Raw genomic sequence first — 57,671 nt, forward strand, 5'->3', positions numbered from 1 at the left:
CAGCAACCTATGCGAAGAATGAGGACTTACGCTTAAACATTGTCGATGAGTTGACAAAAAGAGGAGATCTTGAAGGTGCAAAGGCCTATGCGCAAGTATATGAAAACGATACAAAGGTTGGGGTTCAATATTCATTTTTTTATCCATATAATGGCGTAATGGATGGTGCAGTTGGACAAGGTGCTCATGAAGGTGATTGGGAAAAAGTAAGAGTAATAGCTGATAAAGAAACAGAAAAAATTGAAACTGTGTACTATGCAGCCCATTCAAATGAAGGGCAATGGTACGATGACAGCTTCATATTTAGTGAAAATATTAAAAGCTATGAACGTAGTAATTATGATACTGGGCAAAAGCCATCAGTAGCAGTTACTGTTGATGGAATGGTTATTGAAGTGCATGAAAATGAAGTTACCGGTGGTAGTCTTTATTATAATTTGGGCAAAATTGTTGATCAAAAGGTTGAGTGGCTTCGTTTAGGAGCTAAATACGATAATGGGCAAAATCCAGCGCTTACGGTTACCGATGACGGTAAAATTATTGAAGTACATGAGAATGAAGTTACTGGTGGAAAATTATATTATAATATTGGAACAATCGAAGGGGATAGAATCAATTGGACAACGAATGGAACATATTATGATTCTGGACAAAATCCTTCTATAAGTGTTACTTCGGATGGAACAATTATCGAAATTCATGAGAATGAGGTCACTGGTGGGAATTTGTACTATAGTGTAGGGAAAGTGAACGGCAACAAAATAACCTGGATGACAAAAGGAAATAAATACGATACGGGCCGTCACCCTTCTGTTACGGTATCAAATAATACAATTATTGAAATGCATGAATCATCAGGAAATCTATACTATAATGTTGGCTCTTTAAATGGAGAACAGGTTGACTGGACTTCTAATGGAACGTTTTATGATACAGGGTATCTTCCTGATGTAACTGTCACACAAGAGGGTAAAATATTTGAAATTCATGAAGGTGGTGACAGGCTATACTATAATATCGGCCAATTAAATGGTGAAAATATACAGTGGTCCAAATGGAATGGAACTAAAGCAGTTGGAACGCCGCTAGACTTTGGGAGCAAACCATCAGTGCATTTCACCTCTAAAAATGACATTATTGTAGTGAGTGAATCTTCTAGCAGCTATAACATAAATGCTCGAATAACAACGTTATTGGATGATTATAGACCTGTAGGTTTTTCCTCAAAGATTTCTCATGCAAGTTATCCAAGGGTAGCCAATTACTCTAGATTTCCTCTGCCAAATGATGTGACAGATAGAGGTCCAATATTGGATATTCAAGAAAACTTCTCATTGATCGGTAGTGATTACAGAACGAATGATTTGTATAGATGGGTAGCTTATGATGGCTTATGGGGAAATACGTATGAGGATGATTTGATTGGTACGAAGAGTCCTAGTTTTGGGATAGGAAGTGGATGGTTTAAAGATAGAACAGGTAGTTCTGTAGCAAACGATGTCGTCGTGGCTGATTATAATCGGGCTATGTATTATGCGAAAACCTTTGCCCCAATTATGTATATGCATAGCGAAGATATCGATCATCCTTCAACTGTAGAATGGTTTTTACAACGGGTTCAACTGTTATTCAAAGATGAAGTTCTTTTAGATGTAGGCGAAGTAAACCCAATTTCACTAGTTGAGGTTAAAATTCAGTGAGCTTTTAGAGCCCACAAATATTATTGGTATTAAAATGTTAGCAATTTAGTCATGTTGATAGTATATAACTAGTAAAACCTGTTTTGATAGAAAGGTATCAAAACAGGTTTTACTGATGTTAAAATGATTTAAATATGCAATTAACGTTTTGGTTTTAGCGTTATTGGATTGTTCTGCAAGTATGTTTAAGTTGATTTTAATGTATTATATTTCCTTAATGCACCTTTTAATCGTACTATTATTTAATCACAGCTATTGTTCCTATGTTAAATAATAATAGAAAAAAGGAGCGAAAAAAGCCCCTTTTAACCTATGAGTTATTGTTCTCATCATCTTTCCATCGACCTGCTTTTTTGACAGCGTCTTTTAAAAGAATTTCAATTTGTGCATTAACACTGCGTAATTCATCTTCTGCCCACTTTTCTAAACTATCATATAGCTTAGGATTTATCCTTAGCGGGAAATTTTTTCGTTTGGCCAAAACATCACACCCTTAGTAGATGCTTCCAGAGTTTATAATCGGTTGAGTTCCTTTATCTGAAATAAGAGCTACCATTAAGTTATTTACCATTTGTGCTTTCTTTTCTTCATCTAATTCTACTACATCATTTAATGTTAATTGATTAATAGCTGTTTCAACCATGCCAACCGCTCCATCAACAATGACTTGTCGTGCAGAAAGTACAGCTTGAGCCTGTTGACGCTGTAGCATTGCTGATGCAATCTCTGAAGAATAGGCTAAATGCATAATTCGTGATTCTATCACTTCTACACCTGCTAATTCTAACCGTGAATGTAGATCTTTTGCAAGTGATTGAGCGATTTTGTCACTATGTTGTCTTAAGGTCATCTTATGGTTGTCTCCAAAATAATCATAAGGATATTGACTCGCAATATGCCTAATACCTGTTTCACTTTGAATTTGTACAAACTCCTCGTAGTCCTCTACATCAAAAACAGCCTTCGCTGCATCGTTTACTCTATAAACAACAACCGCAGCTATTTCAATGGGGTTACCTTCTAAATCATTTACTTTTAACTTTTTACTATTGAAATTAATGACACGTAAAGAAACTTTTCTCTTTAACGTAAACGGTATTGTCATCCAAAAGCCTTGTTTTCGTATAACTCCTAAATATAGACCAAAGAAAGTAAAAACCTTCGCTTCATTCGGGTGGACGATTGTTAGCCCTGAAAAAATTAAAAGTGCTAGGATAAATAATCCAGCTGCAACGAGAAATAAGATTCCATCGCCTTTAGATGATGCAAGAGCAAACCAGCCTAGCACAATTAATGTAGCTGCAAGTAAAATACCGATAAAACCATTTATTTTCCATAATTGTTTTTCTGCCATATAAGAGCCTCCTTAATATTATTTTAATATCAATATGATATCACTTTAATATCAAAAAAGACAGTAATTTGTTTTCCATCAAATAGAAAAATATTTAATTCTTAGTAATAGTAAATTTGAGAATTTATGTTATAATATTCAAAAAATTAGGTTGTTATCATTATACGTTGATATTTTACTAAGACCTTAAGATGAGGTTTTATACAAGTCCATTCATTTAATAGAAAAGATACCTTGTGTTTATATCTTTTTCAAAAAAGGAGCAATCAATGTCAAAACAGACTATGATTAACAGCATTAAACATAGAGTTTTAACAAAGGCTTGTTATTTAACAATAGAAGAGCTTTTGGAGCTTGAGATAGCAATCGCTTTTGCTGAAAAAGCGCATGAAGGTCAGATGAGAGCAACTGGAGAACCATATATTGTACATCCGTTGTCTGTTTGTCTTATCTTACTTGATTATAAAGCTGATGCTATTACACTAATCTCAGCGGTGCTTCATGATGTTGTCGAAGATACAATATATACTGTATTTGATATTAAGAATAAATTTGGATTACAAGTGTCACTTATTGTTGATGGCTTAACCAAAATAGCAAAAGGCTCGTACGAAAAGGATGAATACAACGCAATTAATAGAGAAAAATTGCTCTCAGCAATTATAGATGATGTTAGAGTAGCGGTAATTAAAATTGTTGATAGACTACACAATATGCGGACTTTACAAGTGAAAAAAGTGGAGAAGAAAGTCCCTTATGCAAGTGAGACACTCGCATTTTTTTCACCACTAACTGAACGGTTGGGCTTAGTTAATATACAGAAAGAGCTTGAGTCGTTGTCATTTCATTACATGAACCCTGTTAAATATGAACACGTAAAACAACAAATGTGCGAGCATGAGCAATCATTTTTCGTGTTATTTAATAAATGTAAGCAAGAAATTGAACACACGATGAAAACGACAAAACTTGGCCTTGAACTTTACTGGGATACAATGCCTATATATAAGTACAATTCTATGTTACAAGAAGACCATTCCATAGTTGATACCTTTTCTATTAACGTAGTAACAAATTCATTTGAAGACTGCTATATAGCATTTGGAATTATCCACAATCTTTTTCAACCAATTAGTAACGAATTTAAAGATCATATGGCGATACGAAATAATATATTTTATAAACATTTGAAAACTAAAGTGTTAATAAAGGATGTAGAAGTGAAAGTTAATATTTACACAAAGGCTGAACAACACTTAAAGAATCTTGGAGTATTTCAGTTTTTGCAAGACAACTTATTTGCGAGTGATGCTAAGAAAATTAGTAAAGATTTGTTTAGAGATTCAATTAGCTGTATTAAGGTGATTTCTAAGAATCCAACTCAGTTTGGGGAGATGGCATCCTTCGAAATACTACAGAATGATATTACAGTTTATACATCCCATTTAGAGCCAGTTTATCTTCCAGATGGGTCAACTGCCATTGATTATGCATTTCAGCTAGACCCTTCTATTGCAAAAAGGATATCTTACGTATGTATAAATGGTAAAGTAAAGCCACTAAATACGGTTCTAATTGATTCAGACATTGTGGAAATAGCATACGCTGAGAAGGATTCTATAAACCCTCATTGGCTGTCATTTACGAAGACTTCAAAAGCATATAAAGAAATAAGTGACTTGCTGGGATAAAACAATATGACAGGCTGCTTTAACATTAATTGTTGATTTTCATAAAGAGTTAAATACCATATAACTTATATTCTTCTCCATAGACTACAATAATCATATCCAACACATCAGTTATCTTAAATGTAAGTGAAAAAAGCAACAAAGTTTACGAAACGAGCCTTATGAAAAGGGGATGATTAAATGGAGCTTCATGCGGATGGCGGAACATTTCATTTAAAGAGTGCAAAAGAAAAAGACTTACAACTCGTTTTACAACTATTAATTCAAGCAGCTACATGGTTACAAACAAAAGGTACAACACAATGGGATTATTACCTTACTCATCTTGAGGAAAATACACAAGAGGTATTAGATTCTATTATAAAAGAGAACACCTATATTTTATTGAAAGAAAATAAAGCAATTGCTACGATTACATTGGAAGATCAACCGACTGAATGGGATATCGACATTTGGGGACAAGCACGAAACAACCATGATATTGTTTATTTGCATCGAATTGTCGTTGACAGGGAATATGCTGGTAAACAAATAGGTGAAAAATTAATGGAATGGGCGATACAATTAGTAAAAGATCAAGGAAAACAATACATCCGTTTTGATTGTCTTCGAAGTAATGAAGGATTAAATACTTATTATCAAAGAAAATATGAATTAAAAGGCATAGCGAATATTTATGGTGAGCATTGTAAATATGAAATAGTGGTGTGATATAACTATCATCACTTCTAATAACTTATTCAGAGCTTAAGATATACCCATTCTTATTAATAAACTGAGGATAAAGGTACGGAAATAAGAGCCTGTTTAATTCTATCATGTTAACAGGCTCTCCGTTTTTCCTACCAAATTATTTCTGATCTCTCAACTTCTATAATGCTTCTTTAATAACTTTTTTGTAAAAACGAACAGATAATATGCCAAAGATTGAATACAAGACGGTATATAATATCATAACAATAATCATCGGTGTCCAAAGCTCAGTTCCAAACCAAAACCATCCTGATTGAACTGCAAAATAACTATGAAGAAGTCCAAAAATCAGTGGTATTCCAAAATTATACATTTGTTTTACTTGAATGCCTTTTAATAAGTCACCTTGTGTGAAGCCGAGTTTACGTAAAATCGTATAGTTACCCTTTTCCTCTTCACTTTCATCCAATTGTTTAAAATACAGGATGCATCCTGATGTAATCAAAAAGGTTAATCCTAAAAAGCCAACGATAAACATAAGCAACCCTATATTTCTTTTATGGCTATTACTCATTTGTAGGCTTGATGAATGAGCATTCTCACTATCAAATGTTTGGTATATATCATTTGCTGTTAAAATTTTTTCGTTGTTAATAATATCAATTCCGATATAGATAGATGAATCTTTTTGAATGTCTGGATTCAAATCAATCGTTAATTTATTGAATGTTATTTCATCCACAATTGCAACTGCTAATCCTCCAAAGGTAAAGTAACTTGAGATGTAGAAGTCATTACGATTAATCCCTATATATTTTTGCTTTAAGACAATATTTTGCCCCATTAATTCGATTACTCCACTATTGTTAATTGGCATCATTGTTTGTTTAGCATCCTCATAACCTGCAAGAAGGATTTCATTTGGATTTAGGTCAATTTCTTCCAAGGTATGATCACCTATAACTGCTACAGTCGTTAAGCTTGGATCAGTGTTTATTTCTTTTATATTTACATCTAATATATCCTCCAGGTTGGCATGTGCTTGAATCACATCTACTTTTCTTTCTAGAAAGTTAATATTTTGTGACTTCAATCCCTGTGTGAATTGTTTCGCATCTTGTACATTGGTGAAAGCAAAATCAGCCGCTACACTATTCCTAGCAGATTTTTCTGCTGAGTAATAAGAGATATAACTTAATGATAATAAGCCGATTGCAAGTGCAGATACGGTTGTAATGACTGTTAATAATAAGGCATTAGACTTCATTCTAAACATGATCGTAGAAAGAGATAACACCTCATTTATATTTAAATACCCATCCTTTTTCTTCCTAATGATATGAGAAATAAAACTTACAGAGCCTTTGTATAAAAGATAAGTTCCTATAATTACTGAGGTTAAAATACCTAACATTGCTAGAAAAAGTTGATTCATAGATGAGAAGCTTCCACTAAATAATATTGACGAAAAATAGTAGCCGACAACAATGAGTATCATTCCTAATATGCCGGAAATGCCTTCAAATATAGATAATTTTTTTACTTTACTTTCTGACTTTGAAGTTAGATGAAATAGTGCTATAAGATTTTGTCTATTAATGAAAAGAAAATTCATGAACATAATAAAAAGATAAATGATAGAAAAAATGATTAAAGTTTGGATAAAAGCTTCGGATGAAAAATGTAGGGTTGCAATTGTTTCAACCTTTGTCGTCTTAAATAAAATCATCACTATTAATTTTGAAACTGAAAAACCTATAAAAATTCCAATTATTAATGAACTAAAATATAGGATGAAGTTCTCAATAGTAAGAATGCTAAAGACCCTTTTTTTGGTCATCCCTATAAGTTGAAACAAGCCTATTTCCATACTACGACGTTTAATGAACAAATTATTTGCATATAAAAGAAAAATAGCCACGATAGCAACAAGTAAAATAGATGCCGTTCGAATAGAAGCAGCTCCTTTTATCGATCCTTTTACTGGATCCATTGAAGGGTCATATTGTAAAGTGACAAATGAATAATAAAGTGCCACACTAAAAATTAATGCAAATACATATAGGTAGTAGTTTTTTAGGTTTTTCCTCAAGTTTCTTAAGATAAGCTGATTAATGCTCATATTGCACACCACCTAGAACACCTTGTGTTTTCATAATGTCCTTAAAAAAGAGCTGTCTATTTTGTTCACCTCTATTTAACTGTGTATAAATATAACCATCCTTGATGAAAATAACTCTATTACTATAGCTAGCAGCCACTGGATCGTGAGTGACCATCATAATTGTTGCTTTTCGTTTTGAATTTAAATCGCTCAACTTATTTAGCAAATCGGAAGCAGACTTTGAATCGAGAGCTCCTGTTGGTTCGTCAGCAAAAATAATGCTAGGCTCATGGATAAATGCTCGAGCTGCTGAAGTCCGCTGCTTTTGTCCACCAGAAATTTCATTAGGATATTTATCTTTTACGTCTAGAATACCTAACTCGGTAGCTATAGTATGAAATTGTTGATTAGCTTCTTTCTTTGATACTTTCGATATAGATAGCGGTAGTAGGATGTTCTCTTTGACTGTTAGTGTGTCTAACAAATGATATTCTTGAAAGATAAAACCTAAATGCTTTTTTCTAAAATTAGCTAGTTGTTTATCCTTCATTTTTGTAAGTTCATTTTGGTCAATGGTGATTGTTCCGTTACTTACCTTATCGATTGAAGATAGCACATTAAGTAATGTTGTTTTCCCAGAGCCAGACGGTCCCATAATACTAACAAACTCACCCTCCTCAATGTTTAGATCAATTCCTTTTAAAACTTCTTGTCTATGAAACTTATTACCAAAGCTTTTGTTAATTTTATTAGCTTCTAGAATATACATATCATCACTTCCTTTTTTTCTTATAGTTTAATTATAAAAATAGTGATTTTTCATTTCCTTCGATTTTCCGAACAAAATGATAAAGGCATGTGACACTTTTGTCACACGCCTATCATATTGACGAAGTCATTACGTTTTGGAAATGTCAAAGTAATGGTAGTACCCTCTCCAAGTATTGATTGTACTAAAATGGTGATTTTTAAAGATTTTGCGGCCTTTTTCGCTAAATATAATCCCATGCCAGTTGCATTTTGGTCGTCATGGTTTGTTGTTGATGTAAACCCTTTATCGAAGATTCGAGTTAAATCTTTCGGGTCAATCCCTCTCCCAAAATCTCTCACCTCAAGGAAGGTTTGACCACCTTGTTGATAGCTTGTAATACTTATATCTGATTGACTACTATACTTAACTGCATTTGTTAACAGTTGCCTTATAATAAATGCAAGCCACTTTGCATCACAAAGTACTTCTGTCTCGTTGATATGTATATCAAAGCCAATCCTCTGTTGAATACACCATGTTTGTAATGTTTTAATCTCTTTGATCACAATTGATTCGACATCAACTTGTTCTATAAATAAATCGTTTTCAATAGATGATATACGTTTTTGATGCAGCTGTTGATCGAGAAGAAGATGAATGCGTAACCATTCATAAGTTAAGCTAGCTTTCAATTCTTTATCTTCAATGCGTTCAATCATTAAATGCATTGCCGTTAAAGGAGTTTTTACTTCATGAATCCAAGATAACAAATCATCCTTTTCTTGCTCCAACGCCATTGAATTTTCAGAATTTACTCGTTTTAACCATTCAATCTGGTTAATCATTTGTTGTTGAACAATATTTTCAAAAGGGCTTTCAGGCTCAGGTATACTTGTAAAGTCAAGGTTGTTTTCACGTTCTTCCAAACTATGATAAAAGGCTGTTTCTTTAATATAACGAATGATTAAAAAAACACTAAAAATTATGGCTGATAAAAAAACGATATAAATGGTTGGCTTTAACGGAATCATTGAATCAATGTAAGCGACAAAAATGAATAATAGTTGTAAAGATAAAACTAAAAAGATCCAGCTTCGCCTTTCTTTTATAAATCTTCTAATCATAGTTTTTTTCCTGTTCGATAGCCATATATCCTTGTCCAACTTTTGTTTCTATAAATTGTCCTAATGTTAGTTCATCTAGCCGTCGTCGTAAGCGATTTACATTAACAGTTAATGTATTATCACTTACAAATCGTTTATCGTCCCATAAACTATTCATTAGTTTATCCCGACTTACGATTTTATTCTTGTCCTTAATCAATTGTTTTAATATAAATATTTCATTCTTTGTGAGCTCTATCGTTCCTACATCGTTTGTTACTATATTTTTCTCATAATCTACTGTGGCACCGCACCATGATTGGAGATCACTTTGTTCAGAGTTATAATTATATACACGCCGAAGAGTAGCTTGAATTTTGGCAATTAGTACATCGAAATGAAAAGGCTTTTGTATATAGTCATCTGCCCCAAGCTGCATCGACATAACAATATCGGTAGGATGGTCGCGTGATGATAGAAATATAATAGGAACATTCGAAAAGTCTCTAATCATTCTACACCAATGGAACCCATCAAATTTAGGTAATTGGATATCGATAATGACTAGGTGTGGTCTAATCGTTGTAAATTCATGAATGACATGATTAAAATCTGTAATACCATATACTTCATAAGACCATTGAGTCAACCTATCTTTCATCTCTTGAAAGAGAGTCTTATCATCTTCAATCAATAACAGTTTAAACACCGAACCACCACTCTTTATAACTTTTTCACAATTAATTATATAGCAAAACCTTTTTGGATGCTAAAAAATGTTAGGTGTTTGTTAAGATAATAAAGCCAGTATCCTGATTTTTGAAATCCTTCTACTGGCATATCAGTTTTATATACGAAGTAATTTTCTCTCAAGTATTGAAACTGTACGTATAGTTTTCATTTGGACATAAATATAAGGGATGATTAACAAGAAATAAACGGTAGAAAATTGAGTAACTAGCCCGTTCTTTACAAAACCCCAATGAATAAAGAAAAATCCTAGCACCATAAAAGCTACACCAGGACAAATAAGTGCAAAACTTCCAGGGCTTTTCTTTGATCCATGAATATATTCATTAAAATAGCTAGAACGTTTAAGAACTGAAAAACCAATTAAACCGAATATTAGTTGAATCGATACAAGTATAGTTAAAATAATTAATAGCGGTAGCTCACTTGGGTTAGGCTCATGTAACAAATGATGACTAAAGCCCATATAATTACGCACGATAGAAATGCCGATAAGTGTTAGTATTGGAATCATCATCCATAAGCTAGGGCTTCCTTGTACGTCAATCCCTTGTTTGAAGATTGACTTAAATCCTAGGACTAAATGGATAGTGACGAAGACTATGGCAATACTGATGAAAAATATTGATAATAATAGACCAATCGTCGAAACAACTTTTGTATGACTCATCGCAGCAGGGGCAGCAAAGCCTACGGCTACCATGCTAAAGGTAAAAGTGATTAGCATTTGACTGAGATTATTATTCATGACGAAATCAAAATCTCCGTTTAACATGAGTCTAGTAACGTAATTCTTAAAAATGTATAGGCTATATACTCCTATCGCGATAAATGAAATTAACGAAATAGGAAATAAATATTCAACGTAATTCCAAAGATTCGGCATAAAAGTACCGAAAATAATAAAAACGACGTTAACGCTCATAGCGAGTGTTAACGGGATTGCCATTAATGTAACTTCATTATTAGATTCTCTTAAATTATTGTAAGCTATTGTTTTCTTAAACTTGTTGTATTCTGCAATATTCCAAAATAGTAGTTTGTAATGCTTAAGACCAAAGTAAATAATGCCTAGTAGTGCAATTGAAATCGTAAATATTAGCAAAAGGTTACCTGATTTAAAACCATTGAGTACATGTTCAAAGTTTGCCATCGGCTTTCCAGGATGTTCGATCATAAACATGAGATACATGTAAAATGCTACAGCTAAGCCTCCATTACCGAGTGATGATAAAAAGTACATTGGGTTATAATGTTCTTTTAGATTTTTACGCATGTAGATCCTCCTTTGTATATTCTATATACCCTAACGGGTAATTGAACACTATTCTAGCTAGTTAAAAACCAGTTTTCAAGAGAGAAGAATTTTTTGTTGCTGGAAATGTTTCATATAAAAATTCGTATATAAGGAAGTTTTAAGGTGAAAACAAATTGTTACAATTTGATGGCTACGATAATAGAAATCTATTAGTTGACTTTCTAATAAAATTTTCGTAATATACCCATATGGGTAATTTGAAAAATGGAGGTTATATAGATGGAATTTATCGGTTATATCGTGATTGGTTTATTTATTGTAGTTCTTTTTCAAAAATTTGTTCCGACTAAAGGTGTACGACAAATTTCAGTAACAGAATTAAAAAATCAAATGAGCGCACCTAACAAACAATTTATCGATGTTAGAACAGCTGGTGAGTTTAAAACAAACAACATTAGAGGGTTCAAAAATATACCTTTGCAGCAACTAAATAAAAAAATGAGTGAGCTTTCAAAGGATAAAGAGGTAGTTGTAATTTGCCAAAGTGGAATGAGGAGTAACCAAGCGAGTAAACTTTTAAAGAAAAACGGCTTTAAACAAGTTGCAAATGTAAAGGGTGGCATGAGTGCATTATAGTGAGAGTGTTTTAATTAATTATTAGATATAGAAAAATTAAGGTTAGAGGTAGTTTAATCAATTTTAAATCGTATTTACGAAGTAATATATCAGTAAGAAGGGAAGACCTAACTCTGATCCCTTCTTATTAGAAACTTGTGATCAACCTTAGAAGATAAAAAACAGCAAAGCTCATTAACTATTAAGATCTGTTAATTCCTTAGGTAAGCTAAAACCTTCATTACGATCTGGTATAAAGCGTATAACTTTAAATACAGCAGCTATGTTTAATGAACCATAAATATGTGGGAATAATTTTCCCGCTTCATACAAGTCTTCATATACAATCTTTGCTTCCACTTTATTAGGGTCTATACATAAAAGTACTAGATCGGTATGACCCTTATACAAAAAATTTGCAACATCAACAACTTGTTCACTAGTAGAGCAGTGAATAAAGCCATCAGTTTTTATGCTTGATGGAGTATAGATTCCCTCTCTTTGTGCCTTGAACCAGGCTTCTTTTTCAATGATATGTAATATCATTTTTCAAACCCTCCTCTTAGTTAAGTACGTTCCAAAAGTTCATTTTGGCAAATAAATGTATAGATAATATTATACTATTTTTCTATTATATAGGACCATATAAACATTCTTGTACAATAGTTTCTATCTTTAAAAACAGCTTATATTTGGTGTTTATTTTATTCTTCTTTCCTTTTAACTGAACTCTTCAAATGACGTATAATATAAATAGTTTATGTGTATGGGGGTGTTGCAGTTTATGTTACACAGAATTGGGTTATATAAAACGTACCTACAAGCGATTAAAGACGGCAACAAAACTGTTGAAGTACGCTTAAATGATCAAAAAAGAAGACAAGTAAAAATTGGAGATACTATTGAATTTATCACTGTTCCTGAAGCAGATGAAACACTAAGGGTAAATGTAACAGGGCTAAAAAATTATCATACTTTTAAAGAAATGTACGAAGATATTCCTTTAAAGGATTTCGACTGTGAAGGTTGGACGATGAAAGATTTACTCGAAGGAACATACGAAATTTACACGCTTGAGCAAGAAGAACGATGGGGTGTTTTAGCGATTTCTATTAAAGCAATTAAATAATAGCAAGAAAAACCAAGAGGTTAGATAATTGATGAAAGGCGGAGCTGGATGATGGATGTAACTGAGTTTCAACAATGGGTTAAGGAATACTATGAAACAAGAGGGTGGTCTGAGTTAGATATATTTATTAGAATTGGTTTTCTAGCAGAGGAAACTGGTGAGGTTGCACGAGCGATCAGATCCCTTGAAATAGGAAGAGATAGACCAGATGAAGTAAATGGGACATTTGAGGAAAATAAACAAGAATTAACGGAAGAATTGGGTGACGTATTAGGAAACTTAATTGTTATCGCTAACAAGTACGATATTTCTTTGGAACAAATTTTTTATGAACATAAAAAGAAGCTATCCAATCGCTATACGAATAATTAAGTGATGGTAGTTTTATAAAATGAAAGCTAACAAACGGAAAGAGATCAATGTTAAGAGGTTGGTGACCAACAATACATAACTCAATATTAGAAAAGGTTTCAGCAAAATACGGAGTGAATCCTACATCATTGAAGTTATTAGGAGGATTCGATCAAAATGTTTATGAATGTAAGGCTAAAGGTAGCAATTTTATATTAAAAATTCTATCAGGAACTAAATATGATATTTCTTCAGTAAAGCAAGAGTTAGCATGGATGAATTATTTAGCTGATCATGGGTTAAACATTTCTTTACCAGTGCGGTCTGTAAAAGGTAAGATCATTGAAGAAATGCAATGGGAAAGTGAGTATTATATCGTCGTGGCTTTCGAGAAAGCATATGGCTCTGTTCTTGCTAATATTAATTTAGCTGATTTATTGACTGTAAGGAAATGGGGAGAAGTTATGGGGAGGATGCATCATGTTGCTAAATTATATCCTACCTCTGGAAATAGCTTTCTCGTTAATAAAGAATGGAACAGTAACAGTATTTTTACGGAATATCCATTAATTGAGAACAAAGTATTAGATAAGTGGCAAACATATATAACTGAGTTACATTTGTTAGATAAAGATATTAATAACTATGGAATAATACATAATGATCTTCATCATCATAACTTTCATGTGCATAATGGTGAGATTATCCTATTTGATTTTGGAGATATTGAGAAGAATTGGTTTGCATATGATATCGCAATTTCGTTATATCATGCCGTGCAAACTATTCCTTCATCTGAACAAATAAGAAGAAGAGATTTTACTTTGCGTTTTTATGATACGTTTATGTCAGCGTATACTAATGAAAATTTACTTGATAAACATTGGTTTGAAAAAATACCTTACTTTCTCGATTACAGACAAATTTATTCATATGTATATATTTCAAAATATATGAACATCGATCATTCGAATGAGAAAGTAAACAAAGTTCTTAAAAAAATGAAATATGATATTGAACACGATATACCATTTATAGATTTTAACTTACATAGTGGCTAAAAATTATAGGCTCGCAGAAGCTTGATATATGATGGGTAAGGGGGGATATATGATGCAAAGCTTAAATGATAACGAGGTAAATAGTGATACCATAGAAACCACTCGCCTATACTTGAGGAGAATAACTCATAACGATATTGAATCACTATATAAAATCGTCAAGCAAAACGAAGTTGGAATATGGTTAGCCAGGGGAGAGGGAATGTCTCGTGAAGAGACAGAAAACTACGTGGAAAATATAGTAAGCCACTGGAATCTATATGGCTTTGGTGTATGGGCAGTTATACATAAAGAAACCGACAAGCTTATCGGCCATTGTGGTTTAAGATATATAGACGATACAGAAGATGTTGAAATACTCTATCTCATAAATCAAAAGTATTGGGGTAATGGTTATGCAACAGAGGCAGCTAATGCAGCAATAGATTTTGCTTTTAAGTGTTTAAGAATTGAAAAATTGTTTGCTAGAGTTAGAACAACGAATGAGAAGTCGATGAATGTACTAGAAAAACTTGGATTTACGTTCCTCATAAAAAAAGATTACAATGGTCGTATACTATCATACTTTGAGTTGAATTCTACTAGATAGGTATAAATAAACTAAATGTGAGCAATATTAAGTCAACAAAATGACCTAGTATTGCTCATCTTAATAGCTCGATTGGAAAACATTGTGAGTAAAAAAATATAGAATATAAATAAAGTTTGTTATAAGATAATATTATAAAATGATAACGTTTACATAAAGAGATAAAAAGGTAGGTGAGTAAATGTAAGAGAAAACAAATAATTGTAGGCTTAATAATGTTAACGTTTACAATTGTGTTTATAAAATAAATATATATAAGGTGGGGAGATAGCACATGTTTAAAAGAAATAGTAAAACTCTTCGTTCAATAGCGGTGTTTTTTCTTATATTCTGTTTAACTTTTACAAGTTTTGTTGGGATAGACAAAGGTATTGCAGCAGGTGAATCCGTTCAAGTTTGGCTTACAACCCCTGATGAAACTAAATTACTTGAGCAACAAGAAGATATTACGTTTACAAAAGATAGCTCATCGGCAGATATTCATATTGATGAAAATATTGAATACCAAGAAATGGATGGGTTTGGGGCTGCTGTTTCAGGCTCTTCAGCGTATTTGTTGAACCAATTAAATGAGAGTGATAAGGAACAAATTTTAAATGATTTATTTAGTGAAAAGGGTATTGATTTAAGTTTTGTACGTCAAACAATTGGTGCATCGGATTTTAATCTAAAAAGCTATACGTACAATGATATGCCTGAAGGTGAAATAGATCTAACCTTAAGTCATTTTACAATTGACGAAGATCGAATCAATGTTATACCTGTTTTACAACAAATTAAAAGTATTAATCCACAATTGAAAATTTTAGGTACACCGTGGAGTGCACCAGCGTGGATGAAAGAGAGTGGTACTTTAAATGGAGGGAGCTTGGATCCTAAATATTATCAGTCTTATGCGGATTATTTTGTTAAATACCTTCAAGCATATGAAAGTGAAGGATTACCAATTTATGCTGTGACAGTGCAAAATGAACCTCATCATGAAACAACTAGCTATCCAAGTATGTATATGGATGCAAATCAACAAATTGATTTCGTGAAAAATTATTTAGGTCCTACCTTTAACTCAGAAGGAACGGATACAAAGATTATTGCCTGGGATCACAATTGGAATGAATTTGATTATCCAATTCAAGTGTTAAATGATGAAGAGGCAAATTCTTATGTAGCAGGAAGTGCATTCCATTGTTATGCAGGTACACCAGAGTCACAATCTGCAGTGTATGAGGCACACCCAGATAAAGGTATTTGGTTTACTGAATGTTCTGGTGGGGAATGGGCAACTGATTTTGGTGATAATTTAAAATGGAATATGTCTAATATTGTAATAGGTGCAACGCGCAATTGGGCAAAGTCAGTCTTACTTTGGAACTTAGCACTAGACGAACATTTTGGTCCGATAAATGGTGGATGTGTTGACTGTCGTGGTGTTGTTACAGTAAATCAGGATACTGGAGATATTGTTAAGAACGTAGAGTATTACGTGCTTGGACATATTAGTAAGTTTGTAAAACCAGGGGCAAAGAGAATAGAGTCAAATGAAAATACGGAAATAGAAAATGTTGTATTTAAAAATCCAGACGGTTCAAAAGTATTACTTGCCATGAATAGTACAAATGAGCAAAAGACGTTTAAAGTAAGGTGGGGGACACAAGCGTTTGAGTATTCACTTCCTGCTGGTGCAGTAGCTACCTTTACATGGAACGGTGAACAGGAAGGAAATAGTGGAATAGTAGAACTTTACCCGTATCAACAAATGGAAGCTGAAAACTTTTCTTCAATGGAAGGTGTTGCAACTGAATCAGCAAATGATATAGGTGGTGGGTTAGTAGTTGGTCAAATTGATAATGATGATTATGTAGTATTTAAAAATGTTAATTTTGATGATGGTGCCAAACTTGTCAAAGCAAGAGTTGCTACAGAAGCTGATGGAGGACAAATAGAGTTTCGGTTAGGAAGCCCAACAGGCACATTGATTAGTACAATAGATATTCCGAATACAGGTGGCTGGCAATCATGGATAACTAGTTCTGCCCAAGTTGAAAATGCAATTGGTGTACATGATTTGTATATTGTGTTTAAAGGCGGCTCAAATGGTATTGGTAACTTTAACTGGTTTGAATTTTCAGCAACGAATGAAATTACAAACGAAGTTAATCCATTTGAAAGAATTGAAGCTGAAAACTATGATACATTGTTTGGTATTCAAACTGAAGGAGCTAATGATGTTGGTTATGGTTTAAATGTTGGGCATACAGATGACGGGGACTTTATCGGATTTAACAATGTTAACTTTGGAAGTGGTGCAATATCTGTTGAAGCGAGAGTAGCTACAGATGCCGATGGTGGAGAACTTGAATTTAGATTAGATAGCCCAACTGGGCCTGTTATTAGTACTATAGATGTTGAAAAAACGGGTGGTTGGCAATCATGGGTGACAAGATCAGCAAAAGTATTAGGGGCAGATGGTGTTCATGACCTATATGTTGTGTTCAAAAGTGAAACTGGTGGTATAGGTAACCTAAACTGGTTTGCATTTTCGGATGCCATACAGGATAATCCTACAATAAGTGCTTTTGAACAAATTGAAGCTGAAAACTATGATACACAGTACGGTGTTCAAACTGAAAATTCTAGTGACGTTGGTGGAGGCCTGAACGTTGGTCATACTGATAATGGAGATTATATAGGTTACAGCAATGTTGACTTTGGTGAGGGAGCTGTATCTGTTGAAGCAAGGGTAGCAACTGACTCTGAAGGTGGGATGATTGAGCTTCATCTAGATAGTCCTACTGGAGATTTAATTGGAACAATTCATATTACGAAAACAGGCGGTTGGCAGTCATGGGTAACTGAATCAGCTGAAATATCAGGAGCAAAAGGTGTCCATGATTTATATCTTGTATTTAAAAGTGAAACTGGAGGCATAGGTAACGTAAATTGGCTTACGTTTATTAATCCAGCTCAGCAGCTACAGCAACATATTGAAGAGTTCAAATCTGATTCAATTCAAATGGAACAATTATCAGCAATGATCGTAAACAGTGTCATGCTAGGTGAAGTCTATGGAGAAGAAGTGAAAATCTTACTTCAAGAAGCTTTTTTAGCTGAAGAAACTGATAATGAAACGGTTATCCATGTTCGAAATATTACTGAGCATATCGAAAGAGATTTAGAGCGTATGGTAGGAGAGCTAGATAAAAAGAATTTTGACAGTGAAAAATATATTAGTAAGATTGCAAAAGAGCTAGAAAAACTGATTAACAAAACATCCTAATATCTTTTAAACTAATCATAGTAGCCACTTTATTATAGCAATAATAAGGTGGCTACTTTAATGTTAAATAACTAGCTTAACAAAAGTTTTAGCCAATTAATTTTGTGTCATTGCTACTATTATGCTTATCAGCGATTTGATAAATATAATCAGCATCACTAGGATATCCTTGTTCTAGAACTTGTCTATTTTTACCTACATACATAACATAAGGTACACTACTAATCCCAATATCATCATAAACCTTTTTACTATTCACGTAATGTAACCCCTCTTTTACAAAATGATCGAAGTATTCGCTATTTTCTTCCTCAGCATTACTATCTACAACAACCATCGTAAAAACATTTTGATATTTATTTAAACTACTATTCAAATGAGGGTAAATAGATTTACAAGCGCTACAGCCTGGTGAAATGAAAACCAATAGAAGGTCCTGATCTAAGTTTTCATCGACATAGAGAGTAACTTCATCGTTTAAATCTGATTTAATTTTCATATTAGGGATTTTATCGATTTTCTTAGGGGTGAACCCTCCTTGAAATGATTCTACATACTGTATATATCTTCCTATTAGCTTGAGCATTCTAATATTAAGGATGACAAGAGAAAGTACGATGATAAATAGAACAATAATTAACACAATCCATTTCGTATCCATTCTATTGAACTCCTTCTTCTAATTGTTTAATCTTATTCATGCTTTCTCTATATTCAGAGAATAGGTAAAAAAATACTGTGATTAAAACACTTGAAAGTAAATATGGGATTAATCCAACCTGCCATTCAATGGATATAGGATAATTAACCATTAGTATCAATAAAGAGACAAAGATTAAATTCCTAATAACAATAGCTCCAGATAATTTATGTGAATGTAAAATCCCTCCACAGCCACAATCCATTTTTTCATTACTAGCCATCAAATTTATAATAATCCCAAAGCAGTATATAACCAATAGAATGATTGCAGCATATACTGTCGTCCTAAAATGAAGGTTTATCATAAAACTGATTGGAATAAATACTTCCGCAATAATAAGAAAAATAGTGAGAATATTACCAGAAGTTTTGGAAAGGAATGCCAGGGTTTTCACAATTGTAGCATGTTCTTTAAAATTAGTAATCTTACTAAAGGCTGTAGAAAGAAACATGATGACAAAGAATAACTGACATATTAAGGAAAAACTAGTCATATAACCACCTATTAACATCATTTTATTTGTACCAATCTAATTGCATTTGATACATTTGAGCGTATTCGCGATCCAAATTCATTAAGTCTTCATGACTACCTACTTCGATTATTTCACCATCTTGCATCACAAAAATTTTATCTGCTAATCTTGCAGAGGCCATTCTATGAGAAATAAAAATGCCAGTTTTTCTTTTTGTTAGGTTATCAAATTGGTTGTACACTTCTATTTCTGCTTTTGGGTCAAGAGCTGAGGTTGGTTCGTCAAGAATGAATATTTCACCTTCTTTATATAAAGCTCTTGCAATCGCAATTTTTTGCCATTGTCCCTCTGAAAGGTCTTCTCCTTCTAAAAATATTTTCCCTAAGACAGTTTCATCTCCATCTTTCAGTTTTTCCGAAATTTTATTAACATTTGAGATGCTCGTTACTGCTGTTAATTTTTGTGTATCTTCTAGACTATCCAGTACGATATTTTGCTTTAAGGATAAATTATATTTCATATAATCCTGAAAAATCACCGTGATATTCTTATATAGATCAGTTGCATCTATCTCTTGAATATTTACTCCATCGATTAATATTTCACCTTGATTTATTGGATAAAGCCCCATCAAACAGTATATGAGAGTTGTTTTTCCAGACCCGTTTTGTCCAACGATTGCTATTTTATCACCGTACGCTATTTTAAAACTCACATTTTTCAAAGCTTGTTGTTCACTATATGGGTATTTAAAGGAAACATTTCGAAATTCTATACATGATTGAAACGAAAAAGGTTTTTTTTCTTTAACCTCAGGCTGAATATAATTCGTATCTTCAAAATCTAGAAATTCAAAAAGGTCTCTAATGTATAGTGTTTCACTGTAAATTTGTCCGATATTATATGAAATATCAGTTAAGCTTCTCTCAGCAGCCTGTACTGATTGAAGGATACTAACAAAATCACCTATTTGAATCGACTTATTTCTTACAAACCTCAACAAGAAAATACTTACGATAAAGTAAAGAACGGAAGATAACACATTTGTACTTATATTTGCAAATTCTCGAGATTTTATAAGGGCTAAATATTCTCTATTAATTTTCTTGAACAGATAAGACCACCTGTTAAGAAAAAAATCTTTTAGATTAAATAATCTAATTTCACTTGCACTTACCCTATTTGTGAGTAATGCAGCGAGATACGATTGCTCTCTGGCATTGGGAGTTTGATACAAATGCATTAAAAACTCTTTTTTACCGTATTTTATACGTATGTATATGATCGGTATAACAATGACTAACACAATGACAATTAGTAACCAATGATATGTAAATAAAAAAATAAATAAACTGGTGAGGGTGATTATCCCTTGAAAGATATTCAACGTAGACAGAACGGGTGACATTAACCGAATGCCCTTATTATACTGAATTCTTTCAAGATGATTATGAAATTTAGCATTTTCAAAAAATGCTAAAGGAGAATTTACCGATTTCTCTGAAACCATTTTTTCTAAAATATAATCTAATTTTTTTTCGTAGCGAGTATTTATATATAGCTGAATATTCACTACTGATTTTTGTAATATAAAAATCGCTAATTGGAAAGATAACAAAAACCATAACTGGGTGCTATATATATCACTATTTCCTTGTAGTACAGATGAAATAAAATTGATAATTTCCTTCGACAGCCATACGATTATAATTGGAATTAATCCGGTTATAATAGCGAAAATAAGAGAAATAAATACCCAATACTTTGCATGTTTAAAAATAAATAAGAATGACATTTTGAAGTAGTTTTGATTCATGGAGTCTCCTCTTGCTTAATAAAAAAATAGTAGATTACAAGATAAAGACTGATAATTACTAGTAATTATCAGTCTTTAAATGCTTACAATAGTTATTAAACATAAGTATATGAAATAACTATAATAGACTGTATGCAGAAAAGCATAGCTATAATGTTGTAATTAAATTCTTACACAGTGACATTCTTTTCGGCCAGTATCAATGTTAAATCCACAAACTTCTTTAAAGCCACAAGCGCATTTTGGATCACCACATTCACCTTGAAGTGTAACTTTACCCGATAATAACCCTGCTAATTTTGCTAACATGTAAATTTCCTCCCTCTATGTAAAAAAATGTTTACATCCCTTATAATAATATAATTGGTAAATGCTTAAAAATTCCATATTTTATTATGAGAGTCTATTAGAGAAGTATTTTCCAGCATTTCCTTCCGTTTCCTCAAGTTTTTAAACGACTTAATAAATATATTTATATTTGTATTATTTATAAATAACAATAATTAAAGCGTAGGATGGTTATATACACTAATAATGAAATTGTTATATTCATACAACAATAAAGAAAACTCCTACTACATTCAGGAGAATTGATCTAATATCCAGTAACAACAAAGTTCATGAAAAGAGCTATGAATTGTAGCTCTCTTCACATAAAATATATAAAATCATTGTGGAAAGTAGATTAGAAAAAAGTCTTTTCTCTTGCAATTCTACCTATTGGTAGGTAAAATGTGCATAAGCAAGTGATATTGATCTTTTGGTCAAATTAAAAACAACAGGAGGAATGCAAGATGTTCAAAGATAAAGTGGTAATCATTACAGGTGGTGGCTCTGGAATTGGAAAGGCTACGGCTAAGAAGTTTATCGGTGAAGGTGCGAAAGTAGTCATAAATGGGAGAAGAGAAAGTATCTTAACAGAAGCAGCGAAGGAACTTGATCCTACAGGTAAAAACATTGCATATGTGGCAGGAGATATAAGTGTTAAAGCTACGTCTGAAAAATTAGTTACAGTAGCAGTTGAAGAATTTGGAGGTGTGGATGTACTAGTTGCTAATACTGGAATCTTCACCCCAACTAGTTTTTTAGATCACACAGAAGATGATTTGAACAGTTATATTGATGTGATCGTTAAAGGTACCTTCTATCCAGCACAGGTAGCTATCCCTGAAATGAAAAAACGTGGAGGTGGCGCAATCGTCAATACTGGTTCAATGTGGGCAATTCAATCAGTAGAAGCGACACCATCTACTGCATATTCAGCAGCAATGGCAGGCAGACACGCACTTACTAAAAACTTAGCTGTAGAATTTGCTAAGGATAACATTCGTGTGAATGCAGTTGCACCAGCTGTGGTAGAAACACCAATTTACAACACATTTATGTCTGAAGAACAAGTTTCTAAAACATTACCTACCTTTAATGAATTTCATCCAATAGGAAGAAATGGTCAACCAGAGGATGTAGCTGAGGCAATCCTATATTTAGCTAGTGATCGTGCATCATGGGTGACTGGTGTAATTATGCCTTTAGATGGTGGGGCGACAACAAGGTTAAGATAGAACATGATGTTATGCTAGTGTCTTAATACTAAATTTTGTTACACATATATAAGATTACTCTTGATAAAGTGTATGTAACCGTATGTAAAGTCCTAAATTCGAGCCACTTTATTTCTGTTAACTAGAATAAAGTGGCTAGTTTAATAGTCATCATTGCCATCAGCACATTTAATAAAGAATTTAGGTAATAGAAGTTCTATATTCAATTTAAAACTATTAAATAATAAGTGAGCTAAACCGCTTGTTATTCAGCTATTTCTGTAGGTAGGTTTACCCCTAAAAGTTTTTTCGTTGTAGACGAAATGATACATCAACCTCATGCCTTCAGTTTTTATAGTTCAATCTATACTTTTTAAACAATCTATTATTCGTTGAATTTTGGTATGTCAAAAGTCATTAAGTGGGAGTCTTCTGACCAGGAAATCATAAAACGACTTGCTATATATTTATAACAAGCCGATATATTTTAGGAAATTAATTCTTTAAAAGCAGCATCAAGACTATTGTTTTTACCAATGTTCGTAAACTCTTTATAATCTCCTTCAAATATGATTTTTCCTTTTGATAGGAAAAATATTGCACAATTTGCTTTCAAATATTCTAAATCCTGCATGATGTGTGTAGACATTAGAACTGTTGTGTCTGCCCTTTTTGTAAGTAGTTGAATTCTCGTTAATATACGCTCTCGAGCGTGTGGGTCAATACCTGCGGTAGGTTCATCAAATATATAAAGCTTCCTTTTTAATAACGTTATGGCCGTTACATGAAGCCATCTTATTTCACCAATGGACATATCACCTATTTTTGTTTGCCACAGCCTAGTTACCATATCTTTATCAAAAGTGTCCATTCCATCTATGAAAAAAGGTTCTTTCGTAATTTTGTAATTCGTACTATGGTCAGTATGAAGGTAGAGCCTGAAGATATCTTTTCCTGTTATTGAATAAGGCAATAAGGTGCTTTGAGTCATATATAAAATATCTTTTTGTCTAGGTGTATTTTTTATTTCATTTGGCGATTTTATGGAACCAGATATTAAATCAAACAGCGTAGTTTTTCCGCTACCATTAGAACCTAATAATACATTAATTTTATTAGGTTTAAACTTGATATGAAGCTGATCGAGTATCTTTCGTTTTATTTTTGACTTTTTGTATTCATAAGTTAGATTTTCAACTGTAATCATGTCCAATTCTCCTAAGATCTCGAGTTTAATGCTGTAATCTTAAATGATTTGTAGGAATAGAACCCAATAGTCAAATAAACACCAAGCAATAAAATCGTAAAATACATATTAATATAGTTAAAATCATTTTGAAATAATACTGACATTAAATAGTTTTCTAGGTTAAGTACAACATTTACAGGGTTAATAAGACTTAGATAAGCAGGGACATCTATAGATAGACTATTGTTAAAGGATGTCATAAATAACAAAAACATAATAATACTTGCAAAAGTAATTAAAGATTCTTGCTTTATAGGAAGAACTAACAAGAAGAGACAGAGAAATGTTATAGGAATAAAAGAGACGAGTAACAAAACGACACCTAATAACCAAAATTTCAATGTAAGATGTGTGCTTCCTAAAAATAGTATGGAACTACAAATTGTAAAAGTAGATATAGATAATATTGCAATTGTAAAGAATGACAAAAATAATCCAATTATAATAGGGAGTTTACTTCCCGTAATAAAGAAAAATCTTTTTAAAAATCCTTGTTCTCTCATTTGAATTATATTCGTACATACATTAAAAGCTGTTAAAATGATGATTAGTGCTATGTAACCTCCAAAATACATTAAAAAAACACTTTCGCTAGGCTTCTCAGAAAGGAATTTCATATTATAAAGAATAGCCGTAAGCAATGGGAACAGAATTAGCCACATAAGTGTTATCTTACTATTGAAATTAACCTTATTAAACAATAAGTAGAACTCTCTAACCTTATTGAACATATGTAAAAGATCTCCTTACAATATAATTTGTGTAGGTAAACTCTATTTACGTTGTTGCCATTTTATAAGCAATTGTATTTATAAAAAATATTCTTACAATTTTAAATTCGAGGTAAATTATACCACCATAGAGTAGTTGTATCAATATAATATTTATTGAAGAAAAACTCTTTTCGTTTCCTATTCTGATATTGTTAAAGAAAGGGGTTTTTAATTGCTGCAATCATTTAATAGAAGCAGAGAAGCCACGAATACTAGTTGTATAAGCAATGTTATTATTTATAAATATATTAATCTAGGCGAAAGCAACTTTAATTAAGTGTGAACAGTTTTAGTTAGTAAAGTTGGATTGGACTATTGCAGCAGTGAGCAAGCATGAAAAGGACAATGTTTTGAGAGAGAGGAAAGAATTATGACTTACGACTTTACAAAAATGTCACAAAAACAAGCGGAGGATATAGCGTTCAATTGGCACTATGATGGAGAGTATTCCTTTTATGACATGGAAGCAGATCAAGAAGATTTAGCTGAGTTTTTAGATGCAAACAAACGTAGAGATTATTATTATGTAGTTAAAAGAAAAAATGAAATTATCGGGTTTATGAGTTTTACAGAAACTGGTACAACTATAGTCGATATAGGGTTGGGACTGAAGCCTGAATTAACTGGGCATGGTTTAGGTTTAGATTTCTTGAGAGCTGGTCTGAACTATGCTAAAACGAAATATAAACCGCAAAAAATAACTCTTTCAGTTGCTATATTTAATAAACGGGCAATTAAGGTCTATAAGAAGGCAGGTTTTGTAGAGGGTAGGACTTTTGAACAAAATACAAATGGTGGGTTATTCGAATTTATTTCCATGGAATATAATTGTTCATCGAATAACTAAGGAGGTATTTGTACACTCCTTAGTTAAGCTATTTCAGTTTAATTTAAGGCGTTAAGCTCATTTGACGATTCGCTTAGCTTACCATCTTTGATATATCCAACACGTTAACATAAATCTAACATACGCTGATCATGCGTAACCATAATGGCAGATTTGCCTCTTGATTTTACTTCATCAGCAAGTATTTGTACGACAACTCTTCCTCGTTCAGAGTCTAGGTATGAGCCTAAATAAAACACATTACATATTACTTGGATTGGGTGGAGGATAATTTTTATTTCATACATACAACAACGCTAAGGTTCACATTTTAGAAAATGGAATAGGGGGATACGCATGTTTATTGTCAATGTTGAAGGTGCTATTAATAAAGATGGAAAGTGGTTAATGATTCGTCGAAGTATGAAAGAAGAGCATGCAGGTGGTGAGCTCTCTTTAGTTGGTGGAAAGGTTGAAAGAGAAGGACATTGTACAGATATTTTAGAAAAAACTCTAATGCGAGAAATATTCGAAGAAGTTGGAGTTCAAGTTACAATTGTTGGGTATGTAAACAGCTCGTCGTTTGTTACCGATCTTGGACAGCATGTAGTAGATATCGTATTTCTTTGTGAATATGAATCTGGCAAGCCATTTGCAAAAAGCCCTGATGAAGTAGACGAGTTAATGTGGTTGACTACGGAACAAATTATGAATCAAGAAGGATTACCAGATTATTTAGTTGAAAATATTACACTAGCTGATTCCAAGCTGCGATTGTCGAAGGTTTAACCGAAGTTTTTGTTGACCATTTTTTCAGGTGGAATATTCTCTACCTGAATTTTTAATTTTTAAGTTCAAACTCATGTAATTAACTTATATGTGGTAAGAACATCGAATTTGTTTTAAAAGACTGTTTACGCATTAATTGTTGCTTACACAACTAGCGTTGTTCGTGGCATCTTTTCATCTGTACAACGAGGAAGAACAATGTAACACCACTTTTTATGGTACTAATTCGGTAACAATAACAACACAGTTTACGAGAAGAGCCTGTAAAAAAATAGTAGCTTACTATAGTTAGAAAGGCTCTATTCAGAGAGGGGGAATTTAGTTGAATCCAGCTATTATTGCATTGGATCTTGATGGAACATTACTGAATAATGAAAGACACATTACTAATAGAAACTTGCAAGCTGTGCTTAATTGCTATAATAATGGTAAAAAAATAATTATAGCTACAGCAAGACCTCCACGTTCAGTCAAAACCTTTTTACCTACAGTGTTACGAGACGTATCATCATTTGTTTACTATAATGGTGCTCTTGTTGTTGATCACTTAACACATTTTGAAGAACATATATCTATATCGAAGAAAATAACTGCTAAGATCTTTGACTATTGCTTAGACTACGATCAAAATTGTTCTGTCAGTGTTGAAGTACGAGATAAATGGTTTGCAAATGAAGATATTTGTGAAGCTTCAATATTCAATGTTAAACATCGTCCACGTATTTTACCAGTTGAGCAATTAAAAGGGCTTGAAGCAACAAAGCTGTTACTTACAGGTTTCAATGATGCTAAGAAGCTACAGGAGCTGTTCGGAGAGTATGTTAAATTAATCGTGACAGACAATGGTAAGCTCATTCAAATAATGAATAAAAATGTATCAAAGAAAACTGGGATACTAAGATTATGTAATCATTTTAGTGTCAAACAATCGGATGTAATTGTTTTTGGAGATGATTATAATGATTTGGACATGTTTAATATGAATGGATACTCTATTGCAATGGCAAATGCTGTCGAAGAACTTAAAGAGATAGCCGACGAGGTAACGGATACTAATGACAATGACGGAGTTGCAAAAATATTGGAGAGAATGGTAAGATAGAAGGAATTATTTGGAAGGTTTGTAAGGGCTGAATTCATTTACTATTGGATAAACATTAAACGCGTAAGTGCTAGATTGATTGGAGGTATTTATGTGAGACAAATCATAGCATTAGGTGGGGGTGGTTTCTCCATGGAACCTGATAATCCCCTGTTGGATCAGTACATATTAAAGCAATCTATAAAACCAAAGCCTAGCATTTGCTTTATTCCGACTGCTAGCGGGGATGCAGAAGATTATATAGAGAGATTTTACCAGTTTTTTCATAAGCAAAATTGTAACCCATCCCATTTATCTTTATTTAAGCCACAAACAAGGGATTTAGAGGGATTTTTATTGAAGAAAGATATAATTTACGTGGGTGGAGGTAGTACTAAAAACTTATTAGTATTATGGAAAGAGTGGGGGCTCGACCACATCTTGAGAAAAGCTTGGAACAAAGGAATTATATTAGCTGGTATTAGTGCTGGTGCAATATGTTGGTTTGAGGAAGGTGTTACAAGTTCGTTTGGAGAAGGGCTAGAGTCTATTAAATGTTTAGGTTTTTTACAAGGAAGCCATTGTCCTCACTACGATGGAGAAATAGATCGGAGACCAGCGTATCACAGATTAATTAATAGTGGAGACATACAAGGCGGTATTGCTGCAGATGACGGAGTTGCCATTCATTTTATTGAACAAAACGTAAATAAAATTATTAGCTCAAGGCCAAATGCAAAGGCTTATCAAGTCTCTTTGAATAAACACAATATAGAGGAAGAGTTACAGACATATTTTTTAGGCTCTTAAGAAATAGCTGTAAAAATGCTTATCTATCTTAGTTAAGCTCTCACAATGATTTAAAGAGTTAAATAGAATAAAGAATTGCTACTAGTAGAATATATTCTTTATTTACACAAAATCATTAAAAATACGCTATCAAAATCTTGTAAGCCTTGACTCATCTCTCATTTGTATATTACAAATTGAACGTGAAAGTATTTGTTTCTTACTATCCTAGTAACTATGGAGGATCAATAATGAAGAGGTTTGTCGGCTTTGTGATGGTAATAATTGGATTGTTTTTTGCAACTTCATGCGGTTTTAATTCTGCGACAGAAAATACTGAAATAGCAACCAAAGCAGAAAGTACTGAAAAAGAAATTGTGACAGAAAATACTGAAATAGCAACTAAAGCAGAAAGTACTGAAAAAGAAATTGCGACAGAAAATACTGAAATAGCAACTAAAGCAGAAATTACTGAAAAAGAAACTGCGACAGAAAATACTGAATTAGCAACTAAAGTCGAAAATGCTGAAAAAGAAACCGCAACAGAAAATGTTGAAATAGCAACTATGACAGAAAATTTTAACAAAGAAGAGGTCAGGGAAAATATTATAAAAGAAGAAATACATGAAATAAAGGAGGACAATGCCAAGAAACTTGAGGTTATGTTATATTATGGTGCAGGTTATTTAAATGTTTCTAATGGTGCAAAAGGTTGGGCAGAAGGAATTTTTAAATATGAAGATGTAGAAGTTAAGCCAGTTGTTTCATATGACTTAATTATGGACAAAGGAACAATAACAGTAAAACAACCTGACAAAGCTTCAATTATTGATGGTTTTAATGATTTTTCTGGTAGTCAAAATAATAGATGGGATATTAATTTGTCAGATGAAATCCCAATGGACCTTAATATTAATGCGGGGGCAACATACACTGAGTTAGATTTACGTGGTTTACAATTAAACAATTTAAATATCAATTCTGCAATTGGTGAACTGACTATTGACTTAAGTGGTGACTGGGAAAAAAGTTTTGACGTTACTCTTAAAAAAGCTATGGGAAGTACAAAAATATATTTACCTTCTGATGTAGGAGTTAAAATTAACTCTAATAAAGGATTTCAATCAACAAATTTAAAAAGACTATTCTCAAATGCAGATGACTTTTATGTAAATAATGCTTATGATAATGCAGATGTTATTGTTAATATTAATACAATTCTCACTACTGGCGATATAGAGTTTATAGTTAAGTAGGAAGATAGAGAAAATTGATCTTATCATACATTCTAATATCTATTAAGGCACTTGGATCTAGACGAGAATCTATTGCCATTTTATCGTTGTAGCTCCCAAAAGGTCTCAGTGTACGGTCAAAGCCAATTTGTAATTATTTGTATACTATAAAGGAACATAAGCTCAGATTACTACGTGTGCTATATGTTGGTTTGAGGAGTATGTCACAGCTTCGTTTGGAGAAGGGGTAGAATCTAATGAATGTCTAGTTTTTTGGAGCCCATGCCCCATTTTGTTGGTGATAAAGATTGAGCATAACATAAAGTAAATGGTCAGCTGACATGAAGTGGGGACTCAGATTATTATATTGAACCTAGATTAAACGACACTTAAGTGGTTCTGTTGAATCAATCTGTTATCGAAGTTTAGAAATTAATTTTTTGAGCACAAGGCCTTAGACGTGATTTGTCTAAAGCTTTTATGAGAAAAGTGAAAATTTATTATAATTCAGAGCGTAAATCATTCAACTATTTGTGTACTATGTTTTAAAATCCTCTCTTTATTTTCATATAACCATAAGAACATTTTTTTATTTGCGTTAAATAAGGTAGGTATATTCATAAAAAATGCCATGAAAATTGTTTGTATGGATAACATCACTAATGCAACAGACTTTCTTTCTATTTCACTTAAAGGGTTTACTGCATGATAACTTGCAAACAAGTTTTTAATAAAATCAAACCACTTTTCCCTCAAAGGTTCATCAGAAAATATTTCGTTTCAATACACTTGTAGAGCAGTAGCAAATATCAAATAACCTAACATTATGCTCAACGATATCAAAATCTACAAAACCAGCAAGTCTATCCTTTTGAATAATTACGTTAAAAATATGTGCATCCCTATGTATTAATTGCTGTGGAAAATCATGTATGACATTTTTAAAATTGATCTGGAGAGTATGATATATACTTGTTAAATCTTGGTTTTCTTCATTTTTTAATATTTCATGAACAGCCCAATCGAATACTTGGTTGTACAGGTTCTTTTTGGGGAATTGTAAATCATTACTTACTTGTTTTAGTACTTGATGCAATTGAGCTATGCTACTTCCAAGAAGTTCAGGTATAGTTGTATTTTTTACTGCATCAATTGCTTTAAATGTTTGACCATCAAGGTAGTTGTAAATACAATAAACAACATCATCAGAACAGTAATAATATTCTCCTCCATTTGTTTGAATGGGTAGATGTACCTTGAAATCTTGTTTATCTATACTTAACAATAGCTTTATTTCATTTATTGTTTTTTCTACGCTTTCTTTTTGCTTTAATACATATCGTTTTCCATTATTAGTAGTTATAAGAGTTGCTCTTTCTGATAGTTTTGCTGAATTTGAAATCTCAATTCCCCAATTAGATGACAAATCACTAAGATGCTTTATAGACATTATCTCACCTCAAAAGTTAGTAGGAGATGTTCAAAATGCATGTTAATTTTGTAACGGGTATGCATTGAGTGAGAGGTAGTAAAGGGACTTAGTCATTTTGCTTAAGCTGGAAGTCACGATATTCCTCTTTGTTGAACATATACCTCATGCTTGTATTTCAATTATTGAACCAATTTCTCCTGCTAATATTTGTATGAAAATTAGTTAAGATACAATCAAGTATTAATATCCGCTTGCTTATCCTAACAGGATTTAAGAAATTATTATTGAATAGTAATGTTAGGAAGGTGATTATATGACCAAAAGAATAATATTAGACAAGATGTTTCCAAAAGATTGGGAACAAGTAAAGGGCATATATCAAGAGGGTATAAATACTGGCAATGCCACATTTGAAGATAAAGCTCCAATGTGGGAGGAGTGGGATCGTAATCATTTGAATGAATGTCGGTTTGTTGCACGGGATGGTGACGAGGTTTTAGGTTGGGCTGCGTTAAGTCCAGTTTCAAGTAGATGTGTGTATAATGGTGTTGCTGAAATAAGTGTATATGTAAGTAGTGCTAGCCAAGGAAGAGGGATTGGATCGAAACTGATGGAAATGCTCATTAAATCGAGTGAAGAGGAAGGGATATGGACGTTACAAGCGGGAATCTTTCTTGAGAATACTTCTAGTCTTGCACTACACAAAAAAGCGGGGTTTCGAGAAATTGGTATTCAAAAGCATATTGGCAAAATGCAAGGTAGGTGGCGTGATGTCATTTTATTAGAAAGAAGAAGTCGCAAAGTAGGAATTTGATAGTATTGTAAATTCACAATACTATTACAGGAGGATAAGAAATAATTGGATAAATTAATTCATGAAGCTCTTAAGCACTATACGCTAGATAAACATACAGTAATTATTGAAAAAGAACTACATCATAACAGTTGGAATAATGATCTTCATTACAAAATAGTTGCTGGTGGAAAAAGATATTCTGCAAGGTTTATTAAAAAAAGTCGTTCCCCTCATCATGCCTTTGGTTTATTAAATGAGACTATTATGATGGAGCAAATTCGTTTTTGTAACTATCTTGTTGATAATCAAATTCCATTTATGCGTGTAAAACAAACTTCAAAAAATGAACCATTTATATCTCTCAAATGGGATAATAACCTATTGTTGTTTGTTTTGTTTGAATGGATGGAAGGTATACATATCACTCATTATAATGAATACCTTGCAAGTAAATTTGGAAGAGTGGCAAGGCGTATTCATGATGTGTCAAGTGACTTTCATAGTGATTTGTTACTAAAAAAATCACACCTTCATGGCTATAGGGATTTTATCAAGAAAATTCATGAAAATGTAGCTACAGCATCTATTTCAAAAAAGCATCTACAGATAATAAAAGATTATGTCATGCTAATTGAACATCACATTGAAAGATCAACGGTAGGGAACTATGAATTTATTGTACAGTCGGATTTAAATCCTTTAAATATACTTTGGGATGAGCAAAGAAGTTTAAAAGGAATCGTTGATTTTGAATCAATAGGGTACGTAGATAGAGTGGAAGGTTTAGCTTGGCTCGTTAAGTGGTATTCAAGAACTGACGGAGTACATTCTCATAAGATGTCATCTAATGTAGCAGCAGCTTTTATAGAAGGCTATCGTGCAACGGATATATTAGATGATAAAGACTTTGAGCGGTTAAGGTCATTAATATGGCTCTCAGGTTGTATAAATTGGAATTTCACTAAGAAAACTATAAATATACTAAATCACGACCCAAATTTACTAGAAGAACATTTACAAATATATATAAAACGTGGAGAAAGTTTATTAGCTTTACTCAACTGAGCTGATATTTCAGATTATTAACAGGTGCTTATCGAGATTCTTTTAAGAAACGGTACAATTATTAGAGAAGCACATGTGAATTTTTTGGAAAGAGATGATTTACGCCTCCTCCTTTTCTTGAAAGATTCTGGACAGCTTGTTGCTTCCTCCGGATTACATAGAATCGATTGGTCTATTCCAAAGTTTGAAATAGGATACTGGTTGATTTCACGTTTCACTAGTAAGGGCTATATGACGGAAGCCGTGCAAGGAATTACTAATTTTGCTAAAAATGAATTGAAAGCGAGAAGAATTGAAATACGCTGTGATTCAAGAAATGTTAAAAGTAGAGCAATTCCAGAACGCTTAGATTATACGTTAGAAGGAATTGTAAAAAATGAGAATGGTGCTATTGATTCGAATGAGTTGAGAGATACTTGTATATACGCTAAGGTGTTCTAAAAGTCGAAAAACCGATAACAGCTTGATATTGACCATAAAAAAGTTCAAATTGACCCAATAAAATCAGTATTTGACCCGAAAGTTGCATAATTTGACCGATAAACATCTGAATTTGACCCAATAAAACTGTGAAATCTTAATTTACACTAAATGTTGACATAGTACAGTCTAGTATGTTATTTAATTAATAGGTTAGCACTCAAATGGTTTGAGTGCTAAATGTATGACCAGTATGTTTTACATATATTAAAAATTAAAGTAGGATTGTACTGAAAGGAGAGGTTTATATGACTGTAAAGCAGTTTGAAGCAGAATCGAAAAGGTTATTAGAGATGATGATTAACTCCATCTATTCACAAAAGGAAATCTTTTTAAGAGAATTAATTTCCAATGCGAGTGATGCGATTGACAAAATTTATTATAAAGCATTAACAGATGATACGATTACTTTCGAAAAAGATAATTACTATATGAAGGTAGTCATTGATAAAGAAAATAGAATATTGAAGCTTTCTGATACTGGTATTGGTATGACGAAAGAGGAGCTAGAAAATAACCTAGGGGTTATTGCGAAGAGCGGTACGTTAGCGTTTAAAAAAGAAACTGAAATTAAAGATGGCCATGATATTATAGGTCAATTTGGTGTAGGGTTTTATTCAGCATTTATGGTAGCTGACGTTGTCACTGTTATTACGAAGCCATTAGGTAGTGAAGAAGCATACAAATGGGAATCTCATGGGGCAGATGGATATACGATTGAGCCTTACGAAAAAGATGAAGTAGGAACAGATATTATTTTAACAATCAAAGAGAATACAGAAGATGAAACGTATGATGAATACTTAGAAGAGTTTCGATTAAAATCTATTATTAAAAAATACTCGGATTTCATCCGTTACCCAATAAAAATGGACGTTACCGAACAAAGACCTAAAGAAGGTAGCGAAGACGAATTTGAAGATGTACAAGAAGAACAAACGCTCAACAGCATGGTTCCGATTTGGAGAAAGAATAAAAGTGAGCTAACCGACGAAGATTACGAGAATTTTTATGCTGAAAAACATTACGGCTTTGATAAGCCGCTAAAACATATACATATTAGTGTTGATGGTGCAGTTAGATATAATTCGATTTTATTCATCCCACAACAAACACCATATGACTATTATACAAAAGAATTTGAAAAGGGCTTAGAGCTGTATTCCAATGGTGTTTTAATTATGGAAAAATGCTCAGATTTGCTGCCTGATCATTTTAGTTTTGTAAAAGGGATGGTCGACTCTGAAGATCTATCTTTAAATATTTCTAGAGAGATTTTACAGCATGATCGTCAACTAAAGCTTATTGCAAAAAATATTAAGAAAAAAATAAAAAGCCAATTATTAAGTTTACTTAAGGACGACCGAGAAAAATATGAACAGTTTTATCAATCTTTTGGTAGACAATTAAAATATGGTGTGTATAGTGAGTATGGCACACATAAGGAAGAACTGCAGGATCTCATCATGTTCTATTCTTCAAAAGAGAAGAAGATGGTAACACTAGATGAGTATGTGTCAAGAATGCCAGAAGATCAGAAATATATTTATTATGCTGCTGGAGAAACACACGACAGAATTGAAAAGCTACCACAGACAGAGATGGTACTAGATAAAGGTTATGAAATTTTATATTTCACTGATGATATAGATGAGTTTGCTATTAGAATGTTAATGAATTACAAAGAAAAGGAATTTAAGTCTATTTCAAGTGGTGACTTAGGAATTGATTCTGATGACAAGCAAAACGAGGATAATCAAGAGGAGGAAAGCAATAAAGACCTCTTCGAATATATGAAAAATATATTATCAAGTAAAGTGAAGGATGTTAGAGTATCAAAACGATTAAAGACGCACCCTGTATGCTTATCAACTGATGGTGAAGTAAGTATAGAAATGGAAAAAGTCCTTAATGCAATGCCTGATAACCAAAATATTAAAGCTGATAAAGTGTTAGAGATTAATATTAACCATGATGTGTTCCAATCATTAAAGAGTGCTTTTGAAACAGATAAGGAAAAAGTAGACTTATACACAAACCTGTTGTATAACCAAGCGCTTCTAATTGAAGGGTTGCCGATCAATGATCCTGTAGAGTTTACGAATGATATGTGTAAAATCATGGTATAACAAAATGCTTGCTCCCTTTACTCGTATTGTAAAGGGAGTCTTTCATTTAGGGAAAAGGTTATTGAACATGACAATACTGTTCAGAATAGGAGCTAACAAATGACTTCAATATGTTTAATAAGACATGGAGAAACCGATTGGAACAAAAAAGGCATACTTCAAGGGACAAAAGATACACCACTAAATAGCAATGGTATTATACAAGCTCACCAATGCAGTGAGTTTTTGAAAAACTCTCAATGGGACATACTGGCTACAAGCCCATTACAAAGAGCAAAGCAAACAGCACAAATAATAAATAACAACCACAACATTCCACTTATTGAAGTGAAAAAGTTTATGGAAAGGCATTACGGAGATGCAGAAGGGATGACTGTTGAAGAAAGAAATACTAAATTCCCAGATCAAAAATATAGAGATCAAGAAACATGGACCGATTTACAAGAACGATCCATGGAAGGACTTTATGAATTACATGAAAGGTTTACGAATCAAAAAATATTGCTTGTTTCTCATGGTGCAGTCATCAATGCCATTTTAGCTACATTGTCTAATGGCGAGATTGGAACTGGAAAAACGGTTTTAAGAAACACCTGTATGAATCACCTACATTTCCATGGCAAATGGAGCATAGAGCAATATAATGTTGTTTCACACCTTTCTCAGTATAACGACCAAGAAAACATTGTTCATTACTAAACAATGTTTACGCATGAGGTTCGTTAAAATTCAACTACATAAGTTTGTCCTATGAATATTTTTAAAACGTTTAGCGTAATGTCTAAGCGTTTTCTTTTTTTTAAAAAATTTATTGCTCTATTTAATTAGAAAGGTGATTTCATGGATAGATTGTTTTAGCATGGATTGGTACTTCTAGTTCATAGATATGAGCACGTATACACCTAGCGTTCGCGGCACCTTACTATTAAATATATTGAGTTCTCATTAATCTCATCGTATTTCCCCCTGTTAGGAAAAATAGTAACAAAGCTTACGAAAAGAACCTCTGTAAAATAATAACCCACAGGAAATTAGCGTGATTTTAGAATGAAAAAAATAAAATCAACCAAAATAAATAAGAAAGTAACTTCAATAATACAGAAGGAGTGAATTGACTAATGATGAAACATAACAAAATTAACGCAATGATTGTGGTTCTTGTGTTATTTGCTGTACTAGCTGGTCCTATAAGTACAAGTGCGAATAGTAAACATAAGGCTCATACGGATTGTTACACTAAATCGGTAGTGAATTTAAAATTTGACCTACGTAACCTCTGGATAGACCATACTGTCTGGACGAGAAATTATATCATTAGTGCTATTGCGGAATTAGAAGACAAAGAAAAAGTACTTGCTAGATTACTTCAAAATCAAGCCGATATTGGTAATGCTATAAAACCATATTACGGAGAAGATGCTGGTGAACAGTTAACAAAACTACTTACTGAACATATTGAAATAGCAGGAGAAATTATTGATGCTGCAAAGAGAGAAGATAAAGAGGCGTTGGAAAAATCCACTAAAGAATGGTATAGAAATGCTGATGATTTAGCAGTTTTTCTAAGTAAAGCAAATCCGAACTGGAAAGAGGAAGAATTAAAAGAATCTCTGTATGAACATTTGAAATTAACAGCCGACGAAGTTGTCTCAAGGTTAAAAAAGGATTGGGACGCTGATATAGCTGCTTTTGATGCAGGGGAAAAACATATCATCATGCTTGCAGATGTGCTTGCTAAAGGGATTATTAAACAATTTCCTGATCAGTTTAACTCCGGACATTAATATTTGCCAACAAAAGATGAAGTGTGGTGTCTCAATTCGTGAGACACCACTTTATTTTAAATAAGACATGAAACTCTTATTCAGTTAGCTCCATCTTTTATGAAAGGAGTACTGGTGGATGAAAGGGTTCCATTGCGTTAGTTATCTCATTGATTAGCCACGAATACGATTTGTGCACAAATTAGTATAGCCAAGAAGTTATCTTGATCTGAAAAGTCTGTGGTTAAATCTTAACAACATACTTATAATCAGCTCGTAATGCTTCATGCCATTTCTCTTCTAAGTCTTTAATTCTGTTAGTGTATTTATTTAATTCATTGTAGTTCAATACAATTTCCTCTTCAGGCTTTATTTTCTCCAATATTTGAAAAGAAAAGTTGTCTTTACCATAAGAATCCCATTCTTTTTGTAAATCCTTATTGAAATGAGTTTTAAACTTTAGTTCAAATTGATGGCGGTTAATGATCTTATCTAAATCCATACTGCTTCCAATATACATTTTGCTGTTTACAAGGTTCGTTATCGTGTATACACCCATCAAAGTATGGGTTTGTTTATAATCTCTTTTCAATTGCTTTTTGTCCATATGAAGACCTCCTTCAATATAAGGTTATAGTTTTACTGATGACCAGCTAAGTAAGCAAGAAGAAAAGGTACATGCTCATATAAATCTTAGTTTAAAATGACGTAATTTATGTCAATAATAACACAGACATAAAATATGTCAAATATAAATGTATGAAGAAACTGTAAAAACTAGTTGATGTTGACTTTAAAATCTTTTACGATTACAATCGAAAAAAATTAAGATGAGGTGAATTATATGTATCAGAGGCTATTAAACTCAAAAACTGTATTAGAATATTTAGTTGTTCGTAACGAACAATCTTACACCCAAATAGGAAAGCTATTAAATATTACACCTCAACAATTTTCTGACTGGATTAAACTACGTAGACCTATACCAAATGAAAGGTTAAAAAGTTTATGTGACTATTTTGAAGTTCCTGCCGATATATTAGTAAATGAGAAAAAGTTTGCAAAACCTCTTGATCCAATAACAAAAATTGACGTGGAAATGCTTGAGGTAAATAAAGCAACTAAAGAAGAAGATTCTATAATTTTGAAGGATAAATTAATTGAGCTTCAAAAGGAAAAAGCGAAGCAGGTTAGAATTCTCCGTTTAACGACTATGTTAAATGCTGACAATGATCAGTTAAATGCAGTAATTGATATTTTTTTGGACCAACTAGAAAATATTGAAGAAAGCGAAATAAATCTACTTCTAGAAAAAATTCGTGTTTAAACCTGTTAGAAATCCTATCCTACAAAATTAGACGGTGTTAGTTATAGTAGAGATATTAAAACAAATATGAGAAAATAAAGAAAAATAGGGAAATTCATACTTGAGAGGTGAAACAATGTTTATTTCTGTCACTAGACTTCATCTGAGGGGTAAAAGAATGTTACCTATCTTCTTTTTTTATACAAATAAATCAACAAGACAAGTAAAAAAAGCTGAAGGGTTGCTGCATTCTTCATTGCATAAAGAAGGATGGGATACTTTTTGGACATTAACTGTTTGGGAAAACGAAGGTGCTATGAAAAACTATAGAAATGCAGGAAGTCATCTAAAAGCCATGAAAATCTCAAGGAAAATTGCAGACGAATTAGAAAAGGTGAATTGGGAAAATGATAGCATTCCAGCTTGGGAGGAATGTATAGAGCGACTTCATCACCATTATGGCAGGTTTTGAATGAATACAAATGTGAAGTGAGCTTTTAAAAAGGGTGATTATAATGAAGATCATCGACATTGATAAAAGATGGGTAGGTAATTTCCTGAGGATATTATTGCAATGAAAAACGAAGCCTGAAATACCTTTGTATGCAGAGAGTGGTATTCCTGTAAGAGATGAAATCTTATTAGCGAAATCATTTTGAATTTTTTTAATAAAGGATGAAAAGTAAATTAGAGAAAACGTTTTTAATTGAAAAACCTATAAGAGGTGATTAAGTGTTTCCAGAATTAGCAACTGATAGATTAATTTTAAGAGAAATTACAGAAGCGGACGCTGAAGGAATATTTGCTTGTTTTTCTAATGACGATGTCACACGGTATTATGGGCAGGAATCGTTAGTGAGTATAGAGCAAGCAAAAAATATAGTAAACTTCTTTGCAAATAATTACAAAGAAAAAAGGGGGATTAGGTGGGGGATACAAATAAAGGGCACTGATGGAATCATTGGGACAATCGGCTTTAATGCTTGGCTACCTAAATACAAAAGGGCCGAAATAGGTTTTGAAATTAATCCAGCTTATTGGCACCAAGGGTATGCATCAGAGGCCATTAGAAAAATTATTACCTATGGATTCGATTCACTTGATCTAACTAGAATAGGCGCAGTTGTATTCCTTGAAAATGATGCCTCTAATAATCTATTAACAAAGCTTGGGTTTCAAAAAGAAGGCGTTTTAAGAAATAATATATATCAGAATGGTAGACCTTATGATACATATGTTTACTCGATGATAAAATGAGTAGACTCATCTCAACTAATGTACCAGAACAAGTTAAATATTAGCTCTGGTACATTTTGTTTGTGTGGTAGACTTGCTAATAAGTAATAATGTTACTCTAAGTTAAACCGTGTGAATGCATAAGTACAATCCGCCATCCATCGGGGTCTTCAATAGTAATTCCTTTTTCCTGCCAATACGGGTTTTCTGGTTCAACCTCATGATACCCCATTAAGTCCAGCTTCGTTTTTATTTCTGTAATTTCATTAATATTAGGTATATAAAAGACGAGCAAATTATCCTTCGTTGGGGCAGGACATGGACTTCCATCAACATGCTTAGTAAATTCTAAATGGTATTCTACTTCAGGTAAGCCAAACATCACACCATCATACCCGTCATGATTTTGAAAGCTTCCTATTCTTGTTAAACCTAAGCCTTCTTCATAAAATGTAATGACTTCTTCAAAGTTGTCCGTAGGTCTTGCTATTCTAAACTGAACACAATTTCTCATGTGAATTTCCCCATTTCATATATTAGTCTTGCTTATAGACTAGTATATCTAGGTAAATCCAATTTATCATTCCTCAAAAGGAGTAATAATTTTTCATACTTTGGTTGTACACTGACTATTTTGACTACTAACATTCGCTAGGTGGCAGTTTCAAAGAAATCACCTTAAAGTATGCAATGAGGGAGGAAGCTTATTTTAATGAAAAATCTCCAGAACTAGTTCTTACAATCAGCTCATGCTCTCCACTACCGATAGTTCCCACCACCGCATTACGTTTATTTTTTTCATATGTGAGCCCCTGTAGCTTTATATTTGTTTCACCAGAGGAGCCTTTAAAATCAACTTTTAGTGATTCAGGCTGATCTTCAGTTATAATTGATACATCACCGCTATTGGAGTCTACAGTCGTTTTCCCATTTAGCTTTTCTGTGAGTATTTTAATATCGCCTGAAGATGTTTTGGCGTTTGTAAGCTTAGATGATAGGTGTTGTGCTCTAATATCTCCGCTTGACGAATTTATATTAAGTGTATTTGATTTCGTATTCATCATGTCAATATCGCCACTAGACGTTTCAATAGAAAATGTATGATTTACTAAAATTCTTTTTGCATTAATATCTCCGGAATGTGATTTCAATGTAACTGTACTAGCTGATATATCTTCAATATCTAAGTCTGCTGACGATGTGTCAATAACAATTGAATCAAAATGTTTTTTAGGAGCAGTTATTTTTAAAATAGACAGATCAATGATTATACCAATATGAGATGTTTTTTTTGATCGTAATGAAATATTTAATTGTTTATCATTAATCTCTGTATCAAGTATGAAATTATCTGCTAATTTGCTGTTTACGTGTCCTGTTAGCTCTACTGTGATCTCATTGTCACGTGAACATATGAACCTTACGTTATTAGAACAAGAATTTATTTTTATTTGACTTACTTCGTCACTTAAAAATGATTTTTTCTCAGACAATTCAATCATGTCATCTTTTATTTTCTTATCAATGGTCGAAACTGATGCTTTAACAAAACTCTTCCACAGAACTGATGCTCCATATGAAATTTTATTCATGAACTCACTCCTCGAATAAATGGTTTTAATATATTGAAAATTAAGAATATTGCAATTGGTAAACATTCTGACCATTATTATGGTGTAGATCTATGCAAGGGTATATATTTATGGTATTTATAGCAATTATAACAATTATAACAAATTTAACTAATAATGGGCATTTCTAAATGGTGTGTCAAGTATAGAAACTCATCTGATACATGTATAATAATGATATTTGGTTATTGTCCGCACGTTGTCCTTTACTTTCCAACAAAGTTCTATTACAGTCGAAAAACGTGTCTTAAAGTCCGAAACTGATGTAATACTGTCAGATAAGCGTGATGTACAGTTCGAAACCGATGCTATACTGTCAGAAAAATATGTTTTACTATCCGAAACCGATGTAATACAGTCTAAAACCAGGTTTTACTGTCCAAAATCGGAGTTATACTGTCGAAAAAACGTGTTTTACTGTCCGAAACCGATGTTATACTGTCAGAAAACCGTGATGTACTGTTCGACTATCACCTTTATAGGAAATATACTTCAATTAAGATATCAAACAGCTGATTAAAAAATTTCATTTCTTAGTAGGGGGAGTTTCTAATGAGTGACCACATTAACTATAAAATTTGGACTGTTTGTATGATACAAGATGGGAACAAGGTGTTACTATTAGATAGGCAGCATGATAGCTTAAAAGGATTTATACCTCCCGGTGGAAAGGTTGAATTTCCTGAGAGTATAGTTGATAGTGCTTTAAGGGAAGTCAAGGAGGAAACTGGCCTTGTTGTACATAACCTTGAGTTCAAAGGTTTATATGAATATGTTAATGTGGATAAAAAAGATAGATATATGATATTTAATTATTTTACGAATGATTTCTCAGGTGAATTACTACAAGAATCTCGGGAAGGTCGTCCTGTTTGGGTAGATATACAGGAAGCATACAATCTTCCTATGCAAGACTCAATAAGGAGAAGGTTTCCTCTGTACTTTGAAGAGGGTACGTTTGAAATACAAGTAGAATGGGATAATGAAAGTGATAAAGAGGGTATTGTTAGTATTAAAAAAACGTAAAACCTTTCAGAGTAATTCAAGGAGTGCACAATAAAATGCTAAAGCGTAAATATGCAGATCGTTCAAATTGGAAGCGAGTTGTGAAAAGGCGGTATTCCCAAGCTTATCTTCATTCTAGTGACTTTAAAGGACACATATCTTTACTAACAATTAATAAAGTTACTGAGCCATTAACTGTGAGTTATGAAACACAAAATGTCTGTATTGTTGATGATGGCTATTCATGGCTTCAACAATTCCCTATAAATAAACATCATTCAGTTACTACTATGTTTAATGAAAAAGGTGAAGTTGTTCAATGGTATATAGATATTTGTAACGAAAATGGTGTAGAAAATAATATACCTTATATGGATGATTTATTTTTAGATTTAATTGTATTACCATCTGGAGCAATTTTCCAGCAAGATGCTGATGAATTAGAAGATGCGCGATTAAAAGGAATAATAGATGAAACTTTATACGATAAGGCTTGGGAAGAAGCAAACCTAATCCATCAACAACTTGAAGAAGGCTCTTTCAAGCTACTTCATTTATCAATAGCCCATAAACATATGCTTAAAAATTGTGATGAAGGGTGCACTTAACTAATAGATTCGATGATAAAAAAGGAAGGAAGGCTAATTATGTGGGTAAAAGAAGTTGACATTTCGCCTCCATACGATTTTAATAGAGTGTTGGGACGTTTATCACTAGATCCATTAAATCAAGTTGATGTAGAGGCAAAAATGGTAAATGTACCACTTTATATTGATAATGAACGAACTATCGCTACGGTGAGAAATATTGGTACTATCAACCATCCAAGCTTTATAATAAGTGGTGAACAAAGTACGCTTCAAGATGAAGTAATGAGGAGATTAAATCACTTATTTCAGTGGAATGTTCCTCTTCAAAAAATAGCAGATCACTTTAAACAAACTAATTTAAATAAGTTATTTGAGGAACACCGTGGAACACCTCTTGTTCTTGATTTTAATTTATACGGCTGTTTAATGAAATGTATTATTCATCAGCAGTTAAATTTAAAATTTGCATTTACGCTAACTGAGCGTTTTGTGAAAACATTTGGAAGTGAAGTAGATGGTGTTTGGTTTTACCCATTACCGGAACAAATTGCTGAACTTTCATATGACATGCTGAGAGAATTACAATTTAGTCAGCGTAAAGCTGAATATGTTATAGATACATCGAGATTAATTTCTGAGGGAAAGCTAAACTTAGATGAACTAATCAACATGTCGGACGAAGATGTCATTTCATCTCTTGTGAAAATCCGTGGGATCGGTCCGTGGACAGCACAAAATGTATTATTATTTGGATTAGGTAGGAAAAATCTCTTTCCAAAAGCAGATATAGGTATTCAAAATGCACTAAAAAAATATTTTTCACTGGATGATAAGCCCACTAAAGACGAAATGGATGAACTTAGTGAGAAGTGGGCTCCATACTTAAGCTATGCTTCATTGTATTTATGGCGTAGTATTGAAAATTCTTAGGAGTTGTGACAATGAAACAGAAACGACAAAATCGCTCAAGGCAACAAAATCGAAATAGACAGCAAAAACAAGATACATCAATTACCCTTACAAAGGGTCAGCAATTCCCGTTAACGATTAAACGACTTGGCATTAATGGTGAAGGTGTAGGGTATTTCAAAAAACAAGTTGTTTTCGTACCAGGAGCCTTACCTGGAGAAGAAATCTTAGCGGAAGCATCGGTTATTCATTCTAAATATGCAGAAGCTATTATTAGAAGAATTCGCATTAAATCACCACACCGTGTTAAGGCACCATGTCCTTTATATGTTAAATGTGGTGGTTGTCAATTAATGCATCTTGACTATAATGAGCAGTTAAAACAAAAACGTGATATCGTAGTACAGGCATTTGAACGTTATGGAAAAGTACCTGTTGAAAAGATTCAAATAAAAGAAACCATCGGTATGGAAGACCCGTGGAATTACAGAAACAAAAGCCAATTCCAACTAGGTATGCAAAAGCAAAATGTCATTGCCGGGTTATATGGCTTGAACTCACATCAACTTGTGAGCATCAATAACTGTATGATCCAGCATGAAGCAACGACCAAAGTGACAAATGTCATTAAACGCATATTACAAGACATGCAAATACCAATTTACAATGAAAAATCACGCTCAGGAGATATTAGAACAATTGTAACCAGGGTTGGTTTTAAAACAGAGGAAGTACAGGTTGTGCTTGTAACGAGAACGGATAAGCTACCTCGCAAAGAGCAGCTAATCAAAGAAATTACAAACCGTTTGCCAGAAGTAAAGTCCATTATGCAAAACATTAACGGTCAAAAAACGTCGCTCATTTTCGGAGAAAAAACAGTTCATATACATGGTAATGAAGTCATACAAGAAACACTCGGTGACTTATCATTTGAGTTATCGGCGAGAACGTTCTTCCAGCTAAACCCTATCCAAACGGTAAAGCTATATGAAGAAGTGAAAAAAGCAGCCGCATTATCTGGTAAAGAAAAAATTGTTGATGCATACTGTGGTGTAGGAACGATTGGTCTATGGTTGGCTGAGGGTGCAGCAGAAATTCGTGGTATGGATGTCATTGCGGAATCTATTGAAGACGCAAATAAAAATGCTAAAAAACACGGCTACAAAAACGCCACTTACGTCCAAGGAAAAGCCGAAGAACTGCTACCGAAATGGGTCAAAGAAGGCTGGAAGCCAGACACAATTGTTGTCGATCCACCAAGGTCAGGCTGTGACGATGCGTTATTACAAACAATTCAAAAGGTTAAACCGAAAAAAGTGATCTATGTTTCTTGTAACCCATCAACACTAGCTAAAGATATTGAAAAGCTAAATAGACTATATAAAATAAAATATATTCAACCAGTTGACATGTTCCCACATACGGGGCATGTAGAGGCAGTCGCCGTCTTGGAGTTGAATAAATAGTAAAAGTAAGAAGGTATCAAAAATTAAAAGCAGCTTGCAAAAGCTGCTTTTAATTTTATCATAATATTCCAAAGCTCACATTGTTTCACTAATCAAGTCGTAAACTATCTATTATTTTGGAGCAGTGAGTGTCGGTATATATATCAGCTCCACCTAGTTTATCAATCCATTTTGGAACGGTCGCGTCATTACAAGATTTGATCATCTCATCATAATAAACATCCATGAGGTGCCAAGGGTTCTCAAAGCCGACATTTTGCCCAATTGCATTAAGATCAGTCGTTTTCAGAGCATTTTCTGCATTTTTCTGTACATCATTCATGTAGTCAATTTGAGTTTGTACATCCTCACGTGTACCTAAGCGCGTAACGTGACCAGCAACTAATGTGTCAAAGTCATATTCCATTATTTTAGCGTGAGCTTCTATGTACCCTGGGATGTCTTCAGAAAGAGCTAAATAACGAAAAGGTACCCAACCTGGAAAAATGATATCCACAGCCATTAGAACTTTTTGATCTGGTGCATAAATAAATATGTTACCTCTTTGGTGATTATCCCCCATATAATCTAATAGAAGTTCCTTGTTACCAAGTTTTAACTTCTTCTGACTACCTTTAAATGGTTTTGTAGGGATTGGACGGTTAGGATCTTGGCGTTTCTCTAATATTTTTGCTGTTTCTTCATGCGCAAAAATCTCAACATCATCAGGAAACAAAGATGCAGCACCAATATGATCTTTGTGTGCATGAGTATAGATGAGATATTTTATCGGTTCATCTGTTACTTCTTTGATCGCATTTAAATACTTCTCTCCTAGTGACTGTGGTGCATCCACCGCTATTACACCTTTGCCAGTAGTGAAGAACATCGTCGTGAAAATGCCATCCATTACTGCATAAATTCCATCTCCTATTTCTTCGACTAAATATCCTTTATCCATGGGAATGGCTGGTCCTTTTGCATTTTCAGGAAGTGGCGCTACTCGGCTGTCTTCTTCTAATTCATTACTACTATTTGTTTGAATTATCATGTCATTTCTTTCAGTTTCCTGCTCGTATCCCATAACACTTTGAGCATGATATGTTGCTTGTAATAGTGTAAGTGCCATAATACAAACTACAATCAATTTTTTTGAAATCCGTCGTTTTTGCGACAAGTTTTACACCCTTTCTTTGCATTGAATTAGGTACGTGAAAAAGACTAATTTCACTGTCTTTATTATGCGAATTTATTTTTTTATTATGCTCAAGATGTTCGAGTCAAACGAACAAAAAAGTAATCATTTTGTTTAGTTAGGAACACCTTATATAACTATAGACAATATATGTTCACGAGGTTCTCATGATGGAGACTTTTAAACGATTAGTTGAAATGAAGTCACATATGTTCAAAAAGGAGAATGGTCCATTACAAGTGAAAATGCTGATACTTCAACATACTGATACATCCAATAGCTAAATAATGGACTATTGAAGAGCTTACATTCAGGCAATTGAAATGATAGATTTTTCATAAATACGAGTGTATTGAGTTTTTGATTTCTGTAAAACAAGCACATGGAAGGATTTAAAGGGCTAGAGAAGCTATTTGATAAAGAAACCTTACTTTGAAATAAAAGGCTCTTTGCGAAAACTTTATTGTTATTTATGCAAAATTACGCTAGTAAAAAGAAGCCTTATAAGATTATCATCATGATAGAAGAAGAGATGCTACGAAACTATAGTTATATCCGTGTTTATTATTAGTATGAAATACAACAATCAATTCGAAAACAGTTATACAAAGTCCTTTTAGTTGATTACTTATCATAATCTTTTTTCCTTTGAAACTCCTAAATATTAAATGGACAACTCCACATAGAATACACATGAATATGAGATAATATTTCATAAGATGCCCAATTGGCTTATGTATTAGGGGAGAGTGATGATCATGCCTACAATTCTTGTCGTTGAAGATGACAATGATATTCGCGAACTAATTAGCGAATTTTTATTATCACAGCAGTATCATGTGAAATTGGCAAGTGACGGCCTTGAAGGGTTTACAATGTTTCAACAATATGAAGAAATAGACCTTATTATTATGGATATTATGATGCCGAATATGGATGGATTTCAATTTTGTCAACTTATAAGACAACAGTCTGAAGTTCCGATAATTATGCTTACTGCGTTAGAAGATGATGTTGAGCAAATTAAAGGTTTTGAGTTAGGCATTGACGATTATATTACAAAACCCTTTTCTTTTAACATTCTTATTAAGAGAGTAGAAGCCATACTAAGAAGAAATAAACGACCAAAGAATAAATCAAGCACACAGCTTACATATGAAAACTTAATTCTTGATTTACAATCCTTCCAAGCTTATGAAGAAAACGGTTTGGTGAACCTCACGAAGAAGGAATTTGAATTGCTTCAGCTGTTGATGGAAAATAAAGGAAGGGTGATTACGAGAGAAATGATGATTGATAAACTATGGGGATATGATTTTTATGCAGATACAAGAGTCATTGATACTCATATTAAGAATCTCCGAAAAAAAATAAACGGTGACTACATTAAAACAGTCGTGGGATTAGGATATAAGATAAATGAGTAAATTTCTTAGTCAAATGAAACATAGAGGTATTGTTTTCAAAATTTTTGTTATAACAACGCTATTACTATTAAGTGCTTCTTTAATGATTTACTTTTCAATTTATTTTTTCCTTCCAGGATATTATAAGGATTATAAATTGAATCGATTAGAAATAGCAATGTCCGATTTAATTAAAGAGACTGAAGGTAAGTCTTTACCAGAGTTCTTTGAAGCCTCACAACAATATCAGGATGAAAATAATGCAATGGTATACTTAATAGATACGAAAAGTGATTATGGTTTGGTTACAGCTCCAAAAGATTATCTTAGGCAAGAGTTATTAGAAACAAATGAATTAGAGAAGTCAATTTCTTTAAAAGAAAGAGATTATATTATTAAAATTTCTCAAACCTTGCAGCCCGTTGATGAAGCTCAAAGTGCTATATTAAGGTTTTTTCCTTATGTAATCATTGTCATTTTTCTCATTTCGATTTTAGGAGCTATGTTTTATGCAAGAATTTTATCCAAGCCTTTACTAGAGCTTAACTCAGTAGGGAAAAAAATGGCGAAACTAGATTTCTCAACTAAAAGTGAGTATAAAGCAGAGGATGAAATTGGTGAACTAGCAGAAACCTTAAATAATATGTCATCTAGGTTACAAAGGACAATAGATGATCTTCATATTGCAAATGAATTATTAACAAAAGACATCGAACATGTAAAAAGTATTGAAGCAGAAAGAAAAGATCTATTTGCGGCAATTTCACATGAATTAAAAACCCCGATCACGATCGTAAAAGGTCAACTAGAAGGGATGCTTCATCGTATAGGAATATATAAAGATCGCGATAGTTACTTGAAACGAAGCTTGAACGTGATGGAGGACCTTGAGGGTCTCGTTAAAGAAATTTTGAATCTTTCTAAAATCGAAAATGTAGGGTTTAATCCATCTTTAACTGACGTGAATATATCTAGAACTATACAGGATATTGTTTATTCTTTTTCCTATTTTTCATCTGACAAAAAATTAAATGTAAGTCTAGAAATTGATCCTGATATAATCGTTCAAACAGATAAAAACCTCTTAGAAAAAGGGTTAAGAAATGTTATTCATAATGCGATGATGTATTCTCCTAATGAAGCAGAAATTCAAATTTCTTGTCAGAAGGAAGATACAAATATTAACGTATTTGTATTCAATTCAGGTGTGTTCATTGAAGAAGACCACTTAAAATCAATCTTTGAGCCATTTAATAGATTGGAAAAGTCAAGGAATCGAAATTCTGGTGGTACAGGTATTGGATTGTATCTTGTAAAACGTGTTTTTAATATTATTCATGTACAATATGAAATGAAAAATGTGAAGAATGGTGTTTTATTTACGATTAATATTCCAGTATAACTAAATATGTACTGTGGTTTAGTAAGTGGTATAAGAAGCATTTCTAACTATAATATCCATAGGAGAAATCTTGGTTCATTGCTCCTATGGATATTTGTATATTAAATCAACTTGGTTACTTTAATTTTCTTCAATAGGCTCTCCTGTTTCTGGATCAACTTGGATAAGTTTATATTCATCTTCAATAGGGCCTAATTCATCATTTAAAAGATTCATGAGTTTTTCTGGAACATCATCTTTAGACATTTGCATTCCTCCTTCTACCTCCACCCACAATCGTTCAACAATTTCTGAAGGCTTTGTTAATAATTCGTCTGTTTCAGCGTCAAAGATTTCACCTGTACTGATATCTGTTTTAAGCGTTTTTAACTTGTGCAAATATTCTTTTGTTTCAGGGTCTTGTACAAAGTGGAGTCCTGTTTTGTCGTCTTCATAAACTTCTAAAAGTTGATAGTTATGCTCATCTAAAGAATTAGTAGTCTCTATTTCATCCCATAGATCTTGAGGAATATCTTTAATAGCTATTTGGGTTCCCCCTTCGAACTCAGTACCATATTGTAATAATTTTTCTTCTGTTGTTAAGTTTTCATCTTCAGTTAAATATACTCCTGAAGCTCCTAATCCTGTAGTTAATAGACCACTTGCAATTGCTAAAGATAAAAATTTCATATTAGTATTCTCTCCTTTTGAAAATTTTTCTTACAAGTGTATTACAACATTTTAATATGAATTTCATGTGTAATTCATGTGTGGGTTAAGTGTGCATTCTATTGAGAACTGTACAAAGTTTATCGAAGTTTTATTATGACTGGTATAAAGGTATGTAGCTTATCGATTTATCCGACTCTTACTGAAAGACTCGAGCTAAAAAGATGAGTCTAAAACCTTTCAAACTATCGAGTAAACACTTTTTTCTTCCATGCACATACAATAATTTGAACAAGTTTAATACGTGATGCGAGGAATTGCATTATAGTTACGATCAGGTTTATAAATCAGCATGAAGAAGTGACTGATTGAAGAGTCGATAAAAAAATCATTATTTTGAAAATTTTTTTGGACTAACGATTACATTTTTTTCATTGGGATTGTGAACTTTTATTATTAGCTTTCCTCATAGTAGGAGTTAAGGAACTATGGTTGATTTCTTTATTGACTCAATATGCACGATTCATCATTAGGAAGTAGGTACTGACAAATGACAAGAAAGTAGGTATTGTGTTGAATAATAGTTACGAAGATGTCTTTACTGAGGCAGAGCAATTATTAAAAAATAATCAAGACCACGACGCCGAAGAAAAATATTTACTATTGTACGATAAAGAGCATAAAGAGCTTTCACCCATAGCTTCCTTTCGTTTAGGTGAAATTTATAATAGAAAAAAACTGGTGAAGGAATCGTCACAATTTCACACAAATGCTTTTCTACAAGACCCCTTGTTAGCTAATAAGCTAATACCAGAAACTCATCCTATGTATCATTTCAACTATCATTCTTTCAAAGAACCAGAACATAAGGTAACAGCCTGTCCATTATGTTCGTTACAAGGTGAACTTCATTCATGTTATAACTCCGTGACAAATGTAGACTTTGTGCAAGGGTTCAACCCTGTGAGGATATGGATGCAGTGTAGACCTTGTAACCATATTTTTGCTCATAATTATCCAAGTGAACTTAACAAGATTTTAACAAATTCATCTCCAGAATTGTATTTCCAAAAAAGGGTTGAAACTTTACCTATTATAGGAGATATCTATAGTAACATAAAGCGTTTTTCAAAAGGGAGCAAGTTGTTAGATATAGGAACAGGGGCTGGTGAAATGGCTGCTGTCGCTAAAGAGTTTCTTTATAGCATTACTGGAGTAGAAATACGTCCTGTATATGCTAAACATGTTAGTGATACGTTAGAAATACCTATCGTTAAAACAGATATTATGCATTATGAAACTAACGAATTATACGATGTGATCATCTTAGGAGATGTTATCGAGCACACACCTGAGCCATTGAAGGTGTTAAAGAAAGTCCGCACTCTGTTGAAAAAAGATGGAATACTATGGATTTCAACACCCAATTTTGAAAGTGGCTATACAGCAATCATGAAGGATAAAGATGCCATGTGGAGAGTTTGCGAACATGTAAATTATTTTTCATATACGTCATTGTTAAAAGCTTTAGAAATAAGCGGTTTTGTATGTATGGAGTACTCTGCTTCAAAAAGGTTTTATGGATCGATGGAGCTTATCGTAGCGAAACAATGAATCGTCAAACGCAGAAATAAATGATGCTTTAATACATTGCTTTATACGAGAGTTTATAGGGGGTTTTGCCTTAAGAGTTCGTGGCATTCTGTCTTTTGTAAAGCGATGATAAACATATATTTATTGTAATATTGGAACATAGTTTTTGAAAAGACCATATAGGAAGGAGTTAATTTAATAGTTTTGATGTAGAAGGCTGGCTATCGAATAGAATGTCTACATTTTTTTTGGCAAGCTGTAGTAGTTAGTCCAAGCAAAAATGAAAAATAGTCATAAATATAAATATAACTTGTAAAAGCAAATGGAGGTGAAAGTTATGCATGATAAGGACAAAGATTGTAAGTGTAGAGTCGTTCCTTCACCGCCATCTGGCCCACAAGGTCCAATGGGGAAACCTGGTCCACAAGGTCCACAAGGTCCAATGGGAAATATGGGTCCACAAGGACCAACGGGAAATACTGGCCCGCCAGGTAGCGCATTAGGTGTTTGTTCAATTTTTGATTCTGCCGTTGGTTCTATGTCTGCTATCCAGGATCAACCTATTATTATGCCTAGTATGGGACCATGTTTTGGAGGCTTTGATACGACAACTACGCCAAATACAATCATACTTCCAGCTGCTGGAGGGGCAATATATGAAATCACATATGGTATGGTTTGTAGTCTACAAGAAAATTCAAGTATAAATCTTCAAGTAAACGTAGGTGGCTCCCCATTAAATGAATCACTTACCTTCGAAAATAATCAAGGTACTCATTCTGTATCAAAAACTATTTTTATATCTAATGATGTTCCAAATCAACCAGTTAATGTTGTGCCAAGTCAAGTTACGGGTAGTGTAACATATAGGTCACCAGATTTAGCGATAACAAGGTACACTTAAATTTAACTACTTGCCAAGAATTTTATTTTATAAGCTTGACTTAATATATATTCGAGACATAATAACATATTTAATAATGATGGGTTATATACAGAAAAAAGTAACTTCAATAAGTAATGTAATGCTTATTTTAAAGTTGCTTTTTTGTTTGTTTTTTTAGGTTCGTTTGCCTCAAGCAAGCTTGATTTTGAGGAGAAATTATGTGTTTTTTTATAATTTACGTATTTTATGAACTTGCTAGTCATATAGATCGGCAACTTTTCATTACAGATCCTTGCATTTTTATATTGTCTAATTTGAAAATGTTAACTGAATTAATTAAATGTTTATGTATTAGCGTTTCAAACTGTATGTATAGGATAAAAATAAATACCCTCACTTCTAGACCTGTTTTTGCGTTGTAACACCTTCTACCATAAATCATAAAATATTAGCAACAATGAGCTCTAAACGGAGGTGAAAGCATGCAAATTAGCCTTTGTATGATTGTAAAGAATGAAGAAGAAGTATTAGATAATTGTTTATCTTCTATAGCCGAATTAATGGATGAAATTATTATTGTTGATACTGGATCATCGGATAGAACGAAGGGAATAGCAATGAAATATACTGATAAAATTTATGACTTTGAATGGGTAGATGACTTCTCAAAGGCTCGAAATTACTCCTTTTCAAAAGCTACGAAAGATTATATTATGTGGCTTGATGCAGATGATATTGTACCAAATGAAAGTCAGCATAAAATCGCTGAAATAAAGAAAAACCTGTTTGATCTTAACCCTGATGCGATCATGATGCCTTATCAATATAGCTTTGACTCAGAGGGAAGACCTATCTTAACAATCTATCGTAATCGGATAGTGAAGAAGGAATGTAATTTTAAATGGCATGGATATGTTCATGAGGAAATTAAAGTATCGGGTAAAGTATTCAAAGCAAATATTATTATTCAGCACAAAAAAGTCCGAACAAAATCAGATCGCAACATAAAAATATATGAAAAAGTCATTGCAGAAAAGAAAACGTTAACTCCGAGGGATGTGCTTCATTATGCAAATGAATGCTTAGATCATCAACAATTTGATAAAGCCATTGAATTATTCGACACCTTTTTGGCCACAGAAGATCAGGCTAAAGATTTTCGTAACTATGCATGTTGGAAGCTTGCGGATACTTATATTAGTCTAAAAGATTATGAAAAAGCAATTGAGTATTGTTTAACATCTTTTACAATTGATTCTCCGAGAGCAGAAATGTGTTGTAGATTAGCATATTGTTTTCAAATAAAAAACGAAATAACTCAGGCAATAAGCTGGTATAAAATAGCTACTAATCTTGATATCCCAGAATTAGAGGACCGTGTAACAATCTTTCAGGAACCATGTTACACATGGCTTCCTCACCTTGAATTGTGCAGCTGCTATATTCATTTAAAGGACTATCAAAATGCGAAATTGCATAATGACTTAGCAGCAAAATATATACCTGACAGTTCTGTAGTAAAGGAGTATAATCAGTTTTTTCATGAAATAACTAATCAGAATAATTGAATATTTGTTAATGAATACAGATGTTCACTGAATTTGCCTGTTTACGCAATGATTCATTAGCAATAAATACGTACACACTGTATAGTTTTGTGACACTTTTTCTTCTATAAAATGATAATATCCGCTAATATCTCATTATTTTCATTTGTCATTTAGTATGGCTATTTTCGCATTAATTGTTGTTTTTCGTATTAATAGGCAAATAAGTACACAACTAGAGTTCGTGACACCTTTTCTTCTCAAAAGACTAAAAAAATTATTTAATACACATTAATTATTCAAATGTAAATAACAAAAGCAACAAAGTGTATGAAAAGTTACTTTAGAAGGGATACTTCTTAAATCCTATCACGTAGTGTTTCGTTTTCTGTAACGTAAGATATTAAGCCTCTAACAATTAGCCGGCATCAGTTAATTGTTAGAGGCTTCTTAATCGTTTGATTATCCTTTGAATAGTTTTTATTTAGAGCCAACAATATAATCATCCCTATGATACAAGTGGTACCTAGCCATTGAAAAAATCCAAAGGGCTCTTTTAACCAAAATACCGTAGTTAATACAGCAGCTAATGGTTCTAAACTACTTATAAGGCTTGTTTCTTTAGGTGAGAGACTTTGTAAGCTTTCGATATAAAACCAAAATGCAATCATTGTTCCGAATACGATGACAAATATGAGATAAAAGAAGCTTAGTGCATTAATGCTTGAATAATCTATTTGCCAAGGTGGATGAACAAAGCTTAAAGCGATTCCACCTATAATCATAGCCCAGCCAACGATGACAAGGGAATCGTATTGTTTCAGCAAAGGAACGGCATATAAAGTATAAAATGCTAATGCTACGCCAGATAACACACCCCAAACTATCCCAATGGTTGGAACTGACAATTGTGAAAAGGATCCGTTAGTTAATAAGAAAAAACATCCGATTAAAGAGAGAGACACAGTTAATAGATCTCGCTTCGTTAATATAGTTTGTTTACGTATTATTAAGTAAACGATAATAAACACTGGTGCTAAATATTGTAACAGTGTTGCAACAGCAGCGTTTCCATGTTTGATGGATGCCATGTAAGTGTATTGCACTGCAAGCATCCCGCATAAGCCAAAGATAATGAGTTGTATAGCTACCTTCCCATTCTTCCATACCCCGAGTATTTGAGTGCGGTCTTTTCGAACAAATTGTATTGATATGAGTAATAAGCCGGCGATAAGTAATCGTGTTGTTACTAACCAGTTGACATCGATGGCGTATTGTTGAAAGAGTTTTTGTGCAACTGTACCACCAACTCCCCAAAATAGAGCTCCCATCATAACGAGAAGTAATCCAGTTCTTCTTGTGGGTCTTTTCATCATGTAACCTCCATATAAAATATAATAATAGTGCTATAATAAGTGAAAGTAATTAGAATTTATACATAAATATCACTATAAAATATAAGTATATTGAGGTGGTTGTGTGCAAATAAAGAATTTTAAAGTGGACCAACAAAGCTTAAAAGAGCAAACGAAGCACCAAACAGTTGCACTACCTATTGCATGTTACGAAACTGAGATTAAGCAAAATATACATGGATATATTCCACTTCATTGGCATGATGAAGTTCAATTTGTATTCATTAAAAAAGGGGAAGCAATATTTCAAATAAATGAAGATAGGATAGTTGTTCAAGAAGGTCATGGGTTATTTATCAATAGTGGTTGCTTGCATATGGCTGAAGATAAGGATCAATCTGGATGTGTTTATATTTGTTTGAATGTTGCTCCACACTTTTTATTATCACAAGAATTATATTCAACCTATGTTACTCCGTATATTCAAGCTACGAATCTACCTTATTTGTATGTAGACACAAATGAAAATTGGGGGGAAAACATACTAGATGCAATTGGAGAAATTAAGCAGTTAATTGAGCACCAATTAGCATGTTTTGAAATTGATATCACTATGCAACTAGCGAATATTTGGAAAAGCTTAATTGTTAATAGATTTAACCTTGAATATGTTCAAACAGAAGTGGTAAAAAATGAGCGAATGAAAAAAATGTTGAGCTGGATTCATCTCCACTATGAGCGGAAAATTACGTTAGCAGCTATTGCAAAAGCAGGCGAATTGAGTCGATCTGAATGTTGTAGATATTTTAGACGGATGTTAAATACTACGCCGTTAGGTTATGTGATGGATTATCGAATCCAGCAAAGCCTAGTCTTATTGCAACAAGAGGATATAAATGTTACTGAAGTTGCATACCAAGTAGGTTTTAATAGTACAAGTTATTTTATTGATAAATTCCGCAAGTCGATCAATATGACTCCTTTAGCATATAAAAAGAATAAAATAGTTCCTTGATTATGAGAGGTAAGTGCTAGTTAAGAAGTTAGAACTTAAGGACATACTTTTTTACTAGAATGCAAGTCAAAAGAAATAAGAGGGGGAAAAAATAGTAATATTTTGTAAGTATTGAAAAAAATCCAAAAAAAATAATACAATAGTACTAATTTATAAAATGAAAACACAGAAAACTCATAAAATTAATATTTTTGAACTATTTATAAATTTAAAAATACTATTGTATAATAGCGATTACAGTCGACAATTTTCTTAATTCATCATGTGGGAAATTGGAAAAAAAGGTAAAAGAGAGGGGAATGCATATGAAAAAGAAGCTAGTTTCAGCTGTTTCAGCAACAGCACTAACACTGTCTTTATTGACACCTTCATTTAGTGGGGCTCAAGTGAGTGCAGCTTCGAAAGATTGGAATGCTGAGAGATATGGTGATGTTTTAGATATCGGAGCGAAGCTAAGAGCACAAGCTGAGGACGAAGGATTTTTACAAAAGGCAAGAGAAGAAATTGCTGCTCAAGTTGATAACATTAATTTAAACGGTGAGGAAGTAGATGCAGAAAATTCATCTGAAGGTACTTTTTCATTTGATGGCGGTACTAAATATTTCCTGAACCAAGATTTACAATTGAAAACATTCACTCTCCGTAGTGTCGGTGAAAATGTAGAAGTATGGGTTGCAGATGATCTTTCTTTTCCAGAGGGAGACCCAAGACCAGCTCACGTAGTCACTCAGGAACAAGTTGATAAATTACGAGATGAATTTGATAATAATATTTATCCAGTAGAAACAGAGTTTTTCGGACAATCAGACTTTTTAACTGGAGAGCACGCTGAATTACCAGCAATTCTTGATTTACCAGAAGACTATTATCTATCTGAAGAAGGTAAAAACATCATGTTAGTGGATAATATCGTTGATGAAAACTTCAATGATCCAGACTATCCATTTTTTACTGCAGGGTTTTATTATTCTCTATTTGAAACATACATTGATCGTAATATTATAACAATTGATACGTTAGATTGGGAAAATAGATTAGATGGTTTCCTAGGAACGGTTGCGCATGAATATCAACATTTAATTCATGATGATAATGATAGTGATGAAGAGAACTGGATAAATGAGGGTATGTCTG

General features: G+C 32.9%; 55 protein-coding genes and 2 pseudogenes (2 of these 57 running past the window's edge). 35 read left to right on the forward strand and 22 right to left on the reverse strand.

The genetic code is table 11. The features are described 5' to 3' along the window. On the forward strand, nucleotides 1-1,700 hold the 3' portion of the coding sequence (locus SLH52_RS09300) for a hypothetical protein (RefSeq protein WP_320208984.1). 58 nt of this gene lie to the left of the window's left edge; only the last 1,700 of its 1,758 coding nucleotides appear in the window; its start codon lies beyond the left edge, outside the window; the stop codon is at nucleotides 1,698-1,700. Nucleotides 1,701-2,010: 310 nt separating this feature from the next. Here the strand turns inward: SLH52_RS09300 and SLH52_RS09305 are convergent, their stop codons facing one another. Beyond that, a complete protein-coding gene (locus SLH52_RS09305; protein ID WP_320208985.1) occupies nucleotides 2,011-2,181 on the reverse strand; it encodes an Arc family DNA-binding protein in 171 nt (56 codons plus the stop codon). Nucleotides 2,182-2,193: 12 nt separating this feature from the next. Next, a complete protein-coding gene (locus tag SLH52_RS09310) occupies nucleotides 2,194-3,054 on the reverse strand; it encodes an SPFH domain-containing protein (protein WP_320208986.1) in 861 nt (286 codons plus the stop codon). Nucleotides 3,055-3,323: 269 nt separating this feature from the next. Here SLH52_RS09310 and SLH52_RS09315 point away from each other — a divergent pair, with 269 nt between their 5' ends. Together SLH52_RS09315 and SLH52_RS09320 are read left to right on the forward strand one after the other, a co-directional pair. After that, complete coding sequence (locus tag SLH52_RS09315) at nucleotides 3,324-4,745, forward strand: HD domain-containing protein (protein ID WP_320208987.1); 1,422 nt, start codon at nucleotides 3,324-3,326, stop codon at nucleotides 4,743-4,745. Nucleotides 4,746-4,925: 180 nt separating this feature from the next. Further along, nucleotides 4,926-5,456, forward strand: a complete 531-nt coding sequence (locus tag SLH52_RS09320; protein ID WP_320208988.1) for a GNAT family N-acetyltransferase — start codon at nucleotides 4,926-4,928, stop codon at nucleotides 5,454-5,456. 160 nt (nucleotides 5,457-5,616) lie between these two features. Here SLH52_RS09320 and SLH52_RS09325 read toward each other — a convergent pair whose 3' ends face one another. The 5 genes from SLH52_RS09325 to SLH52_RS09345 all read right to left on the reverse strand — a co-directional run bounded on the left by SLH52_RS09325 (nucleotide 5,617) and on the right by SLH52_RS09345 (nucleotide 11,422). Beyond that, nucleotides 5,617-7,560, reverse strand: a complete 1,944-nt coding sequence (locus tag SLH52_RS09325; RefSeq protein ID WP_320208989.1) for an ABC transporter permease — start codon at nucleotides 7,558-7,560, stop codon at nucleotides 5,617-5,619. Beyond that, complete coding sequence (locus tag SLH52_RS09330; protein ID WP_320208990.1) at nucleotides 7,550-8,311, reverse strand: ABC transporter ATP-binding protein; 762 nt, start codon at nucleotides 8,309-8,311, stop codon at nucleotides 7,550-7,552. The genes SLH52_RS09325 and SLH52_RS09330 overlap by 11 nt, the downstream gene beginning before the upstream one ends. Nucleotides 8,312-8,412: 101 nt before the next feature. Continuing rightward, a complete protein-coding gene (locus tag SLH52_RS09335) occupies nucleotides 8,413-9,417 on the reverse strand; it encodes a sensor histidine kinase (RefSeq protein WP_320208991.1) in 1,005 nt (334 codons plus the stop codon). Next, nucleotides 9,410-10,105 (reverse strand): response regulator transcription factor, encoded by a 696-nt coding sequence (locus SLH52_RS09340; protein WP_320208992.1) that lies wholly within the window; start codon nucleotides 10,103-10,105, stop codon nucleotides 9,410-9,412. Before SLH52_RS09340 ends, SLH52_RS09335 begins: the two co-directional genes overlap by 8 nt. 138 nt (nucleotides 10,106-10,243) lie before the next feature. Then, complete coding sequence (locus tag SLH52_RS09345) at nucleotides 10,244-11,422, reverse strand: TsoY family (seleno)protein (protein WP_320208993.1); 1,179 nt, start codon at nucleotides 11,420-11,422, stop codon at nucleotides 10,244-10,246. Nucleotides 11,423-11,683: 261 nt separating this feature from the next. On the opposite strand from SLH52_RS09345, the gene SLH52_RS09350 reads away from it, so the two are divergent. Beyond that, nucleotides 11,684-12,040: a rhodanese-like domain-containing protein gene (locus SLH52_RS09350; RefSeq protein WP_320208994.1), complete on the forward strand. Its 357-nt coding sequence runs from the start codon at nucleotides 11,684-11,686 to the stop codon at nucleotides 12,038-12,040. 174 nt (nucleotides 12,041-12,214) lie between these two features. Here the strand turns inward: SLH52_RS09350 and SLH52_RS09355 are convergent, their stop codons facing one another. Next, entirely contained in the window at nucleotides 12,215-12,565 is a 351-nt protein-coding gene (locus tag SLH52_RS09355) for a DUF952 domain-containing protein (RefSeq protein WP_320208995.1), read from the reverse strand. Between the two features lie 238 nt (nucleotides 12,566-12,803). Between SLH52_RS09355 and SLH52_RS09360 the strand changes: the two genes are divergently transcribed. The 5 genes from SLH52_RS09360 to SLH52_RS09380 all read left to right on the forward strand — a co-directional run bounded on the left by SLH52_RS09360 (nucleotide 12,804) and on the right by SLH52_RS09380 (nucleotide 18,426). After that, entirely contained in the window at nucleotides 12,804-13,148 is a 345-nt protein-coding gene (locus SLH52_RS09360) for an ASCH domain-containing protein (RefSeq protein WP_320208996.1), read from the forward strand. A 51-nt stretch (nucleotides 13,149-13,199) separates the two neighbouring features. Then, nucleotides 13,200-13,520 (forward strand): MazG-like family protein, encoded by a 321-nt coding sequence (locus tag SLH52_RS09365; RefSeq protein WP_320209103.1) that lies wholly within the window; start codon nucleotides 13,200-13,202, stop codon nucleotides 13,518-13,520. 128 nt (nucleotides 13,521-13,648) lie between these two features. Further along, complete coding sequence (locus SLH52_RS09370; protein WP_320208997.1) at nucleotides 13,649-14,560, forward strand: phosphotransferase enzyme family protein; 912 nt, start codon at nucleotides 13,649-13,651, stop codon at nucleotides 14,558-14,560. A gap of 49 nt (nucleotides 14,561-14,609) precedes the next feature. Further along, nucleotides 14,610-15,149, forward strand: coding sequence for a GNAT family N-acetyltransferase (locus SLH52_RS09375; RefSeq protein ID WP_320208998.1), 540 nt, complete (start codon nucleotides 14,610-14,612; stop codon nucleotides 15,147-15,149). A gap of 274 nt (nucleotides 15,150-15,423) precedes the next feature. Continuing rightward, nucleotides 15,424-18,426: a carbohydrate-binding protein gene (locus SLH52_RS09380; RefSeq protein ID WP_320208999.1), complete on the forward strand. Its 3,003-nt coding sequence runs from the start codon at nucleotides 15,424-15,426 to the stop codon at nucleotides 18,424-18,426. A gap of 88 nt (nucleotides 18,427-18,514) precedes the next feature. Here SLH52_RS09380 and SLH52_RS09385 read toward each other — a convergent pair whose 3' ends face one another. From SLH52_RS09385 to SLH52_RS09400, 4 genes are all read right to left on the reverse strand, one after another. Continuing rightward, nucleotides 18,515-19,087 carry a TlpA family protein disulfide reductase gene (locus tag SLH52_RS09385; protein ID WP_320209000.1) on the reverse strand — a complete coding sequence of 191 codons (573 nt, stop codon included), beginning with the start codon at nucleotides 19,085-19,087 and terminating at the stop codon, nucleotides 18,515-18,517. Nucleotide 19,088: 1 nt separating this feature from the next. After that, nucleotides 19,089-19,622, reverse strand: coding sequence for a MauE/DoxX family redox-associated membrane protein (locus SLH52_RS09390; protein ID WP_320209001.1), 534 nt, complete (start codon nucleotides 19,620-19,622; stop codon nucleotides 19,089-19,091). A gap of 22 nt (nucleotides 19,623-19,644) precedes the next feature. Further along, nucleotides 19,645-21,420 carry an ABC transporter ATP-binding protein gene (locus SLH52_RS09395; protein ID WP_320209002.1) on the reverse strand — a complete coding sequence of 592 codons (1,776 nt, stop codon included), beginning with the start codon at nucleotides 21,418-21,420 and terminating at the stop codon, nucleotides 19,645-19,647. 162 nt (nucleotides 21,421-21,582) lie between these two features. Further along, nucleotides 21,583-21,729, reverse strand: coding sequence for a hypothetical protein (locus SLH52_RS09400; protein WP_320209003.1), 147 nt, complete (start codon nucleotides 21,727-21,729; stop codon nucleotides 21,583-21,585). Nucleotides 21,730-22,214: 485 nt separating this feature from the next. On the opposite strand from SLH52_RS09400, the gene SLH52_RS09405 reads away from it, so the two are divergent. Then, nucleotides 22,215-22,982 (forward strand): SDR family oxidoreductase, encoded by a 768-nt coding sequence (locus SLH52_RS09405; protein WP_320209004.1) that lies wholly within the window; start codon nucleotides 22,215-22,217, stop codon nucleotides 22,980-22,982. Between the two features lie 466 nt (nucleotides 22,983-23,448). Here SLH52_RS09405 and SLH52_RS09410 read toward each other — a convergent pair whose 3' ends face one another. Together SLH52_RS09410 and SLH52_RS09415 are read right to left on the reverse strand one after the other, a co-directional pair. Next, nucleotides 23,449-24,168: an AAA family ATPase gene (locus SLH52_RS09410; protein WP_320209005.1), complete on the reverse strand. Its 720-nt coding sequence runs from the start codon at nucleotides 24,166-24,168 to the stop codon at nucleotides 23,449-23,451. 11 nt (nucleotides 24,169-24,179) lie between these two features. Beyond that, nucleotides 24,180-24,941: a hypothetical protein gene (locus tag SLH52_RS09415; protein WP_320209006.1), complete on the reverse strand. Its 762-nt coding sequence runs from the start codon at nucleotides 24,939-24,941 to the stop codon at nucleotides 24,180-24,182. A 412-nt stretch (nucleotides 24,942-25,353) separates the two neighbouring features. On the opposite strand from SLH52_RS09415, the gene SLH52_RS09420 reads away from it, so the two are divergent. Next, a complete protein-coding gene (locus SLH52_RS09420; RefSeq protein WP_320209007.1) occupies nucleotides 25,354-25,830 on the forward strand; it encodes a GNAT family protein in 477 nt (158 codons plus the stop codon). Between the two features lie 104 nt (nucleotides 25,831-25,934). Here SLH52_RS09420 and SLH52_RS09425 read toward each other — a convergent pair. Further along, a pseudogene (locus SLH52_RS09425) lies at nucleotides 25,935-26,048 on the reverse strand (hemin ABC transporter ATP-binding protein); the annotation flags it as partial. Between the two features lie 118 nt (nucleotides 26,049-26,166). Between SLH52_RS09425 and SLH52_RS09430 the strand changes: the two are divergent. The 4 genes from SLH52_RS09430 to SLH52_RS09445 all read left to right on the forward strand — a co-directional run bounded on the left by SLH52_RS09430 (nucleotide 26,167) and on the right by SLH52_RS09445 (nucleotide 29,724). Next, nucleotides 26,167-26,598, forward strand: a complete 432-nt coding sequence (locus tag SLH52_RS09430; protein ID WP_320209008.1) for an NUDIX hydrolase — start codon at nucleotides 26,167-26,169, stop codon at nucleotides 26,596-26,598. A 322-nt stretch (nucleotides 26,599-26,920) separates the two neighbouring features. After that, the gene (locus SLH52_RS09435) at nucleotides 26,921-27,700 is read left to right on the forward strand and encodes a Cof-type HAD-IIB family hydrolase (protein WP_320209009.1); all 780 of its coding nucleotides are present in this window, start codon (nucleotides 26,921-26,923) and stop codon (nucleotides 27,698-27,700) included. Between the two features lie 93 nt (nucleotides 27,701-27,793). Next, entirely contained in the window at nucleotides 27,794-28,489 is a 696-nt protein-coding gene (locus SLH52_RS09440; protein WP_320209010.1) for a Type 1 glutamine amidotransferase-like domain-containing protein, read from the forward strand. 230 nt (nucleotides 28,490-28,719) lie between these two features. Beyond that, nucleotides 28,720-29,724, forward strand: a complete 1,005-nt coding sequence (locus SLH52_RS09445) for a toast rack family protein (RefSeq protein ID WP_320209011.1) — start codon at nucleotides 28,720-28,722, stop codon at nucleotides 29,722-29,724. Between the two features lie 742 nt (nucleotides 29,725-30,466). Here SLH52_RS09445 and SLH52_RS09450 read toward each other — a convergent pair. After that, entirely contained in the window at nucleotides 30,467-31,153 is a 687-nt protein-coding gene (locus tag SLH52_RS09450; protein WP_320209012.1) for a phosphotransferase enzyme family protein, read from the reverse strand. A gap of 295 nt (nucleotides 31,154-31,448) precedes the next feature. Between SLH52_RS09450 and SLH52_RS09455 the strand changes: the two genes are divergently transcribed. From SLH52_RS09455 to SLH52_RS09480, 6 genes and pseudogenes are all read left to right on the forward strand, one after another. Beyond that, nucleotides 31,449-31,949, forward strand: a complete 501-nt coding sequence (locus SLH52_RS09455) for an N-acetyltransferase family protein (protein ID WP_320209013.1) — start codon at nucleotides 31,449-31,451, stop codon at nucleotides 31,947-31,949. Nucleotides 31,950-31,994: 45 nt separating this feature from the next. Continuing rightward, a complete protein-coding gene (locus SLH52_RS09460) occupies nucleotides 31,995-32,996 on the forward strand; it encodes a phosphotransferase enzyme family protein (RefSeq protein WP_320209014.1) in 1,002 nt (333 codons plus the stop codon). Nucleotides 32,997-33,056: 60 nt separating this feature from the next. Next, nucleotides 33,057-33,437 (forward strand): annotated as a pseudogene (locus SLH52_RS09465) (GNAT family N-acetyltransferase); the annotation flags it as partial. Between the two features lie 287 nt (nucleotides 33,438-33,724). Next, the gene (htpG, locus tag SLH52_RS09470; protein ID WP_320209015.1) at nucleotides 33,725-35,605 is read left to right on the forward strand and encodes a molecular chaperone HtpG; all 1,881 of its coding nucleotides are present in this window, start codon (nucleotides 33,725-33,727) and stop codon (nucleotides 35,603-35,605) included. Nucleotides 35,606-35,704: 99 nt separating this feature from the next. After that, on the forward strand, nucleotides 35,705-36,304 hold the full coding sequence (locus SLH52_RS09475; RefSeq protein ID WP_320209016.1) for a histidine phosphatase family protein: 600 nt from the start codon (nucleotides 35,705-35,707) through the stop codon (nucleotides 36,302-36,304). A 419-nt stretch (nucleotides 36,305-36,723) separates the two neighbouring features. Continuing rightward, nucleotides 36,724-37,389: a glycosyltransferase gene (locus SLH52_RS09480; RefSeq protein ID WP_413785504.1), complete on the forward strand. Its 666-nt coding sequence runs from the start codon at nucleotides 36,724-36,726 to the stop codon at nucleotides 37,387-37,389. Nucleotides 37,390-37,612: 223 nt separating this feature from the next. On the opposite strand, the gene SLH52_RS09485 is transcribed toward SLH52_RS09480, so the two are convergent. Further along, nucleotides 37,613-37,975, reverse strand: coding sequence for a GIY-YIG nuclease family protein (locus SLH52_RS09485; protein WP_320209017.1), 363 nt, complete (start codon nucleotides 37,973-37,975; stop codon nucleotides 37,613-37,615). A gap of 237 nt (nucleotides 37,976-38,212) precedes the next feature. On the opposite strand from SLH52_RS09485, the gene SLH52_RS09490 reads away from it, so the two are divergent. From SLH52_RS09490 to SLH52_RS09500, 3 genes are all read left to right on the forward strand, one after another. Further along, on the forward strand, nucleotides 38,213-38,695 hold the full coding sequence (locus tag SLH52_RS09490; RefSeq protein ID WP_320209018.1) for an XRE family transcriptional regulator: 483 nt from the start codon (nucleotides 38,213-38,215) through the stop codon (nucleotides 38,693-38,695). A gap of 115 nt (nucleotides 38,696-38,810) precedes the next feature. After that, complete coding sequence (locus SLH52_RS09495) at nucleotides 38,811-39,146, forward strand: antibiotic biosynthesis monooxygenase (protein WP_320209019.1); 336 nt, start codon at nucleotides 38,811-38,813, stop codon at nucleotides 39,144-39,146. 260 nt (nucleotides 39,147-39,406) lie between these two features. Beyond that, nucleotides 39,407-39,931 carry a GNAT family protein gene (locus tag SLH52_RS09500; protein ID WP_320209020.1) on the forward strand — a complete coding sequence of 175 codons (525 nt, stop codon included), beginning with the start codon at nucleotides 39,407-39,409 and terminating at the stop codon, nucleotides 39,929-39,931. Between the two features lie 97 nt (nucleotides 39,932-40,028). Here SLH52_RS09500 and SLH52_RS09505 read toward each other — a convergent pair whose 3' ends face one another. Both SLH52_RS09505 and SLH52_RS09510 read right to left on the reverse strand, forming a co-directional pair. Beyond that, nucleotides 40,029-40,424, reverse strand: coding sequence for a VOC family protein (locus SLH52_RS09505; protein WP_320209021.1), 396 nt, complete (start codon nucleotides 40,422-40,424; stop codon nucleotides 40,029-40,031). A 190-nt stretch (nucleotides 40,425-40,614) separates the two neighbouring features. Next, the gene (locus SLH52_RS09510; protein ID WP_320209022.1) at nucleotides 40,615-41,502 is read right to left on the reverse strand and encodes a DUF4097 family beta strand repeat-containing protein; all 888 of its coding nucleotides are present in this window, start codon (nucleotides 41,500-41,502) and stop codon (nucleotides 40,615-40,617) included. Nucleotides 41,503-42,093: 591 nt separating this feature from the next. On the opposite strand from SLH52_RS09510, the gene SLH52_RS09515 reads away from it, so the two are divergent. Genes SLH52_RS09515 through rlmD form a run of 4 tightly spaced genes read left to right on the forward strand, consistent with a single transcriptional unit; the run spans nucleotide 42,094 to nucleotide 45,511 of the window. Next, on the forward strand, nucleotides 42,094-42,567 hold the full coding sequence (locus SLH52_RS09515; protein ID WP_320209023.1) for an 8-oxo-dGTP diphosphatase: 474 nt from the start codon (nucleotides 42,094-42,096) through the stop codon (nucleotides 42,565-42,567). A 35-nt stretch (nucleotides 42,568-42,602) separates the two neighbouring features. Beyond that, a complete protein-coding gene (locus tag SLH52_RS09520; protein ID WP_320209024.1) occupies nucleotides 42,603-43,154 on the forward strand; it encodes a DUF402 domain-containing protein in 552 nt (183 codons plus the stop codon). A 39-nt stretch (nucleotides 43,155-43,193) separates the two neighbouring features. Further along, a complete protein-coding gene (locus SLH52_RS09525) occupies nucleotides 43,194-44,066 on the forward strand; it encodes a DNA-3-methyladenine glycosylase (RefSeq protein WP_320209025.1) in 873 nt (290 codons plus the stop codon). Nucleotides 44,067-44,077: 11 nt separating this feature from the next. Continuing rightward, complete coding sequence (rlmD, locus tag SLH52_RS09530; RefSeq protein ID WP_320209026.1) at nucleotides 44,078-45,511, forward strand: 23S rRNA (uracil(1939)-C(5))-methyltransferase RlmD; 1,434 nt, start codon at nucleotides 44,078-44,080, stop codon at nucleotides 45,509-45,511. An 88-nt stretch (nucleotides 45,512-45,599) separates the two neighbouring features. Here rlmD and SLH52_RS09535 read toward each other — a convergent pair whose 3' ends face one another. Then, nucleotides 45,600-46,667 (reverse strand): MBL fold metallo-hydrolase, encoded by a 1,068-nt coding sequence (locus tag SLH52_RS09535; RefSeq protein ID WP_320209027.1) that lies wholly within the window; start codon nucleotides 46,665-46,667, stop codon nucleotides 45,600-45,602. 770 nt (nucleotides 46,668-47,437) lie between these two features. Between SLH52_RS09535 and SLH52_RS09540 the strand changes: the two genes are divergently transcribed. Together SLH52_RS09540 and SLH52_RS09545 are read left to right on the forward strand one after the other, a co-directional pair. Then, nucleotides 47,438-48,112, forward strand: a complete 675-nt coding sequence (locus tag SLH52_RS09540; RefSeq protein WP_320209028.1) for a response regulator transcription factor — start codon at nucleotides 47,438-47,440, stop codon at nucleotides 48,110-48,112. Further along, a complete protein-coding gene (locus SLH52_RS09545; protein ID WP_320209029.1) occupies nucleotides 48,105-49,493 on the forward strand; it encodes a HAMP domain-containing sensor histidine kinase in 1,389 nt (462 codons plus the stop codon). The genes SLH52_RS09540 and SLH52_RS09545 overlap by 8 nt, the downstream gene beginning before the upstream one ends. Nucleotides 49,494-49,613: 120 nt before the next feature. Here SLH52_RS09545 and SLH52_RS09550 read toward each other — a convergent pair whose 3' ends face one another. Further along, the gene (locus tag SLH52_RS09550) at nucleotides 49,614-50,162 is read right to left on the reverse strand and encodes a hypothetical protein (RefSeq protein ID WP_320209030.1); all 549 of its coding nucleotides are present in this window, start codon (nucleotides 50,160-50,162) and stop codon (nucleotides 49,614-49,616) included. Between the two features lie 552 nt (nucleotides 50,163-50,714). On the opposite strand from SLH52_RS09550, the gene SLH52_RS09555 reads away from it, so the two are divergent. The 3 genes from SLH52_RS09555 to SLH52_RS09565 all read left to right on the forward strand — a co-directional run bounded on the left by SLH52_RS09555 (nucleotide 50,715) and on the right by SLH52_RS09565 (nucleotide 54,188). After that, complete coding sequence (locus SLH52_RS09555) at nucleotides 50,715-51,755, forward strand: class I SAM-dependent methyltransferase (protein ID WP_320209031.1); 1,041 nt, start codon at nucleotides 50,715-50,717, stop codon at nucleotides 51,753-51,755. A gap of 316 nt (nucleotides 51,756-52,071) precedes the next feature. Next, the gene (locus SLH52_RS09560; protein ID WP_320209032.1) at nucleotides 52,072-52,638 is read left to right on the forward strand and encodes a hypothetical protein; all 567 of its coding nucleotides are present in this window, start codon (nucleotides 52,072-52,074) and stop codon (nucleotides 52,636-52,638) included. A 464-nt stretch (nucleotides 52,639-53,102) separates the two neighbouring features. Beyond that, nucleotides 53,103-54,188, forward strand: coding sequence for a glycosyltransferase (locus tag SLH52_RS09565; RefSeq protein WP_320209033.1), 1,086 nt, complete (start codon nucleotides 53,103-53,105; stop codon nucleotides 54,186-54,188). A 407-nt stretch (nucleotides 54,189-54,595) separates the two neighbouring features. On the opposite strand, the gene SLH52_RS09570 is transcribed toward SLH52_RS09565, so the two are convergent. Beyond that, nucleotides 54,596-55,540: an EamA family transporter gene (locus SLH52_RS09570; RefSeq protein ID WP_320209034.1), complete on the reverse strand. Its 945-nt coding sequence runs from the start codon at nucleotides 55,538-55,540 to the stop codon at nucleotides 54,596-54,598. Nucleotides 55,541-55,646: 106 nt separating this feature from the next. Between SLH52_RS09570 and SLH52_RS09575 the strand changes: the two genes are divergently transcribed. Both SLH52_RS09575 and SLH52_RS09580 read left to right on the forward strand, forming a co-directional pair. Further along, nucleotides 55,647-56,537, forward strand: a complete 891-nt coding sequence (locus tag SLH52_RS09575) for an AraC family transcriptional regulator (RefSeq protein WP_320209035.1) — start codon at nucleotides 55,647-55,649, stop codon at nucleotides 56,535-56,537. Between the two features lie 305 nt (nucleotides 56,538-56,842). Beyond that, nucleotides 56,843-57,671 carry the 5' end (the start) of a choice-of-anchor J domain-containing protein gene (locus SLH52_RS09580; protein ID WP_320209036.1) on the forward strand. It continues 1,253 nt past the right edge of the window, so the window shows 829 of its 2,082 coding nt (coding positions 1-829); its start codon is at nucleotides 56,843-56,845; the stop codon falls past the right edge of the window.

The organism is Cytobacillus sp. IB215665 (genome assembly GCF_033963835.1).
Lineage (GTDB): Bacteria > Bacillota > Bacilli > Bacillales > SM2101 > Nanhaiella.

Excerpts from the sequence above, each read along its gene's own strand:
- SLH52_RS09495 (WP_320209019.1), top strand. The coding sequence starts at position 38,811 with ATGTTTATTTCTGTCACTAGACTTCATCTGAGGGGTAAAAGAATGTTA.
- SLH52_RS09520 (WP_320209024.1), top strand. The coding sequence starts at position 42,603 with ATGCTAAAGCGTAAATATGCAGATCGTTCAAATTGGAAGCGAGTTGTG.
- SLH52_RS09560 (WP_320209032.1), top strand. The coding sequence starts at position 52,072 with ATGCATGATAAGGACAAAGATTGTAAGTGTAGAGTCGTTCCTTCACCG.
- SLH52_RS09405 (WP_320209004.1), top strand. The coding sequence starts at position 22,215 with ATGTTCAAAGATAAAGTGGTAATCATTACAGGTGGTGGCTCTGGAATT.
- SLH52_RS09380 (WP_320208999.1), top strand. The coding sequence starts at position 15,424 with ATGTTTAAAAGAAATAGTAAAACTCTTCGTTCAATAGCGGTGTTTTTT.
- SLH52_RS09310 (WP_320208986.1), bottom strand. The coding sequence starts at position 3,054 with ATGGCAGAAAAACAATTATGGAAAATAAATGGTTTTATCGGTATTTTA.
- SLH52_RS09490 (WP_320209018.1), top strand. The coding sequence starts at position 38,213 with ATGTATCAGAGGCTATTAAACTCAAAAACTGTATTAGAATATTTAGTT.
- SLH52_RS09415 (WP_320209006.1), bottom strand. The coding sequence starts at position 24,941 with ATGTTCAATAAGGTTAGAGAGTTCTACTTATTGTTTAATAAGGTTAAT.
- SLH52_RS09360 (WP_320208996.1), top strand. The coding sequence starts at position 12,804 with ATGTTACACAGAATTGGGTTATATAAAACGTACCTACAAGCGATTAAA.
- SLH52_RS09540 (WP_320209028.1), top strand. The coding sequence starts at position 47,438 with ATGATCATGCCTACAATTCTTGTCGTTGAAGATGACAATGATATTCGC.
- SLH52_RS09550 (WP_320209030.1), bottom strand. The coding sequence starts at position 50,162 with ATGAAATTTTTATCTTTAGCAATTGCAAGTGGTCTATTAACTACAGGA.
- SLH52_RS09330 (WP_320208990.1), bottom strand. The coding sequence starts at position 8,311 with ATGTATATTCTAGAAGCTAATAAAATTAACAAAAGCTTTGGTAATAAG.
- SLH52_RS09385 (WP_320209000.1), bottom strand. The coding sequence starts at position 19,087 with ATGGATACGAAATGGATTGTGTTAATTATTGTTCTATTTATCATCGTA.
- SLH52_RS09485 (WP_320209017.1), bottom strand. The coding sequence starts at position 37,975 with ATGGACAAAAAGCAATTGAAAAGAGATTATAAACAAACCCATACTTTG.
- SLH52_RS09475 (WP_320209016.1), top strand. The coding sequence starts at position 35,705 with ATGACTTCAATATGTTTAATAAGACATGGAGAAACCGATTGGAACAAA.
- SLH52_RS09505 (WP_320209021.1), bottom strand. The coding sequence starts at position 40,424 with ATGAGAAATTGTGTTCAGTTTAGAATAGCAAGACCTACGGACAACTTT.
- SLH52_RS09515 (WP_320209023.1), top strand. The coding sequence starts at position 42,094 with ATGAGTGACCACATTAACTATAAAATTTGGACTGTTTGTATGATACAA.
- SLH52_RS09450 (WP_320209012.1), bottom strand. The coding sequence starts at position 31,153 with ATGTCTATAAAGCATCTTAGTGATTTGTCATCTAATTGGGGAATTGAG.
- SLH52_RS09445 (WP_320209011.1), top strand. The coding sequence starts at position 28,720 with ATGAAGAGGTTTGTCGGCTTTGTGATGGTAATAATTGGATTGTTTTTT.
- SLH52_RS09350 (WP_320208994.1), top strand. The coding sequence starts at position 11,684 with ATGGAATTTATCGGTTATATCGTGATTGGTTTATTTATTGTAGTTCTT.
- SLH52_RS09320 (WP_320208988.1), top strand. The coding sequence starts at position 4,926 with ATGGAGCTTCATGCGGATGGCGGAACATTTCATTTAAAGAGTGCAAAA.
- SLH52_RS09365 (WP_320209103.1), top strand. The coding sequence starts at position 13,200 with ATGGATGTAACTGAGTTTCAACAATGGGTTAAGGAATACTATGAAACA.
- htpG (WP_320209015.1), top strand. The coding sequence starts at position 33,725 with ATGACTGTAAAGCAGTTTGAAGCAGAATCGAAAAGGTTATTAGAGATG.
- SLH52_RS09565 (WP_320209033.1), top strand. The coding sequence starts at position 53,103 with ATGCAAATTAGCCTTTGTATGATTGTAAAGAATGAAGAAGAAGTATTA.
- SLH52_RS09480 (WP_413785504.1), top strand. The coding sequence starts at position 36,724 with ATGATGAAACATAACAAAATTAACGCAATGATTGTGGTTCTTGTGTTA.
- SLH52_RS09455 (WP_320209013.1), top strand. The coding sequence starts at position 31,449 with ATGACCAAAAGAATAATATTAGACAAGATGTTTCCAAAAGATTGGGAA.
- SLH52_RS09375 (WP_320208998.1), top strand. The coding sequence starts at position 14,610 with ATGATGCAAAGCTTAAATGATAACGAGGTAAATAGTGATACCATAGAA.
- SLH52_RS09395 (WP_320209002.1), bottom strand. The coding sequence starts at position 21,420 with ATGAATCAAAACTACTTCAAAATGTCATTCTTATTTATTTTTAAACAT.
- SLH52_RS09510 (WP_320209022.1), bottom strand. The coding sequence starts at position 41,502 with ATGAATAAAATTTCATATGGAGCATCAGTTCTGTGGAAGAGTTTTGTT.
- SLH52_RS09430 (WP_320209008.1), top strand. The coding sequence starts at position 26,167 with ATGTTTATTGTCAATGTTGAAGGTGCTATTAATAAAGATGGAAAGTGG.
- SLH52_RS09420 (WP_320209007.1), top strand. The coding sequence starts at position 25,354 with ATGACTTACGACTTTACAAAAATGTCACAAAAACAAGCGGAGGATATA.
- SLH52_RS09570 (WP_320209034.1), bottom strand. The coding sequence starts at position 55,540 with ATGAAAAGACCCACAAGAAGAACTGGATTACTTCTCGTTATGATGGGA.
- SLH52_RS09525 (WP_320209025.1), top strand. The coding sequence starts at position 43,194 with ATGTGGGTAAAAGAAGTTGACATTTCGCCTCCATACGATTTTAATAGA.
- rlmD (WP_320209026.1), top strand. The coding sequence starts at position 44,078 with ATGAAACAGAAACGACAAAATCGCTCAAGGCAACAAAATCGAAATAGA.
- SLH52_RS09345 (WP_320208993.1), bottom strand. The coding sequence starts at position 11,422 with ATGCGTAAAAATCTAAAAGAACATTATAACCCAATGTACTTTTTATCA.
- SLH52_RS09410 (WP_320209005.1), bottom strand. The coding sequence starts at position 24,168 with ATGATTACAGTTGAAAATCTAACTTATGAATACAAAAAGTCAAAAATA.
- SLH52_RS09355 (WP_320208995.1), bottom strand. The coding sequence starts at position 12,565 with ATGATATTACATATCATTGAAAAAGAAGCCTGGTTCAAGGCACAAAGA.
- SLH52_RS09315 (WP_320208987.1), top strand. The coding sequence starts at position 3,324 with ATGTCAAAACAGACTATGATTAACAGCATTAAACATAGAGTTTTAACA.
- SLH52_RS09545 (WP_320209029.1), top strand. The coding sequence starts at position 48,105 with ATGAGTAAATTTCTTAGTCAAATGAAACATAGAGGTATTGTTTTCAAA.
- SLH52_RS09400 (WP_320209003.1), bottom strand. The coding sequence starts at position 21,729 with ATGTTAGCAAAATTAGCAGGGTTATTATCGGGTAAAGTTACACTTCAA.
- SLH52_RS09325 (WP_320208989.1), bottom strand. The coding sequence starts at position 7,560 with ATGAGCATTAATCAGCTTATCTTAAGAAACTTGAGGAAAAACCTAAAA.
- SLH52_RS09335 (WP_320208991.1), bottom strand. The coding sequence starts at position 9,417 with ATGATTAGAAGATTTATAAAAGAAAGGCGAAGCTGGATCTTTTTAGTT.
- SLH52_RS09390 (WP_320209001.1), bottom strand. The coding sequence starts at position 19,622 with ATGACTAGTTTTTCCTTAATATGTCAGTTATTCTTTGTCATCATGTTT.